The sequence below is a fragment of the Sphingobium sp. GW456-12-10-14-TSB1 genome, assembly GCF_059424385.1.
On the sequence record NZ_JBWKZI010000003.1, the window covers coordinates 1 to 56159 of the forward strand.

Here is a 56159-nt window from a genome sequence, read left to right on the forward strand (position 1 = left end):
TTGGCTGCATCACTCGATATTGAGGGCACGCAGGATCTGCTGTCCGTCTCAACGCTTGCACAACGGACCAGCTCTGTTCTCGAGCGGCTCCGCGACTCTGCGCGTAGCGCCCGGGCGGACGAACGGCGCGAGCCCACCTTCCCGATCGGTAAAGCGGCCGAACTGGTCGGCCGGACCGCGGCGGCCATTCGCGAGGCCGAGAAGGACGGCCGCTTGCCGCCGCCTCCGCGAACCGAAAATAATCGGCGCGTCGGTTATACCCTGGCGCAGCTCAACGACATGCGGGGATTGTTCGGCACCCGGCCCTGGCGGGCTGCCACCGACCCCTGTTGCGTCATCGCGGTGCAGAACTTCAAGGGCGGGGTCGGGAAATCGACCCTATCGGTGCACTTGGCTCAATATCTCGCGATCAAGGGCTATCGGGTGGCTCTCATAGATTGCGACAGCCAGGCGTCGGCAACGACGCTCTTCGGCTATGTTCCCGACCTCGACCTGACCGAGGAGGACACGCTCTATCCGTTCCTGCGGCACGACGACATGGAGTCGCTCGACTATGCCTTGCGCAAGACCCACTTCGACGGTCTGGAGCTTGTCCCGGCCAATCTGCGGCTCTTCCAGTCGGAATATGAAATCGCGGCGCGCATGGCGCGGGGGCAGGGGAACCTGATCGACCGCATGGCGCAAGGCATTGCGAGCATTGCCGATCGGTTCGATGTCGTCGTTCTCGATCCGCCGCCTGCGCTCGGTGCGATCTCGCTTTCGGTGCTGCGTGCGGCCAATGCACTGGTCGTGCCAGTGCCGCCGACGGTGATGGACTTCTCGTCGACTGCAGCCTTCCTCGCCATGCTCGACGAGACCATCGAGACCCTGGCTGATCGCGGCTTGGCCCCGTCGCTGCAGTTTCTGCGCTTCGTGGCCTCCAAGGTCGACGAGAACAAGTCGATGCAGAAGGAATTGCTGAACCTGATGCGGACCCTTTTCGGCCACGCGATCGTGCGCACACCGCTCAAGGATTCGGCGGAAATCGACAATGCGACGGCGCGGCTGATGACGGTCTATGAGCTTGACGGACCTGTCACCAGTTCGGCGGTGCGCAACCGCTGCCTCGCCTATCTCGACGGCGTGAACAGTGAAATCGAGGTCGACATCCGGTCGATGTGGCCCAGCCATCTGGCGCGCTTGCGCAAGGAGGGCCTCGCCTGATGCGAGCAAAATTGCACCGGTGCAATTCCGGGTAGAAGGGGTGGATGATGAGCAAGAAAAACGCCAACTTCGCGGCTGATCTGGTCGCCGGAATCGACCCAGGGGCGCAAGCCCCAGCGGCGCGGCGCCCTGGCATCGGTGCGAGCGTCCTGGCGGGTCGAGAAAGCCGGCTCGCCGAATTGGCGACGGGCAGTGTCGTCTCACGCACCCATGAACTCGTTGATCCGGCACGTTGCCGGATGTGGGTCGGCCACAACCGCGAATATGCGCTGCTTAACGAGGAGCGGTGCGCCGATCTCATCGAAAGCATCAAGGCGCAGGGAAAACAGGAAATGCCTGCCATCGTCCGGCGGGTGAAGGACGATCCTGCTGTCGATTTCGAGGTGATCTGCGGCGCGCGCAGGCATTGGACGATCAGCTGGCTTCGTGCCCATAACTATCCGGATTTCCGCTTCCTCGTCGATATCCGTAGCCTTACCGACGAGGAGGCGTTCCGGCTTGCGGACCTGGAAAACCGGGCGCGCGATGATCTTACTGACCTGGAACGGGCGCGCGACTATTTGCGCGCCCTCGACGCCTATTACGAGGGGCGCCAGAAGGTCATGGCCGAGCGAATCAATGTGACGGAAAGCTGGCTTAGCCGTTATCTCGACCTTGCTCGGCTGCCGGCGGAACTGATGGCGGCCTTCGCCCTCCCGCAGGATCTGAGGATCAAGCATGTCACGGCGATCAAACCGCTTCTGAAACCGGAGGACCGGCGTCAGCGTGTATTTACTGAGGCGACGCGGCTCGCGGAGGCGCAGGCCAATCGCGGGATGCCGATGCCGGTTCCTGAGGTCATCCGCGCGCTCGCTCTGGCCGCCGATCCCCCCAAGAGGTCAGGTTCCCCCAAGAAGTCAGGAAAGCCGGAAACGATCGTGTCCGAAGGGGGAAAACCGCTGCTGAAAGTGGAGGCGGTGGATCGCAAGGGTCTCAAGCTAATCCTGCTTCCGCATGCCGGTGGTACGCGGGCTGAAGCGGAGGCCGCGTTGAAAGCCCTGCTCGATCAGCATTGGAGCTAGGACAATCTTCAGCGGTTCTGAGATGTGAGAGTTTTGTCTTCACATGTTAAATATGGACTGCCCAATGACTGCGGCCTTCCAGGATGACATTCGCGAGAATGAGATCATCGCGCCCCGTCGTCTGGCGGAGCGCCTGCGCTTCTCCATGGCGCATTTGGCTCGCGTTGCTCGCCTGGATCGTAAGGCCATGACTCTGTATCCCTCCGCCCCGACCGTGCAGATTAAACTGGAGGAAATAGCCCGAGTTATAACGCGAGCGGCAGAACTTGCAGGCGAAGAAGGCAAGGCGGTTATCTGGTTCAAGCATCAACCCCTTTCTGGAGTTGGGAAAACGGCTGCGGAATTGGTTGCGAATGGCGATATCGATATCGTCATGGAAGATCTCGATCGTATGGCTGCCGGGGTCTATTCCTGACAGGCGTCACTCGATGCCGAAAGGCTAGCTTGTCCGCAGGACCTTTAGGTGAATGTCTTCTTCTCGTAGACGGTGACAATCGCCCGGCCATCCCAAACGTAGCACAGGTGCCGCTCCTGTCGGCAGTTTGCGAGTAGGCGAGGGCGGAACACCGCGGCGCACTCGCCGTCGGTGTCGCGCACGCTTTGGTATACGATGCCATCCGAACCTTGCTCACGCAGGTGTCGGCCAAGCGCCTGACCGGCGGCATAGCTGTCCGGGGCATAGAGGGCAGGGCGTTCATCCCGCAGGCCGCGAATATCGTGGAGCATGGCGTCCAAGTCGACCGCGTAGACGCGCATGTCGAGTTCCTGCGCCGGTTCGTGGGTGTACGCCATGAAGCGGGTTCGGTGATGGCTCGTCTCGGCAACCGCAGTCTCGATGGTGTTGGCAGCATAGAACAACCCGAAACTGCCGTCACAGAATCGGCTGCCATCTGGATTGAGGTGGGTGAAGGCTGCCATGATTGCCGATGTCCCGGGTCCCGATACGCGGTCCTCCGATGGGACGAGCGCGAGGTCCCCGACCTCGTCGCGAAGCCGGTCGTTGGTCATCGCCTCGATCGCATAGACCGCTTCTAAATCGGCCGGATCCGCTACGTCTTCAAACAGCGATATGGGCGGGAACCGGCTTGCGACGATCCGATAGCACGGTTGCCACCGCACTTGCGTCGTCGCAATAGCATCCATCAGCCGCGCTGCGCGTCGATATATTGGCGCACCACGTAGAGATCGGCGACATTGCCCGAGGCCATCCGCTCGATCGCCGGGCGTCCGGCGAACAGCGGCGCCTCATTGGGTTTGCGTACCCATTCGTTGGCGGTACGGGGCAGGAGCATCTTCAGCCCCTTGTAGATCCCCATGACATAGGAGATGCGCTCCAGCGCATCCTTGGGAATCGCCGCGACGGCGCCGCGCTTCCAGGTCTGGAAGGTCGAGCGGCTTTCGAGCCCGAGAAGCTTCATCTGCTCGGCTTCCTTAAGGCCCCAGGCGTCGGCAATGCGGAAAAAGGTGCGCAGCGCCGGACCGCTCAGATCCTTGCGGCTAGGCGCTTTGGCGGGGACGCCGGAATGGGCAGCTGTGGCCATTGGCCATCTCCTTCTTTCTCTGTCTATGTATGATATCTGTACATAACGTCAAGAGGAGATCAGTTTTCATACACGCCTAATGCGCGCGAGGCCGCGTCAGGGATGGCCAGAACTGCCGGCGAGCAACCGGTCGATCTCGCCCATCGCCGCGTCGAACTCGGCGAGGGCCGGATGGGGGAGCGCGAGAGCGTGGTCCAGGGGTGCCGACAACCGATCCCTTCGCGGAGCTTCGGCGACCAGCAGAACCTTGCCCTTGATGCTCGCGCGCCGCGCGAGGCCCGCTGTGACTAGCGCGTCGCCGATCGCATAGGTGCCGCGCCGGCTGATCCCGAACGCCGAGGTCATCTGATCGAGCCCGAGCGGCGCAAAACCAGCGAGCAGGATCCACACCTGCGGTGCCCGCGCGCTCGAGCGCAGGTGCCCCAGCTGCTCGCGCATCAGCGCCGCGCGCCGTCGCGCTTTCGCGACCAGCTCTGCAAGCCGGGTAGCGCTGGCGTGGAGAGTTCGCGCTGAGACAATGGCGCGTTCGCCAGGCCAGAGCTGCGGCTGAAGCGTTTCGGCGGTCACCGCGCCGGGGCAGGGGAGGGCAAGCTGCCACGCGCCGCACGCGGTCAGCAGCCGCCCCAGCGAGGCATCGACCGCCCAGAGCGGTGTGCGCGGGGCGGCCTGCTCGATCGCCACCGCGCGGTTCCCAAGCGAACGGATGTGCACGGTGCGCTCCAGCAGCGCGAACAGCGGATCGGCGCGCAGCAGCGCGTACAGGTGGCCCAGACCCGCGAAGGGCAGGGGAATCTCGTCATCCGCGCCGGCCTGTTTCACCAGCGTGAGCGCTCTGCCGATCGCCTCCTCCGCCAGCGCATCTTCGGCTTGCATCGGGCGGTCGGCCCCGAAGCGAGCGGCCAGAGCGATGGTCTGCGCGGCGTCGGCAAGCGGTTCCCACGGATGATGGCTGAGTTCGCCCAGCAGGGCGCGGACCACGGCATAGGCGGAGCAGGCGGTGAGGGGCGTCTCTTGGGGGGCGCGATCGAGCCCGGCGAACCAGGCGTTGAACCGGTGTTCGGCGTCAGCAAATCCCGCCTGCGCCAAGGCCGAGAGGAGCACCTCGCGCAGCAGCCCTACGCAGAACAGCCGCTTTTCGGTATCGGTGAGGCCGGTGAGGAGCCCGTCGAGGCGGCCGAGCGCGAGCGCGCATTCCGCCTGCGCCTGGCCAAGCGCCTCGGGCGGAGCGTCGGTGTCGGCGGCGAGGGGATGGAAGCGCTCCATGCCGAATGTGTAGTGAATGCCAAAACACTGCACAACTGCTCGGAGGGTCCGTAAATGAACATGTGATAATTGCAGTTATCACATAAGCAGATTTGACCGTTCTTTATAAGGTGGGCTACAAGCGCGGCTGAGGAGCGAGGCGCGTCGTGAGCACCGAAACCGCCCGGGAAGGGCCAGAAATCCCCGTAGCGCCGCCTGAGGCTGTCCTGCCGGCCGTCAGGGCGCCGGCCGACCTTGCGTGGACGATCGTGCAGATGCGCGCCGGCGAGCGCATCACCGTCAACGAGGGCCTGATCGCCGCCTATCAGGCCGCTTCATCGCCCCACAGCATCCGTGCGCTCAAGTCCGACGTCGAGGCGTTCGATGCGTGGTGTCGGCGCAACAACCGGATTGCACTGCCGGCCACGCCCGAGATCGTCGCCGACTATCTCGACGCGCGGGCAGGGCAGGGGGCCAAGCCCGCCTCGCTTGGCCGCTACAAGGCGTCGATCGCCAAGATCCATCAGCTGCTTGATCTCAAGGATCCCACCCAGGCTGATCTCGTGAAGCTGCGGCTACGCGCGATCCGGCGCGAGAAGGGCACCGCGCAGGCTCAGGCGCGTCCCTTGCGCTTCAAGGGGCCAGTGCGAGACGTGGAGCGCGACAGTCCTCGCGGACTGAATGTGCGAGCTTTGCTGGAGGCGTGCGCGGGCGATCTGCCAGGCTTGCGGGACCGAGCCCTGTTGTCGGTGGCCTATGACACGGGGCTCCGTGCATCGGAGCTCGTCGCAATCAGCATCAATGACATTCTCGAGGCGCTTGATCCCGAAGCGCGCCTCCTCGCCATCGCGCGAAGCAAAGGCGATCAGGAGGGCGAGGGAGCCACAGCCTATTTGTCGCCCCGCTCTGTGCGGGCTGTCGCGGCGTGGAGAGAGGCCGCTGGGATCGACGCGGGGCCGTTGTTCCGGCGGGTGCAGGTACGGCGCTACAAAGCGCGGGCGGCTGTGAAGGGTCGTTCGATCGACAGCATCTCGGGCCGGGAGACCTGGGATCTGCGCAAGACGGTGTCCAAGCCCGCTGTGAAGGCGCGGGTCGAGTATGACATCGGCGCCGTGGCGCTGCACCCGGGCTCGATCGGACCAATCTTTCGGTCGATCATCGGCCGCGCGTTCGACCGTGGCGCGCTGCCCGATTTGACGGCGGACGATCTGGCGCGGTTGCTGAAGGGGATCAGTGCGCACTCGACGCGGATCGGGCTCAATCAGGACCTGTTCGCCAGCGGGGAGGATTTGGCCGGCATCATGGACGCGCTGCGGTGGAAGTCGCCGCGGATGCCGCTCGCTTATAATCGCAATCTCGCGGCAGAGCAGGGGGCGGCGGGGCGCCTTATGGCGAAGATTGGCTAGTCATGACGGCCTAAATAGGTCTTTGGATGATGCCGTGCGACCACACGACGGCGGCAGGTAGATCGAGGGATTTGCGCAGCGGCAAGAACCGGAGAAGGGAGGCTGAGCCCCCGGGGTCTTGAGCTACAACGTTAAGCCTAAGAAACGGGCAGGGGCCTGGTAGCGCGTAGTGTATGAGCGAAGCCACCATCGCTCAAACTCATCAGCACAGTCCAATTTCGAAGAGGAAACAAGAAAGTGGTTCCGGAAACGGTATGGATCTTATCCTGTGTAAACGCTCGCGCTAAATGGCGGCGTTCTGATCGCGCTATTTGTCAGTTGCCGGGTCCGATGACGAGGCAATCGCGCGCGGCCTGAACGATGTCAGCGGTGACCTCCTCGACGCGGTTGAGGGTCATGATCCGCCGCATCTGCGCGAACAGGCGCTCCATGAGCCGGAAGTTGCCGCACGTGATGCGGATCACGGCTGCCTGCGCTTCGATCGCGTCGAGTTGGGCCGGGTCGAAGCTGATCCCGAAATCGCCGGCGTGGGTCGCGAGCAGCAGCCGCATTTCGGTCTCGGTAAGCGGTTTGAACTCGTGGACGAAGCCGATCCGCGAGTAGAGCTGGGCATAGCGGGCGAGGCGCTTCTCCAAGCCCGGCATACCCATCAGGATCAGCCCGAAGCCGTGGCGATCGGCCATGTCGCGGAGATGTTCGAGCGACTTTATGGTCAGGCGGTCGGCCTCGTCGACGATGACGAGGGGGCAGGCGATGCGGGCGGCGTCATGGGTGATTTCGTCCTGCGAGCCGCCCGCGACCGTCAGCCGGGCATAGCCCAGCTTAATGAGGTTGAGGCCCAACACCGCGTCGATCGTCTTGGGCGTGTTGCTGACCGACACGGTGTAGAAGACGGCGCGGCAGCGAGCGACCTTTTCGCCAAGGAGCGCGGCAATGGGACGGAGCGCGGCATATTCCCCCAGGTCGGGGAAGCTGGAAAACTCGCGCGCCGATCGCGTCTTTCCGACGCCCGGCCGGCCATGACACACGCCGATATAGCGGTAGTGCGCGCAGGCTTCGGCAAACTCGACGAACCGGGCATGTTCGCGGGTCGCCAGGAACGGCTGCTCGACCAGGAACTCAATCGTCAGCGGCGTAGAGCCGGAGCCCTCGGTAGGTGGTGGGCCGGGAAGCCGTATCCTCTTGGTCGCCATCGAAGGTCTCCGTGGGGGCAGGCACCTGCTTGTCGCGCTCCTTCGCGCCGCGCCGGGCGCGCTGGATCGCGCGCAACGACGGGTGCCCAGCGTGCTCGGAGCTGAGCGCACGGCAGACGAACCGGCCCTGGTGGTAGACGTGGATCTCGGTCAGGTCGCGGGGGTCATAGACCGCCTCGACCTGCTCGCCGACGAAGGCCGCGAGCGTGGGTTCGACATAGCGCCTGCCCATCAGACGGATGCCGTCGCGCAGCACTTTACGGGGCTTGGGCACGTGCACGAGCAGCATGTCGAGCTGTTCAAGGCTGTCGGGCATTGCGGGCAGGAACCCGCCCTTCTGCCAGCGCGTGATCGGCGGTTCGCCGGTGCTGCCATGCGGGCGACGATGATAGACGCCGCACACGAACGCCTCGAAGCGGGCGCGCAGCTCGTCGAGCGTTAGCACTGGCGCCGACAGCGGCTTGCCCGCGATCAGGTGGCCGGGCAGGTCGGGCAGGAACATGTCGTTGATGGTGCGGAACAGCCGCTCGATCTTGCCGCGCCCGCGAGGACGCCCCGGCAGCGAATGGATGAGGCGGATTTTGAGGGCGATGCACGCCTGCTCGATATGCTCGGAGATGAAATCCGAGCCGTTGTCGACGTAAAGCTGTTCGGGAATGCCGCTGACGATCCATTCGGGATTGGGCTTGCGCCAGATCGCCTGCCGCAAGGCGAGCGCCGTGTTGAGGGCACTGGGGGCATCGAGGCTGAGGAAGTAACCGGCGATGGCTCGGCTGTGATCGTCAACGATGACGGTCAGCCAAGGACGCACCGGGTTCCGGCATCATCGAGCACGAGAATGTCGAGAACGGTATGATCGGCCTGCCACATCTCGTTCGAGGTCGCGGCTTCGCGCCGATGCACTAGCTCGTGCTGGTCGCGGTAGACGGCCGGATCGGAGGCTGCGGCGATCTGGCTTGCCGGTATCGCCCTGACGACACGCGCGACGGCCGCATAGCTGGGGGTTCGGTGTCCATGCGCGATGGCGAGTTCCTGCACCTTTCGGTGAATGGCGGCGACCGGGGGTCGCGGGCGCTTGGTGGCGAGAGTGCGGGTCAGTTCGACCAGATGTTCCGGCAGGTGCAGCCTGCCCCGATCGTTGCGCGGCAGACGCGCGAGACCGGCAAGTCCTTCGGCACGGTAGCGCCCGAGCCAGCGCTGCAACGTCCGCTCGCTCAGCGTGCCGGTGCGGGCGAGGTCCGCGAGCGGGATGCCATCGGCGAGGTGCGGTTCAAGGACGCGGTAGCGCTCGATCGCCAGCGGCGGGACAAGCGCCGGATGCGTCACCGCCGACGGTCCGTGTCGCAGGTAAGGAAAACGGAGATTTGCCTGCCCATCGCCATGCGAGTCCGCTCGCGTTGCCAAACCGGCCTGTTCGACGTAAATCTACCCGGTAAAGAAAACTAGGGCAACATAGACCTGCCGATGACGACTTTCTTCCCAAACCGCGCCCGATCGGGGCGCCACCGGCCCTACGCATGAAAATCGGTTACGCCCGCGTATCGACCGCCGAGCAGAACCTGGACCTCCAGCGTGATGCGCTGAAGGCTGCCGGCTGCGAGAAGGTCATCACCGACAAGGCCTCCGGGGCGACTGCCGCTCGCCCTGGATTGGAAAAGGTGAAGGAGCTGCTTCGCGCCGGCGACACACTGGTGGTCTGGCGCCTCGACAGGCTCGGCCGCTCGCTCCGTGATCTGATCGGATGGATGACCTACCTCGACGAGGAAAAGGTCGGGCTGCTGAGCCTGCACGAGGCGATCGACACGACCACCACGTCGGGCAAGCTTACCTTCCACCTGTTCGGGGCATTGGCGGAGTTCGAGCGCAACCTGATCCGCGAGCGGACCCAGGCCGGTCTCACCGCAGCCCGCGCTCGCGGCAAGAAGGGTGGCCGGCCGGCCGCACTCGGCAAGGAAAAGCGCGACCTGCCCGTCAGGCTCTACCACGAGAACACGATGCCGATCGCCAAGATTTGCTCGATGCTCGGCATCTCCAAGCCAAAACTCTACGCCTATGTGCGATCGGCCGAGACCAAGCCGGTAGCCGCGTAGCGACGCTCGCCGACAAATAGCGCGATCAGAATGCCGCCACTTAGCGCGAGCGTTTACACCGTTCGCGGTCCCGATCGGCCCAGCGTCCCCCGGAACCGTTCGTTATCGGGAAGGCATCTAAGCGGTCTGCACCATCCTTCATCTAAAGTTCTCCAAGCGCTTCTGAGGATTTTCGGGCGCACCAAAAGCACTTGCTCCTCCAGTGGCTGGAGCATGTAACCGCAATTTGCTCTCCTGCGGACGGGGGGCTGGAGGTGGCTTTTTGACGGCCCGTGTTGAAGCAATCGGTATGTCTCGACGCTCATTAGTGGCGCGGCTGGTGGCCTGTGGAACCGGCTTGGTGCTCGGTTCTCCAACGCTCGCGCGACAGACTTCCCGGTCTGCGGGCTCGTGGAACTTCGGTGCGGCTCACCTCGAATGGGAGCCGCTGGAAGTCGGCACGGGTGATACCCTCCTTGTTTCGGCACAAGTGCGCGGAGTGCCGGTGCGGGCGGTGCTCGACAGTGGCAGCGGCGCGTCGATCATGAGCACGGCGCTCGCGGCGAAGCTCGGCTTGAACGATGGTGAGCGGCGCATGATTAGCGGGCTGAGCGCCAAGGCCCCGGTGCTGCTGGTCCGCGACATCGACGTACAGCTCGCCCGCGAAACCCGTCGCTTACCCTTTGCCGTCGTTGGTGATCTGAGTTCAGTGTCGGCGGCCTTCGGACGACCGATCGATATCCTCCTCGGTGCCGATATGTTCACGGGTAGCTGCATCGCGCTCGATTTCGCGAAAAGGCGTATGGCGGTCGTCAAGTCAGGCACGTTTCTCGCCGGTCCCGACTGGCGCGCTGTCGCGCTCGGGCGCGGTGCCAAGCAGGAGCTGTTCATTCGAGCTTCCGTCTCGGGTTTGCCTCCCGTGCCCTTGATGATCGATCTTGGCAGCTCGGCCGCGCTGATGCTCTCGTCGGCCTATGCCCGCGATCAAGGGCTGTTGAACGGGAAGCTCGTCTCGACCGCGGCGATCGGCGGCGTCGATGGTGTGCGTATCAACGATGCTTTCACGATCCAGAACATCAACATCGAAGGGCTTGGCGTCTCGAACGTCCCCACACTCGGGATGAGAGCTTGGCTCTCCACCAGCACGGTTGGCAATGTCGGCCTACCGCTGATCGCTCAATTCGACGTGGTGTTCGACGTGACCGCCGGATTCGTGTGGCTCCGGCCACTCGGTCCTCGTCGTCGCCTGCCGATGCTGAAGGACCGTAGCGGCCTTGGCCTCGCAGCCTCACCAACGGCGCTCACCGTTGTTCATGTGGCGGCGAACAGTCCCGCGGAAAAGGCTGGCTGGGCGGTCGGCGACCGGATCGTGGCGGTGAACGGCCATTCGATCGATGCGAACTATACGCGTGGGGAGCTCTGGCAAGTGCGCTCCCGGCCTGCTGGCACCCTCGTAAAGCTGACGATGGCCTCGGGTGATGTGCGCGAGCTCAGGCTGGCCGATTATTATTGATCGGCTTGAGGGTGGCCTTTGCCGATCGCCTTCATGATCCGACAATCGGCCATGCGCGCCTTGGTGCAGCTCTGGCTGAGCATTGCCAACTCATCCCGCAACACCGCGAGTTGCGCCAGTCTCTCCTCCACATCCTTGAGGTGCTGAGCAGCGATAGCTGAGGCGGCACCACAATCCTGGTCCGGGTTCTGCGCCAGCCCCATCAACGAACGGATCTCGTCGACGGAGAAGCCAAGCCGGCGACCGTTGCGGATGAAGTGCAAACGCTCAATGTCACTGGCATCGTAGGTTCTGCGACCCGACGCCGTGCGAGGGGCGGATCGGAGCAACCCGATCGACTCATAAAAGCGGATCGTCGTCACCTTCGTCGAGGTCTCGCTGGCGAGCTGCCCAATCATCACCGGCTTCATCATGCCATCCTTGCTTATGCGAACGTGTCGCACATTTCGCTTGCTTCTACAGCGACTGGAGGTGGTAAGGAAGGCCGCATGAATGCTTCTACCGAAAGCTGCGGGTGCCACGGGGAGCCCGCGCGCGCGCAAACCGATCCGGCCTATCGCCGTGCGCTGCTGACCGTCGTGGTGCTCAACCTCGGCTTCGGAGTCGCCGAGCTGTTCGGCGGGTTCATCGCCGATAGCCAAGCGCTGAAAGCGGATTCCCTCGATTTTCTCGGGGACGGGTCGATCAGCCTTATCGGTCTTCTCGCGCTTGCCTGGTCCGCACGGGCGAGGGCAAAGGTCGCGCTGACGCAGGGGTTGTTTCTCGGTGCGCTTGGCGTGGGCGTAATCGGTTTCGCGATTTGGCGCGCCCTGAACGCAACCGCGCCCGATGCCGAACTGATGGGCACAATCGGCGTTGTCGCGCTCGCGATCAATGTCGTGTCCGCCTTGGTGCTTGCGCGTTTCCGGGAAGGGGACGCCAATGTTCGCGCGATCTGGCTGTTCAGCCGCAACGACGCGCTCGCCAACGTGGCGGTGATCGCCGCGGCCGGTCTGGTGGCGTGGACAGGAAGCGCCTGGCCGGACCTCGCCGTCGCCGGCCTCATCGCCCTCCTGTTCCTCCACTCCGCTTATGAAATCGTCACTGGCGCTCGGCGCGAATTGGGAGAGCGGTAGTGCGTCTGCTCGCGTTGATCCGGGCAATGCTCTCGTTGCGGCTGCTCTCCGCGCTCGCGGCGCTGCTGATCCCTGCTGCGGCAATCGCCGAACCCGGCGACGTGCAAACCGCATGGCGGCTGCTCGACTATATGGCCGTCGATTATGGCGGCGCGGTCGCCAACGGTCGGATCAAGAGCACGTCGGAATATGCCGAGATGACGGAGTTCGCCGCGTCGGTCTCGACACGGTTTCAGGGCCTGCCGGCGAAGCCGGAGCGTCAAGCCCTCATCCAGCGGGCTGCCAACCTCCAGGCGGTGATCGCGGAAAAGGGACCGACTGAACAGGTGGCAACATTGGCGCACGGGCTCGCGGCCGATCTGTTGCGCGCCTACCCGGTGCCGCTCGCGCCCGATAAGGCTCCGAACCTCGTCTCCAGCGATGCCCTGTTCCGACAATCCTGCGCGTCCTGCCACGGGATGACGGGCAACGGCCGTGGCCCTGACGCCGCCAAGCTCGCTACGCCCCCGATTGCTTTCACCGATGCCGAGCGCGCGCGCCAGCGCAGCGTGTTCGCGCTCTATCAGGTGGTGACGCAAGGCATCGACGGGACCGCGATGCAGAGCTTCGCCGATCTGCCCAACGATCAGCGCTGGGCGTTAGCATTCCGAGCCGGGAGCTTCGCCTTCACGGATGCGCAGGCGCGCGAAGGCGAGCGGCTTTGGAAATCCGACCCGACCCTTCGCCGGCGCATTCCGGACCTGAAAACCCTGGTCGCGCTCACCCCGGCCGCGCTCGGCGCGGCGATCGGCGACGCCAAGGCTGACCCAGTGCTCGCGTTCCTGCGTCGTCATCCCGAACAGGTGATACAACAGGCTCCCGGCTCGCTCGCGGTCGCCCGCGCCAAACTCGCCGAAAGCGTGGCGGCTGCGCGGCGCGGCGATGCGCGCATGGCGAAAGAGCTGGCGCTGTCGGCCTATCTCGATGGGTTCGAGCCGATCGAGCCAACACTCACCGCGCGCGACGCGACGCTGATGGGTCGAATCGAGGGCGCGATGGGGGAGTTCCGCGCCTCGATCGACCGGGGCGCGTCGCCCGATGATCTCGCGGAGAAGGTCGCAGTACTGGGCGGCCTTTTCGACGATGCGGAAGCGGCGCTCGCGCCTGATGCCGCCACCGAAGCGTCCACGTTCCTGGGCGCGTTCACGATCCTGCTGCGTGAAGGGCTCGAAGCCCTGCTCATCGTTGTCGCCATGATCGCGTTCCTGCGTAAAGCCGAGCGCGGCGAGGCGCTGCGGTACGTGCATGGCGGCTGGGTCAGCGCGATCATCGCGGGCGGGATCACCTGGGCGGTCGCCACCTATGCGATCGGGATCAGCGGTGCGAGCCGGGAGCTGACGGAAGGGTTTGGCTCGCTGTTCGCCGCGGTCGTGCTGCTCTCGGTCGGGATTTGGATGCACGGCAAGGCGCAGGCCGATCAGTGGCAGCGCTATATTCGCGAGAAGATGTCGCGGGCGCTCTCGGGCGGGTCGGGCTGGTTCCTGTTCGGGCTGGCGTTCGTCGTAGTTTATCGCGAGGTCTTCGAGACGATCCTGTTCTATGCCGCGCTTTCGGCGCAAGGTGACAACGGGATGCTTCTCGCGGGGGCCGGGTCGGCGATTGGACTGCTCAGCCTGATCGCTTGGGCCATGCTTCGCTACAGTCGCAAGCTGCCGATCGCGCAGTTCTTCCGCTATAGCTCCTGGCTCATGGCGGTCCTGACCGTCGTGCTGGCGGGTAAAGGCGTCGCCGCGCTCCAGGAAGCCGGCCTTATCAACATCGCACCGCTCGCGGACGTGCCACGGCTGTCGATGCTCGGCGTGTTTCCCACTTGGCAATCGGTGCTGGCGCAACTCCTGATGGCGGTCGCCATTGCGGTCGGGTTCGCCTGGAACGGGCGCGACCGATCCCGCTCGGGTTCCGGCTCAGTGACCCTTGGTTCGAATTAGTGCAATGACATGAAAACCCTTCCGTGATAGAGGCAAGCTAGTGCGAGCCTTTTTGCCTTTCCTGACATGCCTGATGCTGGTCCTGACCAGCTTCTCCGGCATGGCCCATGCCGCCGATCTGGCGGGGGGAAGCATCGCGGGCGTTGAGTTCACGGTCCATACCGCCGGTGACATCGATCAGGTGCCATCGGACTCGGACAAGAATGTCCCGCATCATCACAATTATTGTCACGGACACGACGTCGGCGCGCCTGCGCGCACGACGATGGAATATACCCCCGTCCTCACAGTGCCCAAGCCGACAATCTCCGCCTCTGCGTCGCTCGACGGCCGCACCGGCATGGTCCATTTGAGGCCCCCCCAAGCCTGACGTCCGATTTGGGCGTGCGTTGGCGCGCCCCTGTCGATCATCGTCAGGAGTCCTATTTTCATGAATCGTATCCTCGCGGCCATGCTGGCCGCAGCGTCTTGCGCCACGATGGCGCAGGCGCAGGTCGGACCGTCCGCGCCTGTTGCGCAGGATGCGCCGGTCTACACGCTTGACCAAGCGGTCAGTGCAGCGGGCGGTTCGGCCCCTGCTGCGGAAGCGGCGTCAGCTGGAATCGACGCGGCCCGTGCAGGTCGCACAGTCGCCGGCTTGCGGCCCAATCCGGTGGTTCAAGGCCAAGTCGAGAATGTCATCGGCTCCGGGCCGTATCGGGGGGTCCGCAGCGCGGAAACCACGGTCGGCTTTGCGATCCCGATCGAGCTAGGCGGCAAGCGCGGCGCCCGCGTCGCGGTCGCCAATGCGCAATTGTCCCGGGCCGAGATCCAGGCCGCGATCATCGCGGCGGATGTCCGGCTTCAGGTAACGCAGCTCTATGTCGAAGCGGTCGCGGCCGATCGCCGGGTAATGACAGCCCGCGATCAGGCCCGGATCGCCAGCGATGCGCTGCGGGCCGCGAGCGTTCGCGTGCAGGCAGGGCGGGCATCGCCACTCGAGCAACAGCGCGCGGATGTCGCGCGTATCAATGCCGACGCCAATGTGGAGCGGCAGCTTCGCTTGGCCGAGGCGGCCCGCGCCAATCTGGCGCGTCGGATCGGACGGCCGATCGACGGCCTGCTCGATGACACGCTGCTCGATCGCCTTCCCGGTGTGAACGTCTATGGGCCGTTGGCACCGGTCAACACGACCGGCACACTCGCGCTGGCGGCAGCCAACGCGGATTTCTCCATTGCCGAAGCCGGCGTGCGGCTCGCGCGCGCCAATCGCGTGCCTGACCTGAACGTCGGGCCGTCGATCCGCCGCCTGGAAGCGACCAACGACATGGCGGCGGTGTTCAGCGTGTCGATCCCGATCCCGGTGTTCAACAATGGTCGCGCCGCGATTGCGCAGGCGACCGCGCAGCGGACCCAGGCGGATGCGCAGCGCCGCGTGACCGCGCTCGACATCGAACAGGCGATCACGGACGCGCAGGCGCAGGCGGCCAATGCCGCAACGACGGCTCGTGCGGCGTCGGGGCCGGCGCTGGCGGCTGCACAGGAGGCCGCCCGCATCGCGCGGATCGGCTATCGCGAGGGCAAGTTCGGCCAGCTCGAATTGCTCGATGCTGAACGCACGCTCGCCGAAACGCGGGTCGCCGCGATCGACGCGCTTGCCAATTACCAGAATGCCCGCGCGCAAGTGGAGCGACTGACCGCTCGTGCGCCCAATGGGGGGAATCAGTGATGAAGAGCTTTTATCTCGCGGGCGCGGCGTCGCTCGCCCTGCTCTTGGCTGCCTGCGGCGGCAAGGATGGCGGAAACGAGGCAACTGCCGAAGGCGCAGCTGCCAATGAGACGGCAGCGGGCACGGAAAAGGGCGGTGCTGAAGGCGGTCATGCCGGTGAAGGCGTCGTCACATTGGGTGCCGACCAGATCGCCACAGCGGGCGTCCAGGTCGGACGGCCGATCATCGGCGGGGCCGGGACGATCGAGCTGCCCGCGATCATCGAGGGCGACCCACAGGGAACGCAGGTCGTCTCGGCCGCAATTGCGGGACGCGTGGTCGCGCTCACCCGTAACCTCGGCCAATCGGTCGGACGCGGCCAGACCATTGCGGTCATCGAAAGCCGCGAGGCGGCGCAGATCAAGGGCGAGGTCGAGGCGGCGCGGGCGCGGCTTCAGCTCGCTAATTCGAACCTCGCGCGCGAACAGCGGCTGTTCGCGCAGAGAGTCTCCCCTGAACAGGATCTGATCGCCGCCCGCACAGCGGCGACGGAGGCGCGGATCGCCCTGACGCAGGCGCAGAGCATGGTTTCGGCGGCGGGTGTCGGCGGCGGCGGGCTCAACCGGCTCGGCATTGCCGCGCCGATCTCGGGCCAGATCATTGCGCGCCCCGTGACGCTGGGACAAACGGTCGCGGCGGATGCCGAACTCTATCGCATCGCCAACCTGAGCCAGGTGTCGATCGCGCTTAATCTCAAGCCCGAGGATGCGGGCCGGGTGCGTCCCGGCAATACGGTGCTGGTGAAGGCGGCAGGCCGTCAGGCGACCGCCCGCGTGACCTTCGTGTCGCCGGCGCTTGATCCGCAGACGCGGCTCGTGCCTGCGCTCGCCACCCTCGACAATCGCGGTGGCGAATGGCGGGTCGGCGAGCCTGTGACGGCAGCCGTGCAGCTCACGGGCAGCGGCGGGAGCGGGGCGGTCCGCGTGCCGACGACGGCGGTCCAGAGTTTCGAGGGCAAGTCGGTCGTGTTCGTGCGCACGCCCACCGGCTTCAAGGCGACCCCGGTCCAGCTCGGCGATGCGTCGGGCGACACGGTGATCGTCCGGTCGGGCCTGACCGGCAACGAACAGATCGCCACCACCGGAAGTTTCACGCTCAAGGCCGAGATCGGCAAGGGCGAAGCGAGCCACGAGGATTAAGCCATGATCGCCCGTATCGTAACCTGGGCGGTCGAGAAGCGCTGGCTAGTCCTGCTCCTCACCGTCATCGTCGCCGCCATCGGCGCCTTTTCCCTCTACCGGCTACCGATCGACGCGGTGCCGGACATCACCAACAATCAGGTCCAGATCAACGTCCGCGCGCCTGCCCTCTCGCCCGAGCTGGTCGAGAAGCAGGTGTCGTTTCCAATCGAAACCGCGCTCGCCGGCACCCCCGGCCTGGAATATACGCGCTCGTTGAGCCGCAACGGCTTCGCGCAGATCACGGCGGTCTTTTCGGACGCGACGGACATCTATTTCGCCCGCCAGCAGGTGGGCGAGCGTCTGCGGGGCGTGCAAGAGAATCTGCCCGACGGCGTGAACCCTGAAATGGGTCCGATCGCGACAGGCCTGGGCGAGGTGTACATGTACACCGTTCGTCTCGATCATCGCGAGGACGACAAGCACAAGCCCGGTGAACCGGGCCAACAGCCCGATGGCAGCTACATCACGCCAGAGGGCGAGCGACTGACGACCGAAGAGGACAAGGCGACCTACCTGCGCACCGCGCAGGACTGGATCGTGACGCCGCTTCTGAAGACCACACCGGGCCTCGCCGGTGTCGACTCGATTGGCGGTTACGCCAAGCAGTTCCTCGTCGTGCCCGACGTGCAGAAGCTGGCCTCGCTCGGCATCACGCTGACGGACCTGGGAAATGCGCTGGAGCGCAATAACACCAGCGTCGGCGGTGGCTTCGTCAATCGCAATGGCGAAGGTCTGGCTGTTCGCTCGGATGCGCTCGTTCGCAATGCCAGCGAGTTGGCCAGGACCGTGATCGCGACACGTAACGGCGTGCCGATCACGGTCGAACAAGTTGCGACTGTGAAGACGGGTCAGGCGATCCGCATGGGTTCGGCATCGGAGAACGGTACCGAAGTCGTCGTCGGCACGGCGATCATGCGGATCGGCGAGAACAGCCGCATCGTGTCGACCGCGGTCGCTGAGAAACTGAAGACGATCAACGCTTCGCTGCCTCCTGACGTCGTAATTCAGCCGGTGCTGAACCGCACCGAGCTGGTCAATTCGACGATCAAGACGGTCGCGAAAAACCTGTCCGAAGGCGCGGTGCTGGTCATCGTCGTGCTCTTCCTGCTGCTCGGCAACTTCCGTGCGGCCCTGATCGCGGCGTTGGTCATCCCGATCACCATGATGCTGACAGGCTTTGGTATGCTGCGCGCTGGGGTCTCGGCCAATCTGATGAGCCTTGGGGCTTTGGACTTCGGTCTGATCGTCGACGGCGCCGTCATCATTGTCGAAAACGCGCTGCGCCGGCTTGCCGAGCAACAGCATCATGAAGGCCGATTGCTCAGCGTCAAGGAACGGCTCGCGACCGTGGCAGCCGCTGCGCGTGAGATGATCCGTCCCTCTGTGTACGGGCAGGCAATCATCATCCTCGTCTACGTACCGCTGCTCACGCTGACCGGCGTGGAGGGTAAAACGTTCGGACCGATGGCGCTGACCGTCATCATCGCGCTCGCCTTCGCCTTCATCCTCTCTCTCACCTTCGTGCCGGCGATGATTGCGATCTGGCTGTCGAAGAAGGTCGAGGAGAAGGACGGCCGCATCATCACGTGGCTGAAGAAGCGCTACGAACCCGGTCTCGACCGGGCCATGAAGCGCCCGACGCTGACGATCGGTGCGGGTGTGGGAAGCCTTGTGGTGGCGGCGCTTGCTTTCACTACGCTCGGCTCGGTGTTCCTGCCGCAGCTCGACGAAGGCGATTTGCTGATCCAGTCGCTCCGCATTCCGGCAACGTCGGTCCAGCAGAGCCAGGCGATGCAGGTGCCGATCGAGCGGATGATGTCGAAGCAGCCGGAGGTGCAATTCGTCTATTCCAAGACGGGCACCGCCGAGCTGGCGGCCGACCCGATGCCGCCGAACGCGACCGACATGTTCGTCATCCTGAAGCCGCGCAAGGATTGGCCGGATCCTGAGCTTCCCAAGGAGGAGCTGGTCAGCCGGATCGAGGGTAATCTCGCGAAGATTCCGGGAAATGCCTACGAGATCACCCAGCCCATCCAGATGCGCTTCAACGAGCTGATCGCCGGCGTGCGCGGCGACATCGCGGTGAAGGTGTTCGGGGACGACTTCAACCAGATGAACCGGACGGCCGAGCAAATCGCGGCGGTGCTGCGCAGAACGCAAGGCGCAGCGGACGTGAAGGTGGAGCAGACGACCGGTCTTCCCATGCTCGACATTCGCGTCAACCGCGACGCGATGGCGCGGTTGGGCGTTACGGCTCAGGATGTGCAGGACACCGTGACTGCGACGATCGGCGGGCGAACATCGGGCCAGATCTTCGAGGGCGACCGTCGCTTCCCCGTGGTGATCCGCCTGTCGGAGGCGCAGCGTGCCGACATCGGCCTGCTCCAACAGGTGCAGGTGCCGGTGGCAGGCGGCGGCTATGTACCGCTGTCCAGCGTCGCCGAGATCAAGGTGGTCGATGGTCCGAACCAGATCAGCCGCGAGAACGGCAAGCGGCGCGTGGTGGTGCAAGCCAACGTGCGTGGCCGCGACGTCGGATCCGTCGTGGCGGATGCGCAGGCGGCGATCGGCAGCCAACTCCGGCTGCCTGCCGGCACCTATCTCGAATGGGGCGGCCAGTTCGAGAACCTCCAATCGGCAAGCGAACGGCTGAAGCTGGTCATTCCGGCTTGCTTCATCTTGATCCTGCTGCTCCTCTACGGGGCGTTGGGATCGGTCCGCGACGCCGCGATCGTGTTCACCGGCGTGCCTTTCGCGCTGGTGGGCGGCGTCCTGTTGCTGTTCCTGCGGGGCATGGACTTCTCGATCTCGGCGGCAGTGGGCTTCATCGCCCTCTCGGGCATCGCGGTCCTCAACGGCCTCGTCATGGTCAGCTCGATCCAAGATCTGATCCGATCAGGGATGAGCCGCGAGGAAGCCGCGCATGTTGGCGCGATGCAGCGTCTGCGACCCGTCATCATGACCGCGCTAGTCGCCAGCCTCGGCTTCGTGCCGATGGCGCTGGGCGAAGGCGCCGGCGCAGAGGTTCAAAAGCCTTTGGCGACGGTCGTCATCGGCGGTCTGATCTCGGCGACGCTTCTTACGCTGTTCGTGCTGCCGACACTCTATGCCCGGTTCGGGCAGAAAGTGATCGAGAAACCCGAGCACTACAATGAGGAGCATGAAGGGGACGACCACGGTCAGACCTTCGTGAACAACTTGGCCTGATGGATGGGCGGGGCGATCCGCGATCGCCCCGCCCATCTCTGGGAGATGGGGATATGCCTCGCACCATAACCAGCTCGATGCTTCACGGCGGGCCACTGCGCATCTGGTCGGCACTCACCGATCCGGATCATCGCCGGGCGTGGAGTCCGCTCGTATTTCTCGATGATCCGTCCCGGCTCGGCGACACAGAATGCACCTTTGCGATCCAGGGCATCACCCGGCCAATTCGGACGCCAGCACGGATTGATCGATTCGATAAACCGCACGCCTTCGCTTGGTCCTGCGGCATCCCCTATCTGTTCACGCTCGAAGAGCGGTACGAGCTGGCGGGGGACGATGGCGGCACCAGGCTAACGCATAGCTGCACGCTGCGCGGGGCGCTCTCCCTGCCGTTCGCGGCGATGATGTTGCGCCGCCTGCGATCCCTGATGGTCGAATCTGACGATCGCCTCGCAACCTATCTCCGCTGGCGGGTAGGTCAGCCTGCCCGGGCTATCAATCGTCAGCGCGTCCCCTTCCGCTACAGGAGGAAGGCGCGATGATGATGCACTGTAAGCGGGTGCTGCCCGCCGTCATCCTCGTTGTCGGGCTCGCGGCGTGCTCGGAAAGAAAGCCGCCAGCCCCGCCAACGGAGCAGCAGATCCATTCGTCCGACAGCGCCGTGACGACCGGGGAAATGGGGCGGCATAGATATCGCTGTTCCGACGGGGAACCGCTGTTCGTCGATTACAAGGACAACGGCCTGCAGATCGATTTGCGGCGCTCCAACGGGGGACCGCCGATGATGCTGACCGCGCCAGCGCAGGGCCTGCAATATGTCGGCGAAACAGCCACCGCGACCTTCAAGGGGTCGCAGCTCACCATCGTGGAAGGCGATGGCCGTACCCGGATCTGCGAGCAGGAAGGCACGCGATGAACTGCCCTGCCTTCGAACGCCACAGGGCGCTTCGTCGGAAGAGACCGATGTCTGACACGTCGATTTCAAATGTGACAACCTTGTGCGGCCTGAATCGGGCCGGTCTGGCGATCGCGCGCCTCGGCGTCGTTCTCGTCTCCGGGGCGGTTATAGGGGCGTGTAATCCAGCGCCGACCCAGCCTACCGAGCCGGCGCATGAAAAGCATCTGACGTCGAAACTAATCGCGCAGCGCATCATGTACTGCGACGACGGCACACGCGCCGATGTCGACTTCATCGATGAAGGCTTGAAAATGGCCGTCACCTGGCTGCCGAAGGGCAGGACCGAGATCCTGCGCGCGCAGCGAACCGGTGACGAGTTTCGCGGCGACCATTCGCGGGCTGTCGTGGCGGGCGGATCGATCGCGTTCACGCGACGCGGGAAGATCCGCGTCTGCCACCGAACCCCGGAGGAGTCCTAGGAAATGCAGGCACTGCTCTATACGCTTGCGCCTGTGCTGGCGGTCGTGCTCGGCGCGATTGTCGCGAGCCGCACCAAGTTGAAACCTGGCCTCGTGGCGGGCCTACAGCATCTCGCTGCCGGCGTCGTGTTCGCGGCGGCAGCGACCGAAATCCTGCCGCAGGTCAAGCATGAGGCATCGCCCAGCGCGACGTTGATCGGCGGGGCGGCGGGCGTCGCGACCATGCTGGGGCTCAAGGCTCTTGAGGCCCGCTTCAAGGGGCCGATGGCGCTACTCGCCGCGATCGGCATCGACATTCTGGTGGACGGCCTGGTGCTCGGCCTCGCTTTCGTGGCGGGCGAGAAGGCAGGTCTCCTGCTGACGATCGCGCTCACTCTGGAAGTGTTATTTCTGGGACTGACGCTGACCGACGAGCTGGCGGAAACCTATCGCTCGCGCTTGCGCATCATCGTGATCGTCTCGGCATTGGCCCTGCTGCTGCCGATCGGCGCGCTCGCTGCCGTGCCGGTCGCCGCGCTGTCGCCGGTGATGATCGCCGGCTTCCTCAGCTTCGGGCTGATGGCGCTGCTCTACCTCGTCACGGAGGAGTTGCTGGTCGAGGCGCACGAGAAACCCGACACCCCGCTCATCAGCTCGATGTTTTTCGTCGGCTTCCTGGCCCTGCTGACACTTGAGGAGATGATGGGATGATCCCGGGCAACGACAACAATGGCGGGCAGGAGCGCCGCACACTGTGGATCGTCCTGCTGCTGAACGCGGCGATCGCTGCGGGCTTCTTCGTTTCCGGCTTCTTCGCGGACTCGAGCGCGCTGATCGCCAACGGCGTCGACAACCTGTCCGATACGGCTGTGTATGCGCTGAGCCTTGTGGCGCTCACCCGGGGCCAGACATGGAAGACACGCGCCGCGGTCGCTTCGGGCGTCATGCTGCTGATCTTCGCGGGCGGCATCTTGATCGATGTCGGACGGCGCTACGTGCAGGGCAGCGAGCCCATCGGACCTACCATGATGGTCATGTCCGCGATCGCCGGCGTCGTGAATTACCTCTGCCTGCGGCTGCTCCAGCGCCTCAAGGATCCGGACGTCAATCTCCGGGCCGCAACCACCTTCAGCTTCAACGACTTCATTTCCAACGGCGGCATCCTGATCGCCGGCGTGCTGGTGCTGTGGTTGGGTACCAATTGGCCGGACCTGCTGGTCGGCTTCGCCACCGCCATCATCGCCATCAAGGGCGGTGTCGAAATCCTGCGCGACGCGCGCGCCGAAACCAAGAAAAGCGAAAGGAGGTCGTCATGAACGACAAGCTCGAACTCGACATTCCAGTGTTGTTGCCGGACCTTCCTGACGCGGCCGATGCCTGCCTGGACCGTCTCGTATCAACCCTGTCAAAGCGCGAAGGTGTCGAGCGGGCGCATGTGATCTGTCTCGACGGCAACACGCCAGCGGCGCTGTGCATCCATTTCGATGCCGCCAAGCTGCCGCTGCCACGGTTGCGCGAAATGGTGCGCGCCGCAGGTGCCGAAATCACCGAGCGCTACGGCCATGCGATCTGGCAGGTGACGGGGATCAACCACGAACGTCGGGCGCGCACGGTCAGCGATGCGCTGTGCGCCTTGCCCGGCGTGGTCCAGGCAAGCGCCAGCACCAGCGGGTCTGTCCGGGTCGAATATGATCGCCGCGAAACCACCGAAGAGGAGGTGCGCGCTGCGCTTCGCAAGCTGAAGGTGAGGGTGGGCAAGCGGGTCGCTGCCGATGAACATGCCGGCCACGACCACGGCCCCGGGGGCCACGGCGCGGGCGAAGAGAAGCACGGCCCCGGCGATGGCCACGACCATAGCCACGCCGAATTTCTCGGCCCCAATACCGAGCTGATCTTCGCGCTCGCCTGTGGCGCGCTGCTGGGGATCGGCTACGCGATCGAGAGGCTGGTCGCTGGCGCGCCCGAATGGCTGCCGACCGCCTGCTATATCGCAGCCTATTTCTTCGGCGGATTCTTCACGCTGCGCGAGGCGATCGACAACCTCCGGATGAAGAAGTTCGAGATCGACACGCTGATGTTGGTCGCTGCGGCCGGCGCCGCTGCGCTGGGCGCATGGGCCGAAGGTGCGCTGCTGCTGTTCCTGTTCAGCCTCGGCCATGCGCTTGAGCATTATGCAATGGGCCGCGCCAAGAAGGCGATCGAGGCGCTGGCGAAGCTCGCGCCCGAAACCGCGACCGTGCGACGCGGCGGGCAGACCAGCGAAATCCCGGTCGAGCAGATGGTCGTCGGGGACATTGCCATCGTCCGCCCGAACGAGCGCCTGCCTGCCGACGGCTTCGTCATCAAGGGCACCAGCGCGATCAACCAGGCCCCGGTCACGGGTGAAAGCATCCCGGTCGACAAGGTGCCGGTCGCAGATGCCGCAGCGGCACGCGCCAAGCCCGATGCAGTCGACGCGGAAAGCCGGGTTTTTGCTGGTACGATCAACGGCGGCGGCGCGATCGAGATCGAGGTGACACGCCGTTCCAATGAAAGCGCGCTTGCCAAGGTCGTGAAGATGGTGAGCGAAGCGGAGACGCAGAAGTCGCCGACGCAGCGCTTCACCGACCGGTTCGAACGGATCTTCGTGCCCGCCGTCCTGGTCCTGTCAGTGCTCCTGCTGTTCGCATGGGTGGTCGTCGACGAGCCGTTCCGCGACAGCTTCTATCGCGCGATGGCGGTGCTGGTGGCGGCAAGCCCGTGCGCGCTCGCGATCGCAACGCCGAGCGCGGTCCTGTCGGGCGTTGCCCGTGCAGCGCGGGGCGGCGTGCTCGTGAAGGGCGGTGCACCGCTCGAAAACCTCGGGTCGCTCAAAGCGATCGCTTTCGACAAGACGGGCACGCTGACCGAAGGTCGTCCGCGCATCACTGATGTCGTGCCCGTCGATGGCGCCGATGAAGGCGAGTTGCTGGCGCTGGCTGTCGCCGTCGAAGCGTTGAGCGACCATCCCCTGGCCCAAGCGATCGTCAAGGACGGCCGCGAACGTCTGAACGATCGTGCCGTGCCGACTGCCGGCGACCTCAAGAGCCTGACCGGTCGGGGCGTCACCGCGAGCGTGGATGGCGAGACGGTGTGGATCGGCAAGGCCGAGATGTTCGGAAGTGAGGGCATTCCGGCGCTGGGGCAGGGCGCGCAGGACGCAATCGCGAAGCTGCGCGAGAACGGCCGCACGACAATGGTGGTCCGCAAGGGGGACCGCGACCTGGGCGCGATCGGCCTGATGGACACGCCTCGCGAAGCTGCCAAGACCGCGTTGCGTCGGCTGCACGAGATGGGCGTGTCGCGGATGATAATGATCTCCGGCGATCACCAGAAAGTCGCCGAAGCGATCGCCGACGAAGTCGGGATCGACGAAGCGTGGGGCGACCTCATGCCCGAAGACAAGGTTGCCGCGATCAAGAAGCTCGCCGGCGAAGACAAGGTCGCGATGGTGGGCGACGGCGTGAACGATGCGCCGGCGATGGCAAGCGCCACGGTCGGCATCGCGATGGGCGCGGCGGGGTCGGACGTTGCGCTGGAGACAGCCGACGTGGCGCTGATGGCCGACGATCTGGCGCACCTGCCATTCGCAGTCGGTCTTAGCCGCCATACCCGTGGAATCATCCGGCAGAACGTCTTCGTCAGCCTGGGTGTCGTCGCCTTCCTGGTGCCTGCTACCATCCTCGGCCTCGGCATTGGGCCAGCGGTGGCGGTTCATGAGGGATCGACGCTGCTCGTCGTCATCAATGCGCTCAGGCTGCTCGCCTACCGCGATCCGGCAGGGAAGGCGGCATGAAGTGGCTGATCGCCTTCGACCTCGACGGCACGCTTGCCGAGAGCAAGCGGCCGTTATCGGAGGATATGGCCGCAATCCTCGCCCGATTGCTCGCCATCACGGATGTGGCGGTGATCTCGGGCGGGGACTGGCCGCAGTTCGAAAAGCAGATCGCCTCGCGCCTTCCTGCCGGCGTCGCGCTCGACCGTCTCTGGTTGATGCCGACCACAGGCACGAAACTCTATCGGTTCATCAATGGCGCTTGGCGCGCGGTCTATGCCGAACTGTTCGACGACGCGGAGAAGGCGAAGATCCGCACGGCCTTCGATCAGGCGCTGACCGATGCCGGTCTCGCCGACGAACGTATCTGGGGCGAACGGATCGAGGACCGGGGCAGCCAGATCACCTTTTCGGGCCTGGGGCAGGCAGCGCCGCTGAAGGAAAAGGAAGCGTGGGATCCTGACCGAAAGAAGAGGACCGCGTTGCAGGCCACGTTGCGCGCGAAGCTGCCGGAGCTCTCGATCAATCTCGGTGGCACGACATCGATCGACGTGACCAGAGCAGGGATCGACAAGGGCTATGGCCTGAAGCGCCTGAGTGCCGAGAGCGGTGTCCCGCTCGACGGGATGCTGTTCATTGGGGATGCGATATTCCCCGGTGGGAATGACTATCCCGCTGCTGAAATCGGCCTCGACACAGTGAGGGTGCGCGACGTCGCGGAAACCACCGCCGTCGTGACCGCCATCATCGCGTGTCTGCACCGATAGGATCAAGATACATGGTCGGCTCCATCGCGGAATGCCGCATTGTCAAAGCTCTGGCTTCTGTCGCTTAGGGCAGCGCTTCCTAAAACGAAAAGAAGGCAATGTGCGCGTCTCCGCGAACAAAGCCTCCAGCGATCAATCTAAGAGATTCCGCCGCGCTTCTCAATCGTAGGGGGCGTTTGCGGGAGGGGGCGGAATCCTACGCTAAGGATTTGGGCCAGCGATATTCCCCGGTTAGATTGATGTGTTCCTATCCCAACGGCGAGACGTGGGCGAGTAGATCAGGCGCGATATGGGTACCGCTGGCGGCCCGGGTATTGACGACCTCGCCGAGCTTCATGGTGTTCCAGAATATGATGATGGCGGCGAGCAGGTTCATTCCGGCGATGCGATAGTGCTGGCCTTCGCCGGATCGATCCCGGATTTCACCTCGGCGGTGGAAGCTGATGGCGCGCTTTAGGGCGTGGTGGGCCTCACCCTTGTTGAGGCCGATCTGAGCCTGGCGCTGGAGGCCGGCATCAAGAATCCAGTCGATCATGAACAGGGTTCGCTCGATGCGGCCCACCTCTCGCAATGCGAGGGCCAGCTCATTCTGGCGCGGGTAAGAGGCGAGCTTGCGAAGAATCTGGCTGGGGGCGACGATCCCCGCTGCGATCGTCGCCATGATGCGCAGGATGTCGGGCCAGTTGCGCTCGATGAGCGGTTCATTGATCTTACCTCCGACCAGCGCTCGCACATTGGCCGGCGTCGCGTTGGGCGTGAAGGCATAGAGTCTTTTCTGAGGGAGATCGCGGATACGGGGGGCGAACCTGTAGCCGAGCAAGGCGTCACCTCAAGGTTTGTTCGCCAGACAACGATTTCTCGGACATAAGCGGAACATGGGCTACGCTACACGCTTCAACCGCGCCATTGGCTCGTTGAGTGGGTGGAATTCACCTGCTGGAAGTCGCCTGGCCTGCTCCCAGAGGTAATCGCCGGTCAGACTGATGTGCGCCCAGCCCATCGGAGAAAGGTGCGCAAGCAGTGCCGCATCGAACGTCGTGCCGACAGCGTTGAGGTGCTGGGCGGCCCGGTCGAGATAGACCGTGTTCCAGTAGGAAATCGCCGCAATCAGCAGGTTCAGCCCAGATGCGCGAAATTCCTGATTTTCCAGCGAGCGATCGGTGAACCGACCCTGCCGGTTGGTATAGATGGCGGCGGCAAGCGTGTGCCTCGCCTCGCCTTTGTTGAGACCGGCCTGACAGGCACGTCGCAGTTCCGGTTGTTCAAGCCAATCGAGCGTGAACAAAGTGCGCTCGATACGGCCCAGTTCAGCCAATGCAAAATCCAGCCTGTTCTGGCGTTTGTAGGCGGCAAGTTTTCGCAAGATTACTGACGGCGCCACCGTGCCATCCTTGATTGAGGCGACAATCCTGACGATGTCATCCCAATCGGCCTCGATCGCTGCCGTTTTGATGGTGCGGCCCATCAGATTTTCGATGCCCTTGTATGTCGATGGCGCAGCGATCGAACCCAGCTTGCGGTCGCCAATATCGCGCAGCCGTGGCGCGAAGCGGAACCCGAGTAGGTGGCAGAGTGCGAAAACATGATCGGTGGCGCCGCCGGTATCGGTATAGTGCTCATGCAACGGAAGGTTGCCGGCGCCCAGGACAAGCCCGTCGAGCACGTAAGGCGCTTCACCTGCCGTCGCGGACATGATCCGTGATCCGAATGATGCGAAGTGATCGGAAAGGTGAGAATAGATTTTCACGCCAGGTTCGGCGCCATATTTGGCATTGACGTCCGCCGCCCCTGAACGGCTCCGCCCCGACCGGAAGAACTGGCCATCGGACGACGAACTGGTGCCAGCGCCCCAATGCCGCGCGAAGGGTAATTCGTGATGGGCTGAGATGATCATGGCCAGCGCGGCCTGATAGTTCTCGGGTGAAAGATACCAGTTGTGGGTCCATGCGAGTTGGGCATAGCTGACGCCTTCGCTGGCATTGGCCATCCGCTCCAGCCCGAGGTTGGTGCCATCAGCCAGAATTGCGGCGAGTACCGTGCTGGGGTTGTCGTGCTCCTTGCCTGAGCGCAGGTCACGGAATGCGTTCAAAAAACCAGTGCGTTCGGCGACTTCAAGCAGCAGCTCGGTGATGCGCACGCGGGGAAGCAGGGTATCGAGCTTGCGATCGAGGGCTTCAGCTTCCGGTGGGGTGACAGGCGGCATTTGCTGAAGCTTGAGCCGGTCTCGTTCGAGCGACACTCCCTCAAGCTTGTTTGTTTTCAACTGCTTGGCAAATCGGCGCAGCCGCCAGTCAAGATTTCGTGCCCGGTCAGCGAGGTAGGATGCAGCATTTGAATCGAACGGAAGCACATCCGCCACTTTGGCGGCGTCGCGCCGACCCAGCAAATAGGCATCGAAGCGCTGATAGTTGCGGGTTCCCTCGATCCATACATCACCGGCGCGCAAACGATCACGCAAGGTTGCCATGATCGCAATTTCATAACGTCGGCGGTCGATACGGCCGCTTTCGGTGATGAGACGCTTCCACTGCCGATTGGGGAATGGCAGTGGAACGCCATCGGGAAGGTCGCGCGACTTTCGTGTGTTCGCATCGCGAATGACATCGATGGCTTTGATCAGTGCCGTCCCTGTTCCAGACGCCTTGAAGGTGAAGGCGTCCAGAAATGCCGGGCTGAAACGCCGTAGCGTGGCGTAACGCTCGGTTGCCGTTACCAGTGCGTCCTCGCCGGCAAGATCAGCAAGGGCATCTACTTGGGCCTTTGCCGCAACAAGCCGGTGCCAGCCCACCGCTTCGTCAATCAATTCGAGCGGATCGCCGCCATTCTGGACAGCCTCATCAAGTGCTGTAATCGTGGCGCCAAACAGCCGCATGAGTTGCCCCACCGACTGAATACTATCTTGGTAGCGACGCTCGCGCCCACGCCGCGCGCGCGTGAACATGCCGCCGATAAGTCGGTCAAACATTTGGATCGCGGCATCGGCAAGTCTGGCCTCAAGGTCGATCACTGCGGCCGTCAACGTCGCCCGCCTGCGATTGACGCTGTAATCCGAAAGCAGGAATGCCGGTGCCACGCCGCCCTCGCGGACAAATTGGGCAAAGCGGAATTCCGGAATGGCGCCCCCAACTACCGGGTGGATACCTATGCCGCGAACATAGCGCAGGCGCTCAAGCAAGCCATTGATATTGGCCGCAGTCGGGGCTTCTTCGAAATTACGCAACCACGCCAGCGGTGTCATGCCGAAATCCGGGTTGTTGATTACGAGTTCGTCTAGCCGTGTCAGTTCAGCAGAGCTGAGGCCTTCGACGATTGCGGCTGCGGCAGCTTTGCGTGCGCGTGCCCGGCCAGCAAGACCGGCGCGTTCCAGTGTGTCGCCTGACGGAAGAATGAACCGCTCACCCTTCAGGCCAACCATGAGGGCGCGAACAATCGGTTCACCTCTGTCTGTATACTCGGCGGCTTGCGCGGCAAGATTCAGGGCAAGTGCCAGGTCGCCGCGTCGAAACGGGCGTATGCCAAGATAACGCGCCACGAGATCGGCATGATCGGTACGGGTTTGCGCGCGCTGACCATATGCAGAGAAGGAGGAAGGATCGACGAATAACTGTGCCGCGAGGTACTGAAGAATGACGTCGGGAAGCCCGATCTCGGGTTGCAGACCAAAGCCGGGATGTCGCATCAAAGCGATTTGTGCAGCCAGACCGAGGCGATTTGCTGGACCATAGCGGCGCCCAACCAATTCAACATCTTCCGCAGAAAGGGTATAATGCCCAATGATCGCGGTTTCTTGGACAGGAGGATCGAACAGGCGCCGGCGCTCGTCTCCGGTCAGAAGTCGGCGTCGTGCCATTTTGCTCTCCCGCTGAGGCGAATAACAAAATTGACACCAAAGCGGCTTGCACTGGAGGGAGGCCATTCGTTGCCGGTTGATCCCCGAGCAATCACCCGGCGCAGCAAGACAGTTTGGCGACATCCTTATCAAACGTTTGGGCCGCCAGTTTGAGGCCTTCCACAGTGGTCAGGTAAGGAAATATCGTTGCACCCAATTCCAGGGTGGTCATGCCGTGTTTGATCGCCAGCACCAGTGTCTGGATCGAATCCGCGCCTTCGGGTGCCATGATCTGGCCGCCCAGCAAACGGTCGTTCGCCTTGTCGGCAATCAGTTTGATGAGACCCCGCGTATCGCGTGCTGCCAGTGCCCTTGGCACAGCATCGAGCGGGAGCAGCGAAACCTTGATGTCCAGGCCTTGCGCCCGTGCTGTCGTTTCAGTGAGGCCGGCGCTGGCGACTTGCGGGTCGGTGAAGACGACGGATGGCATGGAGGAATTGTCGTAGCGGTATTGGTTGCCCGTCACCGCGTTGCGCGCGGCCAGTTTTGCGCCATAGGCGGCCATGTAGACGAACTGGTCCCGTCCCGTTACATCGCCCGCCGCGTAAATGCCTGGAACCGACGTTTCGAGGTGGTCATCGACGACGATTCCACCATTACGGGCAAGCACTATGCCGCGCTCCTCCAGCCCAAGCCCGTCGCTATTGGGTCGGCGTCCGGTGGCGATGAGCACCTGTTCCGCCGCGACGGTGTCACAATGCCCCTCGCAGGTCAATTCGACCCCGCTCTGTGTTTGGGCGATACGCTGATAGCCGACACCTGCGCAAACCCGCACGCCCTCGGCTTCCAAATAGTTTTTCAGCGCGGCACTCACTTCCGGGTCCATTTCGGGGAGCAGGCGGCTTCGGCAGCAGATGGTGACATCAACGCCCAGACGCGAAAACATCTGTCCCAGTTCTACCCCGATCACCCCGCCACCGATCACCAGCAGCGATTTGGGCAAGCGATCCAGCGCCAGCGCCGATGTGCTGGTTAGGTAGGGCACGCTGTCCATCCCCGGAATCGGCGGCACGGCGGCGTGCGCACCCATCACCAATATGACCTTGCCGACCTTCATGGGCGCATCGCCGACAATCAGCGCACCATCGGCAAAGCGTGCCTTGCCCTCGATATAGCTCACACCGTCATAGGCGGGCAGCAGATCGACATATTTTTTTTGGCGCAGCGTCGTGACAAGATCGTCCTTCGACGCCGCCAATACGGACCAGTCATCCATCTGGACAGCGCCCCCAAGGCCGGGAAAGCGCGCGGCGGCAAGCCCACCATGCACCGCTTCGGCGGCGCGGATCAGCGTCTTGGAAGGAACGCAGCCAACATTGACACAGGTGCCGCCAATCGTGCCGTGACCGACGAGCGCCACTTTCGCGCCCAGATCGGCAGCGGCGATCGCGGCGGAGAACCCGGCAGAACCCGCGCCGATGACGGCCACGTCAAATCCTTCCTGCCCGGGGCGGTTGCAACAGTCGTTCATTGCTTATCGCTTTCTTGAGGCGCTGGCGGCGCCCCGCTCAGTTTTGAATAGCGCGCGCCGGATAACCCGCGTTGGTTGATGCAGCGGCAATCGCAGCAGCATTGGTGCGGCGCGGGTTATAGGTTGCGCGCGCGGTCTTGGCTGCGAAATCGACCGTGACCGCCGTTACCCCGGCGACGCCTTCCATCGCCTTCTTCACGGTGATCGGGCAGGTGGCGCAGGTCATGTTCTCTATGGCAAAGGTGGTTTGCTTCTGAGCGGTTGCGGTAGCCGCGGGGCGATCTTGCGCCGTGCCACTAACTGCATAGGCGACCCCGCCGCCAGCCATAGCCAGCACGGCCATAGCGATACATACTGTCTTTTTCATGGGTATTTCCTTTCAATAGAACCAGGGTGCCCACCAGTCGATGGTGAGCGCCAGGATGGCGACGGCAAGGCCCAGCCACAGCACCGCCTTGGTGGTCCAAGCCGATTGTGGACGAGCGCAGTAGGAACCGTCTTCACAGGGCGGTTTCGGCTTGAAATAGACATGCCAGAAGCCGTAGCCGAGCAGCGCGAGCGTTACGCCTGCGACATAGGGCTTGTAAGGTTCGAGCGCCGTCAGGTTGGCGATCCACGCGCCGGAAATTCCGAGCATAACCAACAGTAGCGGGACGACGCAGCAAGCCGAGGCGAGCCCCGCGCCGATCAATGCGCCCGCCGCAACCCAGTTTGCCTGCTTCGGCTCGTGGTTTTCGGTGAGGGCTGGCTGTCCCGCTTCCGGCGTTGAGACCATGGCTTGAATCCCTTGTTCCAACTGAGTGATTCGCAGTGTAGGCTCTGTAGCCACTACAGACTCAAGAGGTATTTTCATGGAGCAACAGGTCGGCATCTTGCGTGCCCAGCTTGCCCGGAAAACAGGCTGCAATCTCGAAACCATCCGCTATTACGAGAAGGTGGGATTGCTGCCGGGGCCGCCTCGCAGTTCCAACGGCTACCGCGTCTATTCGCCGGAACTGGTGCAAAGGTTGCAGTTCATCCTGCGCGCGCGCGACCTTGGCTATGCAATGGATGAGATACGGTCATTGTTGTCGCTCACCGATACCGGTGCACAAACCTGCGCGGAGGTTATGGCGAGAACCGAACTCCACCTTGAAGATGTCCGCCGCCGCATTGCAGATTTGCAGAAGATAGAGGTGACGCTGGCGACCACGTTAGCCAGATGCACTGGAGATGACGTTGCCGAATGTCCCATCCTGGAAGCACTCCAGTTTTTACCCCATCAAGGCAATTGACGCCATCTTTGAGGGATTTGATTTTGTGATGTCAGCTTGGAGTATAGCCTAACCGGACGTCAGGGCGCTACCGCGGTTTCTGTCAGATTAGGGTACTAAACGGAATTTGTTGACGAATGTCGTTGCGTATCATAGATTTCAACCTGACATTTTGATGGAGAGAGTGCGCAGTGAAGGGGCAACGGATCGGCTATGTCCGGGTCAGCACGTTCGATCAGAATGTGGATCGCCAATTGGAAGGTCAGTCGCTCGATCGGACCTTCACCGACAAGGCATCGGGCAAGGACGTCAACCGCCCCCAGCTTGAGGCTCTGCTCACTTTCGCCCGCGAAGGCGATACCGTCGTCGTCCACAGCATGGATCGGTTGGCCCGCAATCTGGATGACCTGCGCAAGCTGGTCCAGGGCCTCACCAAGCGAGGTATCCGGATCGAGTTTGAGAAGGAAAGCCTGTCCTTCTCGGGGGAGGACTCCCCGATGGCCAATCTGATGCTCTCGGTCATGGGTGCGTTTGCTGAGTTCGAGCGCGCCCTGATCCGCGAACGGCAACGCGAAGGCATTGCGATCGCTCGGCAGCGCGGCGCCTATCGGGGGCGGAAACGGTCGCTCTCGGATGAGATGATTGCCGATCTGCACCGCCGCGTTGCCGCCGGTGAACGCAAGGCGACCATCGCGCGCGACATGGGCATCAGCCGCGAAACCCTCTACCAGTACCTTCGCGCCGCTGCCTGACACCAATGTTCACATTATGTCCGGAAAATCGTTGTTCAGCGTACAAAGCTTGAGGTGACGCCAGCAAGGCGCAGGCGGCGAACACATGATCGGTGAAGCCGCCCGTGTCGGCAAAATGCTGGCGAACGCGGCGGCCCGCGTCATTCATGAGCAGCCCGTCCAGGATATAGGGAGCCTCGCTGACCGTTGCCGGGATCACCTGGGTTGCGAACGGCGCATATTGATCGGACACATGGCTGTATCCCTTGAGGCCCGGGACGTTGCCATATTTCGCGTTGATCAGATTCATCGCCTCGCCCTGCTCGTTAGCAAGGAAGAACTGCCCGTCGCTGGATGCCGATTGCCCTTGTCCCCAGAAGGCGGCCATGGGCAGGGCGGCGTGGGCCTCCACGATCATGGCGAGCGCCCGATCATAGGCGCTGCCTTCGACATGCCAGCGCGCGATCCGCAGCAATTCCCAGAAGCTGTGCGTGTTGGTCGCCGCCGCCATCTTGCGCAAACCGAGATTGACGCCTTCCGCCAGCAACACGTTCATCAGGCCGATCCGGTCGCTGCAGGGCGCGCCGGTGCGCAGATGCGTGAACGCCTCGGAAAATCCGGTTCGCTCATCGACTTCCAGCAACAGATCGGTGATCCTCGCGGGCGGGAGCTGTTGATAGAGATCGAGCACGAGATCCTCGGCCCTTCGGGCGTGTCGGCCCTCAGCTTGTCGATGTGCAGCTTGCCGTTCTCGATGATGCCGCCTGGGATCGTGCCGGTTCGCGCCGCGCGGCCAAACTCCTTCAGCCGTGTATCCAGTCGAGCCCTGCGCTCGGCCAGCCATTCGCCGGGTCGCAGCGGCTCGGCGAGCCGCGCGGTCTGCTCTATCGCCTGTGGCGGGACCAGAAGCTGCTTGAGGTCGCCATAGCGGCGCGATCCCGCCAACCATATGTCACCGGACCGGAAGGCGTCGCGGATGTGGAACAGCACCGCGATTTCCCAAAGCCGGTGGTCGCCGCTGGGCTCAGCGCGAAGATGACGATGCCATTTCGAGTTGGGACGTAGAAAATCCACCGGCGGATCGACCTTGATCCCGTTACGCAGCATCGCAACGGCCGCCAGAAGAGGCGTGGCGATCGGCGCCGCCTGCATGTCGAGCAGGCGCAGCATCCTGGGCGCGTAGAGGCGGAAACGGTGATAGCCGTCCAGCACACGGCTGAGCGGGTCGGCCGCGAGCACGTTGGTCAGCGCGGAGGCCGTGGCGACAAGGGTTCTGAACCGTTCCCAGCCAGGCCCGGTGGCGATTATCCCGTCCAGGGCCGTGCCATCGTCCTGCGCTCCAAGCAAAGCACCACCGATTTCGGCAAAGGACTTCAGCGTGTCCCGAACGGCCGCCTTTTCGTCGGCGATCCTGGTGTTGCAAAGGCGTTCGGAGGCCCGATAGAGACGGCCTACGATGCGATCGTGGGTCTCCACGATGACATCGGCCAGCGATGACCGCCATTCCAGGGTGCAGACAGCGAGGATCGCAAGCCGCCTGTCTTCGGGCAGATCACGCATGCCGTCGGCGTAATAGCGCTCGCCCTGCCGGCGAAGCCGGGTCACACGATGCGCCGGCACGCCGTCCAGCAAATCCGCCGGAAGATCGAACCTTTGAAGATATTCCAGTCGATCCATCAGCCGGTTAGCGGCTGCTGAATTTGCGCCAACCTCGAACTGTCGCAGCCATACGAAGCGCGTGACGCGACCATCCACCGTATCCTCCAACAGGTGAGCCAAATTCTCGCTCAGGGTTGGCGTGATGCGATGGGCGATAAGATCCTCGATCCGGCGCTCGGCCTCAACCAGCGCATCGGCGCAAAGGCGCTCGATCGTCGAGGAGCCGGGAAGGATCGTGCGGGTGCGGCGACACTCCGCAACGAAGCGACGGGCAAGATCCTCATTCGATGTCGCCGCCTCGGCTTCCCGAGCGATCCATTCGCGCAAATCCCGTGCGCCCCGCCCCGAAAAGGAGCGATAGCCGTAGATTCGGCGAAGGTCCGCCAGATGCTCGTGCCGGGTCTCCTCGCGCGCGGCATAGAGGAGTAGATCGTCGCTGGTCAGGCCGAGCTGGGCCGCGATGAAATCCGATACCTGCGCCGGGATCAACTCGCCAGGAGCGAGCACCCGGCCCGGGTAGCGCAGGACGCACAGTTGCAGCGCGAAGCCAAAACGATTGTGGGCGCGCCGGCGCTGGCGGATATGCCCGAGATCCTCATCGCTGAGGGTATAGTGCCGCAGCAGCTCACCTTGATCGACCGGCAAGTGAAGCAGCGCCTCGCGCTGTCGATCGGTCAGGGTCACGCGACGCGGCATACATGCTCCTTATTCTTTCCGAGCTACGGTTTGAGATAGCTTGATTGAGATGCTGGTTAAGATACACAATAGCCCAATCTTATGTGCTCATGTTCGTCACCGCCTCAAACCTTCGTTTGTGATCCATGCTGATCGGCTACGCCCGCGTGTCCAAAGCCGACGGCTCGCAGTCGCTCGACCTGCAGCACGATGCCCTTCGCGCTGCCGGTGTCGAGCCAGGCAATATCTATGATGATCGTGCATCCGGTAGCCGTGATGATCGCCCCGGTCTTGCCGCCTGCCTGAAATCGTTGCGCGACGGCGATGTCCTCATCGTTTGGAAGCTCGACCGGCTCGGCCGAACGCTCACCCACCTGGTCAGCACGGTGCAGAATCTGTCGGATCGCGGTATCGGTCTGCGGGTGCTCACCGGCAAGGGCGCGCAGATCGACACCACGACGCCATCGGGCCGGATGGTGTTCGGCATTTTTGCCACACTGGCGGAGTTTGAGCGGGATATGATCCGCGAGCGCACCATGGCTGGCCTGGCCGCTGCCCGCGCGCGGGGACGCAAGGGTGGCCGCAAGTTCGCCCTCTCCAAGGCCCAGGTGCGGCTCGCTCAGGCTGCTATGGCCCAACGCGACACGTCCGTTTCCGACCTCTGCAAGGAACTCGGGATCGAGCGCGTCACTCTCTACCGCTATGTCGGTCCCAACGGGGAACTCCGGGATTACGGTCAGCGCGTGCTTGCTGCCAAAACGCGATGATGATGACGGGAGCCCCGATCAAACTTACCCAAGCGGACGCCGCAGACGTTGCAGACCTGTACAACCGTTGCAGCGACTATTTCCTGTTGCAGGACGGGGCCGCGCCCACGCTGGACGATGCTCGCGAGCTTTTCTCCGATGTGCCGCCCGAAAAGAGCGCCCACAATCAAGCTGTCCTGGGATGGAAGGGGCCTGGCGGCCTATATGCAATCGCGGCCATCCTCCGCGATTATCCGCGTGATGGCACATGGTATCTCGGCTTCATGATCGTAGATGCCGCACAGCGTGGTCGTGGCGTCGGACGCTCAATTTACTCGACGGTCGAAAGCTGGGCCGCTGCGAGAGGTGCCACAGAGATTCGGTTGGCCGTGCTGGAAGCGAATGAAGCGGCAGAGCGATTTTGGCGTTCTCTCGGCTTCATTGAGTATCGGCGCGTTGGGCCAGACACCTTCAAAATGCGTAGCCATCGCCGGATAGAACTGAGCCGTCGCCTTTCTGGCGCGACCGTAGAAGGCAGCAACAAGTAAGATCTCGCGCCGGCTATCTGGGCGAGCTTGGCGTAGGATTCCGCCCCCTCCCGCAAACGCCCCCTTTCAGGGAAGGGGGCTTGAGATCGCCTTGATGGCCTTCAATCCCGTTCCAAAACGAGCGATCGCGTCCCTGTTTCTCTCCAGCTCGCCATAGGGCAGATAGGCGAAGTCGAGATCGGCAATACGGCTGAAAGCCGGGCGACGGAGTTGCGCGCGAACGTCCTGCTCGCGCGCATTCGGTGCGACCAGGAATAGCCCGGCGGCAGCGTGCAGATCGCTCCCCGACAGCGCCAGATCGAGCATGCGCACGATCCCCGAGTAGATCGAGGTCGAATGTTCAACCTCGAACGCGGCGGCGACGCCGTCGCCACCCTTCGCCAGCCACAACACGTCGATGAGGCGGATCGAGTCCGCTCCGGGAGAGGTCGCAATGGCGTCTGGAAGGCGCTCGAGGCATCCCTGTCCAAGCGGGCAGCCAGCGTGAAGTCGACCGCGGTCATTGGCGGCGATCCACACATCGTAACCGAGGGCATGGCCGAGGTCGCGCAGCCAGGCCTGGATTTCGGCGTGCGTGCGATCGGTTTCGCCCTGCGCGGCGGCTGTCTTGTCGAGCCGGCTTGCCTCCGCTCTGGCATGTTCCAATCTGCCGAGCCAGTCGTCGGCCGCCGTTGCGTCATCCTCCAGCGGTGGCGCGGGATAGCGGCCCGAGCCAATGTCGAACAACAGTCCGCCGATCGCGCCGAGATCGTTGGAGAGCAACTCGCGGTAACGGTCGTTGAGGTCGAGGATGCCGGCGCGCATGGCGAGAAAATGATCCCATGACCCGAGCTTCACCTTGGCGCCGGTGACGGCATTGTAGCCCTTGACGATCGCGGTATTGAAGGGCGGCACCAGCGTCGGGTGAAGGAAATAGAGCAGGTTGGCCGCCGCCGGCCCCAGCCCCTTGATCTTGAGCGCGTCTATGCTGCGGATGTGGCTGATGATCTCCTCGGCGGTATCGCAGCACGAGCAATTGTCGAGCAGGCGACCGAACGCCCGCTGATTGTCCGGGCTTTCGTAAATGTCGGGAATGCGCAGCTTGGGCTTCCACAGCCAGGCATGGTCGGCGCCCTTGAAGATCTGCCGCTGTTCGGCGATCGAGTGGACAACCGTTTCCAGTGACGAGCCGCGATAGGCGACGCCGAACCGCCCACTTTCGATTTCCACGACCACCTGCTGCAGCCCCCGACGGATGGAGCGGAAGTTTTTCAGGCGTTCGTCCCAAAGAAACCAGGAGCGATAGGTGGCGCCCGGATCGTCTCGCCAACGACGGACAAGCTCGCTCAAGAGATCATGATGTGTCGTGGGTAACAAGGTCATACTGGCTCGGTCATCCTGAACTGGCTCCTTGCCGCTCAGGCTATCGCGGGCAAGGGCGGCTTGCACGTTCAATGTGCGATCCGCGAAGCTTGCTCAAACTGCCTGTGATCGCGCAGGGAAACGCGGCTGGCGTTGGGCGTTGCCGATCGCATCCGTAGACCGGGCGCACGGCCAGGCAGACGGCCGGCAGGGGCGTCGCCGCCCCGGAGCGGCGACGCAACCAGCTTCTTTTGGTCGAACTTAGCGGATCATTGCTTTGTGATCGCGGTGACCTCGCCATCGCTGCCCTTGAGCGAGAGGTCGAAATCGACCTTGTCGCCGACCTTGACCGCATCGGTGATCGCGGGCGCCGCCTTGAACGCCATCGTCATCGCCGGCCACTTGGCTTCGGGGATCGGGCCGTGGTTGAGCGTGATCGTGCCCGCCGTCTTGTCGATCGCGGTGACGGTGCCATGGCCCTTGGCCTTGATTGCGGCGTTCGCGTCAGGCGCCATCGACATGTTGCCCATGTCGCCGCTCATGGTCGCGGCAGGCGCCGCCTGGTTGGTTTCGGTTGTAACCGGGGTCTCGCCCTTCTTGCCGCACGCGGCGGTCAGGACGGCAAGGCCGAGGGCGAGGGTCAGTCGTGCATGTCTCATAATCGTCTCCTTCATGATGAAGCGGGTTGATGGATGGGGTCGGTCTTCGGCCGGCGCAGCAGCAGATAGGCGGCGGGCAGGACGAACATCGACAGCAGCGGCGCGCTCAGCATGCCGCCGATCATCGGCGCCGCGATCCGGCTCATCACCTCCGAGCCCGCGCCCGATCCCAGCAGGATCGGCAGCAGGCCGGCGAGGATCACCGCGACCGTCATCGCCTTGGGCCGGACGCGCAGCAGCGCGCCTTCGCGCACCGCGGCCTTCACCTCGGCGGCGTCCGGATTAGCCGTGCGCTCGGCCAGCGCATTCTTGAGATAGATCAGCATCACCACCCCGAACTCGGCGGAGACGCCGGCGAGCGCGATGAACCCGACCCCGGTGGCAACCGACTGGTTGAACCCCAGCAGATAGAGCGTCCAGATGCCGCCGGTCAGCGCGAACGGCAGCGTGCCCATGATCAGCGCAGCCTCGTCGAAGCGGCCGAAGATGAGGTAGAGCAGCACGAAGATGATCAGCAGCGTCGCGGGCACGACCAGCTTCAAGCGGTCGACCGCGCGCTCGAGATATTCGAACTGGCCCGAATAGGCGATGCTGACCCCCGGCGAGAGCCGAACCTGTCTCGCCACCGCGCGTTGCAGATCGCCAACCACCGAGGCGAGATCGCGCCCGCGCACATCGACATAGACCCAGGTCGAGGGCCGGGCATTCTCGGTCTTGAGCATCGGCGGCCCTTCGGCGATCGTGACATTGGCGACCGTGCCGAGGGTGATCTGCTGGCCCGCGGGCGTCAGGATCGGTAGCCCCCGCAGCCCGTCGAGGCTGTCGCGCAATTCGCGCGGATAGCGCACGCTGATCGGATAGCGGGCGAGGCCCTCGACCGTCTCGCCGATCGTCTCGCCGCCGATCGCGCCCGAGACGATGGCCTGCACGTCGGCGATGTTGAGTCCGAACCGCGCAGCGGCGGCGCGGTCGATGTCGACATCGACATAGCGTCCGCCGGTCAGCCGCTCGGCGAGCGCCGAGCTGACGCCCGGCACGGTCCTGGCCACGGTCTCGACATCATGGGCGATGCGGTCGAGCTCGGCGAGATCACTGCCCGACACCTTGACCCCGATCGGGCTCTTGATGCCCGTCGCGAGCATGTCGATGCGGTTGCGGATCGGCGGCACCCAGATATTGGCGAGCCCCGGAAGCCTCACCCGGCGATCGAGCTCGTCGATCAGCTTCTCGGGCGTCATGCCTGGTCGCCACTGGTCGCGGGGCTTGAACTGGATCGTCGTCTCGAACATCTCGAGCGGGGCGGGGTCGGTCGCGGTCTCGGCACGCCCCGCCTTGCCGAACACGCTTTCGACCTCGGGCACCGTCCTGATCAGCCGGTCGGTCTGCTGGAGCAGTTCGCTCGCCTTGGCGGCCGAGAGACCGGGCAGGGCCGAGGGCATGTAGAGCAGGTCGCCCTCGTCGAGGTTGGGCATGAATTCGCCGCCGAGCCGGCTGAGCGGCCAGGCCGTGGTCGCGAACACCAAAGCCGCGATCAGCAGCACGGTCTTGGGCCGCTTCATCGTCCAGTCGATCGCAGGCCGGTAGAGATCGGTCAGCCAGCGATTGACCGGATTGGCCTGCTCAGGCGGGATCCGCCCCCGGATCAGCCAGCCCATCAGGATCGGCACCAATGTCACCGACAGGATCGCGGCGGCGGCCATCGCATAGGTCTTGGTGAAGGCGAGCGGCGCGAACAGCCGGCCCTCCTGCGCCTCCAGTGTAAACACCGGGATGAACGACAGCGTGATGATCAGCAGGCTGAAGAACAGCGCCGGCCCGACCTCGGCCGCCGCCTCGGTGACGAGGATCCAGCGCGTCTCGCCGTCGAGATGCGTGCCCGGATGGTCCTGCTCCCAGCGCTCGATCTTCTTGTGGGCGTTCTCGATCATGACCACGGCCGCATCGACCATGGCACCGATCGCGATGGCGATGCCGCCGAGCGACATGATGTTGGCGTTGACGCCCTGGTAGCGCATCACGACGAAGGCGGCGAGCACGCCCAAGGGAAGGGTGAGGATCGCGACGAGCGCCGAGCGGACATGCCAGAGGAAGAGCGCACAGACCAGGGCCACGACGACGAACTCCTCGACCAGCTTGTGGGTGAGGTTCTCGACAGCACGGTCGATCAGCTGCGAGCGGTCATAGACCGTCACCACCTCGACGCCCGGCGGCAGGCTCCTCTTGAGGTCCGCGAGCTTGTCCTTGACCGCCGCGATCGTCTCCCGCGCATTCTTGCCCGAGCGCAGGATCACGACCCCGCCTGCGACCTCGCCTTCACCGTTCAGCTCGGCGATGCCGCGCCGCATCTCGGGGCCGATCTGGATCGTGGCGACGTCGCCGAGGCGGATCGGCACGCCGCCGGCCGCCGTCTTCAGCGGGATCGCGCGGAAATCGTCGAGCGTCTTCAGATAGCCTGAGGCGCGCACCATATATTCGGCTTCGGCCAGCTCGAGCACCGACCCGCCCGCTTCTTGATTGGCCTGCCGGATCGCCTCGACCGCCTGGGCGTGGGTCACCCCGTAGGCCGCGAGCTTCACCGGATCGAGCAGTATCTGATACTGCTTGACCATGCCGCCGATGCTGGCGACCTCGGCGACGCCGGTCACGGTCTTGAGCTCATAGCGCAGGAACCAGTCCTGCAGACCGCGCAGCTGCGACAGGTCATGCCGGCCGGTGCGGTCGACCAGCGCATATTCATAGACCCAGCCAACCCCGGTCGCGTCGGGCCCGAGCGCGCTGCGCGCGCTCGCCGGCAGGCGCCCCTGCACCTGGTTCAGATATTCGAGCACGCGGCTGCGCGCCCAATAGAGATCGGTGCCGTCCTCGAAGATCACATAGACGAAGCTGTCGCCGAAGAAGGAATAGCCGCGCACCGTCTTGGCGCCTGGCACCGACAGCATGGTGGTGGTGAGCGGATAGGTGACCTGGTTTTCGACGATCTGCGGCGCCTGACCCGGGTAGCTGGTACGAATGACGACCTGCACGTCGGACAGATCGGGGAGGGCGTCGATCGGGGTGGATCGTACCGCCCAGAGGCCCGCGCCGACCAGCGCCAGCATGCCGATCAGAACGAAGAAGCGGTTCTTGACCGACCAGCGGATGAGATGGGCGATCATCGGCCCGCCACCTTCGCCATACGCCGCAGCGTCGGTCCCGCCGGGGGCCGGTCGAACCCGAACCGAACCCGGTCGCCCGCCTTGAAGCCGCGCGCGATGCCCGGATCGGCGAGCGCGAAGGTCATCGTCATCGCGGGCCAGTCGAGCGCGGGGACCGGTTCGTGGCTGAGCGTCACCGCATTGGCCGTGAGCCGCTCGATCTTGCCCGTCGTCTCGTACAGCGTGGCTTTCGACCTCGGCGCGGCGATGGTCGCCGATGCCGCACCGCCGCCGATCGGCCGCGCCTCGATTCCCGACAGGCTCGCCTCGGAGTCGATCAGGAACTGCCCCGAGGCGACGACTTTCTCGCCGGGCGACAGGCCGGCAAGGATCTCGGTTTCACCGCCCGCCTCGCGGCCGATGCGGACCTCGGCGGGATGATAGCGCCCGTCGCCTGCGGCGAGCATGACGAGCGTGCGCTTGCCCGTGCGGATCACCGCCTCGCTCGGCACCAGCAGCGCCGGCTTGGCATCGCCGCCAAGCACGACGCTGGCGAACATGCCCGGCCGTAACCGCCCGTCCCGGTTGGGCAGCTCGATCCGCACGGTGAGCGTGCGGCTGTCGGCCTGCGTCGTCGGCAGGATCGCGATCACCCGGCCGGCGAAGCGCTCGCCGGGGAAGCTCGCCAGCGTGGCGCTGGCATTCTGGCCGACCCGGACATCGCCCGCGCGCGCTTCGGGCACCGCGGCATTGAGCCAGACGGTGCCGAGCCCGCTTACCTGGGCGAGCGTCTGGCCCATGGCGAGCGTCACGCCGGCACGGGCGTCGAGCGTCTGGATCGTGCCCGAGATCGGCGTCGTGATGGTCACCACGCCGTTCGGCCGACCGCTCCGCTCGACGCTGGCGATGAGGCCGTCGGACATGCCCATCAGCCGCAGCCGCTGGCGCGCGGCCGCGGTGAGATCGGGCTTGCCGAGCCGCCTGACGCTCAGATATTCGGTCTGCGCGCCGCCCCATTCGGGCAGGAGCAGGTCCGCGATCGGCGCGCCGGCGCGGACCACGTCCCCGGGCGCTCGCGCATAGACGCGGCTCACGAACCCGCCCGAACGCGCCTGGATGACGGCGACGTCGCGCTGGTTGAAGTCGATCGTGCCGGTGACCTCGAGGGCCGAGGCAAGGCTGCCCATCTTCGCCGCGACGACCCGCAATCCCAGGCTCTGCCGCGCGGCGGGATCGACGGCGACCGTGGGGGCCGCGCCGGCGCTTCCTCCGTCCGCGTATCGCGGCACGAGCTGCATATCCATGAAGGGCGACTTGCCGGGCTTGTCGAACTTCTGGTTGGGGAACATCGGATCGTACCAGTAAAGGACTTTGCCTGCCCCGGCGGGCGTGGTCGCCTCCGATTGCGGTGCCTGGCGATGGCCAGCCCAATAGCCTGTGCCGCCGGCCAGCAGCGCGACAGCCAGGATCGATGCGCCCCAGCGCAGCGCGGATTTATCGAGCGTCATGGCCGCTCCTCCCCATAGGTGATAGTGATGCGGACCGCGTCGCGCGCGACGTCGGCTTCGCGGTTGAGCGCCTCGACCTCGGCCTCCGCGAGCCCGAGCGTCGTGAGCAGCGCGGCGCCAAGGTCGAGCTTGCCGGCGCCATAGCTGTCGCGGTCGAGCTCGGCGCGGTGCCTGGCGAGTGGCACCAGCGTCTCGCGGGCATTGCGCAACCGGGAGAGATGCATGGCATGGTCTGCGAGATCGGCGTCGAGCTGCGCCACCAGCTCGCGGCGGATCGCCTCGCGGTCGAACCGACCCCCTTGCGCAAGGCTCTCGCTTGCAGCGATCCTGGGGTTCTGGCGCTTGCCGGCGAACAGCGGCAGGTCGATCGACACGCCGACCGAGGCCATGTCGCCGTACATGGGATCGCGCCGGCCATAGGTGACGCCGACCTTCCAGTCGGGGCGCTTGTCGGCGCGCGCGAGACGCACGTCCGCTTCGGCGACTGCGATCCGCGCGTCCTGCGCGCGCAGGGCGGGAAGCGCATCGATCCCGGCCCGCAGCCGGATCGGATCGACATCGAGCATCGGCGGGTCGCCCGTCGCCTGCGGGTCGGGGTCGCCGGTATAGCGCGCGAGCCGGGCCCGCGCCTGCGCCACCACCGCAGCCATCTCGGCGCGGCGATCGGCGATGGCGGCGCGGAGCTGGTCGGGCTCGAGCGCCTGGCTCGGGCGCGCGCTGCCCGACGCCAGGCGTGCGGTCACGGTCTTCTGCAGGTCGTCGAGGCTGGCATCGAGCAGGTCGAGCTGCCGGAGCCGGCGTTCTCCATAATAGAGATCGACCCAGGCGAGGGCGGTCTCGAGCCGCACGTTGCGGCCTTCGACCAGCTCGCCCGCCTCGGCGATACCGATATCGGCCGCGGCGCGCGCGGCGCGTGCATGGCGCTTGGCGAGATTGGGGAAGGTCTGGCTGAACCCGATCGTCGCCATGGTGAAATCGTCGCGCGTGAAGCTGCCGGCATTGGGGCCGCTCACCGGGAAGTTCTGCAGGCCCAGGTCGAGCGTCGGATCGGGCAGGCGATCGGCCGCGACCGCCGAAGAGCGGGCGCCGGCTGTCGCCGCCGCGCGCGCCTTGAGGCTTGGCGCGTTGGCGGCAGCGAGCCTCACTGCCTGCTCGTAGGTGAGCGGGCCGGCCGACACCGGCACGGCCCAGGCGCTCGCAAGCGTCGCACCGATAGAGAGCAACAGGCGTCGCACAGCGCGCCTCGGCATCATGATCATGGATATCATCCCCTCATGACAGAGGCGGCGCGCCAAGATGTGACGCGCCGCTCCGGAGCGGGTTTAGCCCTTGTCCGACCTGACTGCGCCGCGCATGCAGTCGGCGGCGCTTGCCTGCATCATCGCGCAATCGCAGCTGGCCATGTCCCGGCTGTCGGGCACCCATATGCGGACACGCGCAGGGCCAGTCGCCCGCGGACCATATTGCGGCGCCGACCGCCATTCCCAATGGCCTTGCGGCGTGCGGCTCGCGTCGGTTGCAAGCGCAGGCGCGGCGAGACTGAGGGCCGCCACAAGGGCGGCCGGAAGCAGTTTGATCATCACGAAAACCTTTGACTGAAAAGAAGGAAACCGGGCGCGCACGCATCGATCGATGCGCGCAGCCCGTGCTCGTTCAATCAGGCAAGGCTGGTGGGAGGATCCGGCTCGGGCGCAACCGCCTTGCCGGTCAATATCGTGTCGGTCGTCCAGAAGCTGGGCGCGTCGTAGAGACGCGCAGGCGCAACGCCGCCTGCCAGGTCCGCTGCGACCAGCGGGATCACGCACCCCATCGCGGCGATGCAATCGAGCGTCAGGCCCTTGCAGGGCTTTTCGCTGGGCGCAGGCTGCTGCTTGGCCATCATCGCCATGCAGTCCGCATCCATGCCCTTGGCCAGCGGCGCGCCTGCCGCCTGCGGCACGCTGTGCGCGGCCGCCATCTGGGCTCCGAAGAGACCGGACAGCGCTCCGATGACGAGCAGGAGGGCGAGCAGGCGTTTCACGGGCCTCGATATCTAGCGGGTTTCGCGGGCGCAGCCAACCAAAGTCTCGCGCCGCGCGGATTTTGAAGTGCTGACGGCTGATTCCGTCAACTCCGCGTCAATAAAGATCCGGCCCGGGGAAGAAGATCGGCTGCGGCCTCTACGTATATCGAGGCTGGACCCGGGACCGTAGTCCCAAGCCTGAAGAGACGCTCTTCCCCTCGGCAAAGTCCGGGCGGTGGCTTACCATCCAAGGAGGTGAATATGGTCAGAAAAACTCTCATGGTCGCGCTTGCCGGCATTTCGATGCTTGCTGCCGTCCCCGCTATGGCCCAGGGCATCGGGCACAGCCTGTTCATGCGCGGCTCGATCGTCGACACGGGCAGCAACGGCACGGTCGTCTGCATCGGCAAGGCCGATGGCGCCGAGGTCGGCCAGAAGCTCGAGGTCTATCGCGTCGTGACCCATCCGGGTCCGTCCAAGGGCGTGGCGCCGACCTATCACCGCCAGCTCGTCGGCCATGTGACGATCGACCATATCTTTGACGATCACTTCGCGCACGTGTCCGTCGCCGACGGCACGCCTGCCAGGCACGACATCGTCGAGCTTCGCAAGAACTGACAAGCCGGTGGCCCGGCGGCACGGGCTGCCCTGCGACGCGTCGGGGCAGCGGGCCGCCGGCGACGAGGAGACCGTTCGGGGTCAAAGCGAAACCGCTTGACCCTGGACCATGGTCCAACCGGCATGATCGAGCGGATGACATGGGCAATTTCAAGATCGGCGAACTGGCCGCGGCCGCAGGCGTGGGGCGGGATACGATCCGCTATTATGAGCGGATGGGCCTGCTGCGCGAGCCCGCGCGCACGGCAGCGGGCTACAGGCTCTACGACGCGACCGACCTCGAGCGCGTCAATTTCATCCGCTCGGCGCAGGAGCTTGGTTTCACACTCGAACAGGCCCGGCAGCTGCTGGCGCTCAGGGCGTCGGACACCGCGCATGCCCAGGCCGTGCTCGATATCACGCTTGCCAAGATCGCGGACGCCGAAGCCCGGCTCGAGCGCCTGTCGGATATCCGCGACATGCTGCGGATGCTCGCCGACGAATGCCCGGGCGAAGTGCCGGTCTCCGATTGCCCGATCCTCGCCTTCCTGACGGCGCGGCGGAAAGACCAGCAGCATAACAAGAAACATCAGGCAGCGCAGGACGAACGATCACCACGAGCGAAAGGGGTTTTGTCATGAAGAAAATGCGTTTGATCGCCGTCCTCACGCCGGCGCTGCTTCTAGGCGCCTGTGTGACCACGCGGCCGACCTCGGCGCAGGTCGAGAGTTGCCGGGCGATGGAGGGCAATATGGGTCTCCAGACGCCGCATGATCATGGCGAGATGAAGGGGCAGGGGCGCAACCCGATGAACCTCTCGCACGACCGGTGTCTCCGGATTCTGCGCAGCGCGCAATGAGCCGGTCCGGACGCCAGGGATGGCGCCCGGACACAGTTTTCAAGCCAAGGAGCAAAGCCATGATCGACCATGCGAAGAAAGCCCTTCCACTTGTCGGCGGAAGCCTGTTGCTGGCGCTCGCGCTTTCGGGCTGCGACCGCCAGGCCGACCAGACGGTGCCGCCCGCGGCGAACAGCGTCGCCGCCACCCCGGTCCTGACCGACAGCGGCAACGCTGCAGACGCGGCGCCGATGGACGCGATGAGCAACCAGGCCGAGATGGAGCGGCATCACCGTCAGGCGATGGACCATGACGCGATGCGCGCCGGGGCCGGCAACCAGACCGCGCCGGCACCCGATCCCGCGCCGGGCAATGCGGCGATGCCGATGAAGGATATGTAGGCTCGCACACTAAGGGGATGAGGATGTCCAGGCGGATCAGCCTTCGACGCTTGAGCCTCGGCTGCGCAATCGCTCTCAGCCTGTCCGCGAGCGCGGGCGCGCAGGAGGGCGAGGATCATGCCGCGCATCATGGCGCAGGCATGCCGGCCGGCGGGGGCATGTCCGCACCGGCAGAGCCGGGGTCGTCGGACATGGCGAAGATGATGAACCCCATGATGGATCGCATGATCAATGGGGAAGGGGAGAATGAGCACGGCCACGAATCGCGCCGGACCGGCTTCATCTCGCAGCTGCTCGCCTTTCCCGCGCTTGACGAAGCGGCAAGGCAGCGGGTCGCTGCGCAGGCCGGCGAACGGGTAAGCACGGGTCTGGCGATGATCAACGCCGCCTCGGCCGACGGCGCGCGTGCGACCACGGTCTCGGCCCGGCTCGATGCGGCGCGGCGCCTGCGCGAGGGAACCGACCTGTTCCGCTCCGGCACCGCCGCGCAGGGCGCGATCGGGGGCTTGCAGCCGCCCCGGGAGGTCGGGCTTGCCTGGCTGCGCGATCAGCTCGACATCGACCAGGCCGCGCCCGGCCATGCCGATCACTGGTTCGGCATCTCGCCCTCGCACCTCCTTCTCATGCTGTTCCTGGGGCTGGTGAGCGCCACGCTTATCGCGCTGCAGATCTTCCGCCTGCGGCGGATCGGGGCGATCGCCGGCGGTGTCGCCACCGCCAAGGTTCCAGCAAAGCCGGAGCCGAAGGCTGCCCCTCCCGCTACCAGGGTTGCGCCCGCGCCTGCACCCGTTGCCGACAGCGCCGGGCTCGCGCCGAGCAATGCGGCCGCACCCGCTGGGGCGTCGCTGCGCAAGCCCAAAAGCTGGGCGGGGCAGCTGCGCGTGGTCCAGATCGTGCGAGAGACGCCGAGCGTGCTGACCTTCCGGCTCGCGGACCCGACCGCCGACCGGCTGCCGTTCGACTTCCTGCCGGGCCAGTTCCTGCAGGTCGAGGTAGAGCCCGAAGCGGGCAAGACCGCGCGCCGTTCCTACACGATCGCCTCTTCGCCGACCCAGCGGGCCTATGTCGAACTGACGGTCAAGCGCGAGGAGCAGGGCGTGGTCTCGCGATACCTGCACGACAAGGTCGTCGCCGACGATCTGCTGAAGGTCAGCGGACCGTTCGGCGCCTTCACCTTCACGGGAACGGATGCCCAGAGCATCGTGCTGATCGCGGGCGGGGTCGGCATCACCCCGATGATGTCGGTGCTGCGCTATCTCACCGACACCGCGTGGAAGGGTGATATCTTCTTCTTCTACGGCGCACGGTCGACCGAGGAATTCGTGTTCCGCGACGAGCTCGAGCGGCTCGAACGCCGTTTTCCCAACCTCCATGTCGTCGCCGCGATGCAGCGCGCGCCCGGCACCGTCTGGATGGGCCCCGAAGGGCCGATCACGCGCGAGATGATCCTGGCCGCGGTGCCGGAGATCGCGAGCCGGCGCATCCATATGTGCGGCCCGCCGGCGATGATGGGCGCGATGCGCGGCGTGCTGGCGGAACTCGGCGTCCCCGAAGCGCAGCTGCACACCGAGGCGTTCGGTCCGGCCTCGCTGCCGGCCGACCACGAGGATCTCGAGGTCAAGCCCGCGCCCCCGCCAGCGGATAAGCCGGCCCCGAGCGCCGAGGTGGCGCCGAGCACGGTGACCTTCTCCGTGTCGGGGGTGTCGGCGGCCTTGCCCGCGGACGAGACCGTGCTGGAGGCGGCCGAGGGCGCGGGCGTCGAGATCCCCTATGCATGCCGTGCGGGCACATGCGGCGCCTGCGTGGTCAAGCTGCTGCAGGGCGAAGTGACGATGGAGGTCGAATCCGGCCTTGCGCCCGCCGACAAGGCGCAAGGCTATGTGCTCGCGTGCCAGGCGAAGGGGACGGGCACGCCGCTCGTGGTCGAAGCCTGATGCGCGAACGCAGCGACATTGCCGTGGGCCTGCTGGTCGCGTTCCTGCTGCTGTTCCCGTTCGGCTATCTCGTGCATGTGTCGCCCCGCTTTCCGGGTAGCCTGGCCGGCGGGATCATCGGGATCGCAGCGCTCGTGCTGATGCTGCTGACGCTTCCTTATGTCGCGGCCAAGCACATCGCCTGGGTCGACAAGGCGCTCTCCCGGGTCGTCAGCAAGCCAACCCTGCTCGCCATCCACATCTATGCCGGCGTGCTGGCGCCGATCCTGGGTCTGGTCCACGCCGCGCACAAGCTCGAAAGCCCGGTCGGCCTGCTTCTGACCGTCCTCCTGCTGATGACGGTCATCACCGGCTTCATCGGCCGCTACCTGCTTGCCCAGCTTGGTCGGGCGCTGCGCGGACGCAGGTCAGAACTGGCCTCGCTTCGCGCCGCCTTCCTCGAGGAGCCGGCGGCGCCGACGCAGGCCGATACCGCAGCCCCGCCGCTGTCGGGCTGGAAGCGCTATCTGTTCGTCGCCGGGGATGCGTCCGCGGGCCAGCGCCCCCAGGACAAGGCGGGGATCGCCGCAGCGCTGGCCGATACCGAATTCGCGATCCGTGCCGAAGAGGCAACCAACACCCTGTTCGCGCGGTGGCGGTTCCTGCACATCCTGCTGGGCTGTCTCATCTTCGCGCTGCTCGCGCTCCACGTCGGCGCGGCGATCTATTACGGGCTGCGCTGGCTATGAGCTGGCAGCGTCTTTCCTACGCCGTCTTCATCGCAGCCCTGCTGGTGATGGTCGCCGCGGTCGCGATCCGGATGCGATCGGACGCGCCGAGGGATGCCGGCCTGGTGGCGCAGCTCGTCTCGCCCGGCCCGCTCTCGAGCGCGCACCAGTCCTTTGCCGGCCAATGCACGGCCTGCCACACGCCGGGCAAGGGCGTCGAAACCCGGACCTGTCTCACCTGCCATGCGGGCACCGATTTCGGGACGAAGCAGTCGACGCAGTTCCACGCGAAAGCGACGCAGTGCACCTCCTGCCACGTCGAACATGAGGGAGAGCGCGGCATCATCCGCATGGATCACGCCGCGTTGCTCGACATGGCGAAGTGGCGGCAGCCTTTGGCGGGCATGTCGACAAACACTCGAAGCCTGACCCCCGAGACCGCGCTCAATTGCGCGAGCTGCCATGCGTTCCGCGATCCGCACCAGGGCCTGTTCGGCACCGACTGCGCGAGCTGCCACAAGACCGACAGCTGGAAGATCGCCAATTACCGCCATCCATCGGTCAATTCGACGCAGTGCGCCGAGTGCCACAAGGCGCCGCCGAGTCACTTCATGGAGCATTTCAGCATGGTCTCGCAGCGCGCAGCCGGATCGAAGGCGCGCGTCGACCAATGCTATGCCTGTCACGCCACCGACAGCTTCAACAATATCCGCAAGCGAGGCTGGTATGATCACCATTGAGGCCGACTGGCTGAGCGCCTTCTTCCGGCTCGCGGTGATCGGCCTGGAACTGGCGGGCACGCTGACCATCCTGGTCGGCGCGGGGCTCGCAACCTTTCTGTTTGCGCGGCGGGCGAGGGCGGGCGACCGAACCGAGGCCTATAGCGCGTTCCGCTCGGCGCTCGGCCGCAGCATCCTGCTCGGCCTGGAATTTCTGGTCGCCGGCGACATCGTCAAGTCGCTGGTGATCAACCCAACGCTCGACGATCTCATCGTTCTGGCCGGGCTGGTGCTGGTGCGGACCTTCCTGAGCATCTCGCTCGGGGTCGAGATCAACGGCCACTGGCCCTGGGAGGAAACCCGGATGGCGCGGGAGAAGGCGCGTGCGGCGTCGGATGGGTCGCCTGCGACGGCTGAGGCCGCCGGATGCGGCACAGCGCTCAAGGGATAGCAGATGGGAGGTGCATGATGATCGAGAGACGCGAATTGCTGATGGCCGGCGCCGGCCTTGCCGCCGCCGGAACGCTGGCTGTGCCGGCGGCGGCGCAGCAGCATCGAATGGAAGGGATGGCGATGTCGATGACGGACTGCATCGACGATTGCGTGGCTTCGCACCGCATGTGCCTGGAAACCGCCGCTTGGCTGACGAAGCAAGGCGGCGCGTCAGCTACGGCGTCGCTGATCGCCATGCTGAACGACTGTGCGGAACTGTGCCAGGCGACCGCCAACTCGATGCTGCGGGAATCTGCCCTGCACCGCATCGTCTGCCGCGCCTGCGCCGACGCTTGCGAGCGCTGCGCCGAGGAATGCGGACGCCATAGCGCGGACCAGCGGATCGCGCGTTGCTCGGCCACCTGCAAGAAATGCGCGGCGAGCTGCCGAACGATGGCGGACATGTCGAGCTGAGCGGCGCGCTTCGCACGTGCCCCACATAGTCACGTTCAGGCCAGAGCCCCCGGTCACAGCTTGTGTGTCCGACAACTACGCCAGGACAGCGATCATGGCACGTGGCACAAAGTCCGAGTATCCGGCAACGGCGGAAATCATCGCACCCGCCATCGCCGGAGCCTTCCGTGCCGCCACCCGATAGTCGGGTAATGCCGAGCACCATCTTTACGATTGCGTGAACGCTCCACGGTCGATCTGTATTGGAGAAGTCAGTGTCAACCGCCGAATTTGTCAACCGGCTACCCGAATTGCTCCGCCCCAATCCAGCAAGGGTAGTGATCAGACCCTATATGCCGTCGACGGAAACCTATAAATATGCGGTACCGGATCAGCCACGTGCGCAGCGCATCGCCGACCGCGTCCTGGCGCTCGACCCAGCATCGCTCCACGATGAGTTGCAACGCATTCTTGATGATTTCTCGGGAAGGCATCGTGAGGTTCCGTCCCTGTTTTTGCGGCGGTTCCACGAGGTTGATGGCATCATCGTCTGTGATTGCGAGGTCACCCATGAACAGGCGCTCTTGATCGGTGCCCATTTTTGCAACGAATATTCCTATGAGGCAGCAGCGCTTTTCAATCCGAGCATCGTCCTGCATCCTGATCAGTCTGCTGTACCTGAAAACTCTCTCCGATTCATTCTTTCCCTGCGAGGCGTGGGCGAGGGGCATATCTCCTCCGTCACCTTTCGCACCGGGTTTTGCGCCGCGGACGGAACCATAGCAATCAATCCTCCGAGCCCCATGCCGCTCGTGCTGGAGACTGAAAACATCTCCGGCGAGGACGGGCCGGACGCGGGCATTCGGATCAAGTGCGATGGCAGCCACGATCTCTCGGAGATCGTGATCTTTCCGACAACCCCCAGCCAGCGTGGTGGCATCGAAGACCTTCGCTTGGTCCGCTTCCTGGACGACGATGGCCGAGCCACCTATTTCGGTACATATACGGCATTTAGCGGCCAGTCCGTCCGGCAGGAGTTGTTGTCCACGCCGGACTTCCGGACATTCGAACTCAGACCGCTGCGTGGGGATGCCACCGGTAGCAAGGGCATGGCGCTTTTCCCCCGACGCATTGCCGGGCACTTTGCCATGCTTGGGCGCGAGGATAACGAAAATATCTGGTTCCTGACGTCCGCGGACATTCACGACTGGAGTGGCGGAGCGAAAGCCATCGAACCTCGCTGGCCTTGGGAGTTTGTCCAGATCGGTAATTGCGGATCGCCGATCGAGATCGACGAAGGCTGGCTGGTCGTAACTCATGGAGTCGGCGCCGTTCGGAACTATTGCATCGGGGCGTGCCTGCTGGACCGTGACGATCCCTCGAAGCTGCTGGCGCGGACGAAGCTACCGCTTTTGCGGTCGGACATGGATGAGCGCGAAGGTTATGTGCCAAACGTAGCCTACAGCTGCGGCGCGATGGTACATAATCGGGTGCTGGTACTGCCTTATGCCATTGCTGACAGCTTCACCACTTTTGCCACTATTCCTCTCGAGCGTCTGCTGGCCGCCATGGATTATTCACTGTTGCCGACCTGTCCTGCTCTCGAGTCCGAACCATAGTTACACATCGGCACAACAACGATGCCAGTGCGATAATTTATGGCCATCTCAGAGACGGACTTCGCACATTACGTATACAGCAAGGCGGAAGGTGACACCATTTCACGGGCAAGCTCCGGAAGGGGCGACAATCGACCGGGCATATGCTCGATCGAACGGGAAACCCAGACTTGAAGGAATGGATACTTGCGCAAGAAGACGGCAATGATCGCTTCGCTCGCAGCTCTCGGCTTCCTCGCCGTCAGTGCCGGACCGGTGCTGGCGGACGGGATGCCGCCGGGCATGCCCGATCTTGAGGAGACCCTCAAGGCCAGGCCGGCGCCTGCCCAGCCCGATCCTGCCCACATGCAGGGCATGGCTCACGGTAAGGAGCAGATGCACGGCCAGATGATGCAGGGCCATCGAATGGCGATGCGGGATTCGCAGGACCAGGACGGCGCCTCCGGCATGTCACACAGGTCGGACGGTGGTTGCTGACCCTGCCATCATTCCATCAGACGACAAGGTTGACGGACAAGATCATGGCCGCTTTCAACCGAAGCCTTGGTCCGCCGTTCCCACGGCGGGCCAATCGCTTTTCTGGCCGGTCTCAGGACGAGAAAACCAGGCCGGGTCACATTTTTGATCGATCCCGGATCATCATTTTACGCGCCTGCTCCAGCAGGCACACGGCCGATCGGATTTCGATTCGTAACTTACGTATACAGACAGCGTCTCGCTAGCAGCATTGAAGCTTCGGAATTGCCGGGATCGGAACGTCGATCGGGCAACAGGAAGAACACTCGGAGACCCTCAATGCGACAGACGACATTTCTCGCGGCGCCCGTCAGCCTCTTCGCGACGCTAACCTTCGCCGCCGGCACCGCTCTCGCCCAGTCGACGCCCGCGCCCGCGCAGGCTGCGCCGGCCCATGCCCACCAGCAGGGCATGGATCATGGCGGGCAGCAGATGCACGATCAGATGATGAAGGATCATCAGGCCGGCGCGCAGAAGCAGCAGGGGCAACCGGCCCAGCAGGATCAACAGGGCATGTCGGGGATGGCCGGCATGTCCGGCGGGTCGCCAGCATCGAACGGCTCGGGCATGGCCGGTAAGGCGAAGAGTGGCTGCTGCAAGATGCCGATGAAGAAGGCCAAGCCGGCGGCGAAGAAGAAGACCGCCAAGCCCATGGCCGACAAGCCGATGAGCGACATGTGAGGTTTCCAGCCCCGAGAACAGACCCCAGGGGCTGAGGGCCCGCCGTTCCCCCGCGGCGGGCCAGTTCTTTGACGATGCCCAGCGTCGCCCCGTGCTCCCAGCTTTCAAAACCGGGTCCGAGCGTCTGACTTGACAGAGGAAACAGCGATGCGAAAACATCTTGGCGTCGGTGCTGCTGTTGGCTTTCTGCTCTTTGGCAGCACGCCGCTCCTCGCACAGGGTATCGGCCATAGCTTGTTCATGCGCGGCAAGATCGTCCGTATGGATGCGGGCGGCACAGTGGCCTGCCTGGGTAAGGCCGATGGCGCGCACATCGGGCAGATACTCGAAGTCTATCACGCAACGCCGCGCCACCGCCGTCTTGTCGGTCATGTCGAAGTCGACCAGATTTTCGACGACCATTATGCTCATTTCCGCGTGAGGGACGGGACGCTTCAGAAAGGCGATTGGGTGAGCCTAAAGCGCGTCCGGGCGTAACGCCAGAATTGGAATGCCAAGCGCCGCCCTCGCCAAAAGAAGACTCGGCCGAGTAACGCCTGTCTCGGCATAATTCCGATCAGGCGTGCGCGAATACGTTCAGGAGTCGATGAATAGTCATCGGCTCTGTTGGCGTGTCTGACCCTCAAGCCCGCGACCCCGATACCAGACTACCTTCTGCGGAACTTACTTATAGGCCACCCGGGCAAAGAGATTACTCCGTCAGGCCATCGATAGAGATGGAGTCAGGTTATGTTCGAGAAGGCGATCGGGACCATTAACGCGGCGGCCTCCTTCCGACACCGCTATGATAATTTCATCGGAGGCCGCTGGAGCGCTCCTGCGGGCGGCGAGTATTTCGCCGACACGAGCCCGATCAATGGCGCCCAGATCGCAGAGTTCGCGCTGTCGACGCCGGAAGATGTCGAGCGCGCGCTCGATGCGGCGCACGCCGCCAAGGATCAATGGGCAAGGATCGCGCCCGCCGAACGCGCCAGGATTCTCAATCGCGTCGCCGACCGGCTCGAAGACAATCTGGAGTTGCTGGCACTTGCCGAGACGATCGACAATGGCAAGCCGATCCGCGAGACGCGCGCTGCCGACGTGCCGCTCGCGATCGACCATTTCCGCTACTTCGCCGGCTGCATCCGGGCGGAGGAAGGCGGCATCTCGACGATCGATGCGGACACCATCGCCTATCATTTCCGCGAGCCGCTCGGCGTCGTCGGCCAGATCATCCCGTGGAACTTCCCGCTGCTGATGGCGGCGTGGAAGATCGCCCCGGCGCTGGCGGCGGGCAACTGCACCG

General features: G+C 64.5%; 55 protein-coding genes and 2 pseudogenes (1 of these 57 running past the window's edge). 37 read left to right on the forward strand and 20 right to left on the reverse strand.

Going from position 1 to position 56159, the window contains the following annotated elements; all coding sequences use genetic code 11:
* The 3 genes from AC07X9_RS22430 to AC07X9_RS22440 form a co-directional block, all read left to right on the forward strand.
* Nucleotides 1-1203, forward strand: a 1203-nt coding sequence (locus AC07X9_RS22430; RefSeq protein ID WP_454888442.1) for an AAA family ATPase, incomplete at its 5' end; no start/stop codon positions are given.
* Nucleotides 1204-1250: 47 nt separating this feature from the next.
* Nucleotides 1251-2264, forward strand: coding sequence for a ParB/RepB/Spo0J family partition protein (locus AC07X9_RS22435; protein WP_017183652.1), 1014 nt, complete (start codon nucleotides 1251-1253; stop codon nucleotides 2262-2264).
* 64 nt (nucleotides 2265-2328) lie between these two features.
* Entirely contained in the window at nucleotides 2329-2679 is a 351-nt protein-coding gene (locus AC07X9_RS22440) for a hypothetical protein (RefSeq protein ID WP_017183653.1), read from the forward strand.
* Nucleotides 2680-2723: 44 nt separating this feature from the next.
* Here AC07X9_RS22440 and AC07X9_RS22445 read toward each other — a convergent pair whose 3' ends face one another.
* The 3 genes from AC07X9_RS22445 to AC07X9_RS22455 form a co-directional block, all read right to left on the reverse strand.
* Complete coding sequence (locus AC07X9_RS22445; protein WP_017183654.1) at nucleotides 2724-3407, reverse strand: RES family NAD+ phosphorylase; 684 nt, start codon at nucleotides 3405-3407, stop codon at nucleotides 2724-2726.
* Nucleotides 3407-3805 carry an antitoxin Xre-like helix-turn-helix domain-containing protein gene (locus tag AC07X9_RS22450; RefSeq protein WP_017183655.1) on the reverse strand — a complete coding sequence of 133 codons (399 nt, stop codon included), beginning with the start codon at nucleotides 3803-3805 and terminating at the stop codon, nucleotides 3407-3409. Before AC07X9_RS22450 ends, AC07X9_RS22445 begins: the two co-directional genes overlap by 1 nt.
* 96 nt (nucleotides 3806-3901) lie before the next feature.
* Nucleotides 3902-5068, reverse strand: a complete 1167-nt coding sequence (locus AC07X9_RS22455; protein WP_017183656.1) for a hypothetical protein — start codon at nucleotides 5066-5068, stop codon at nucleotides 3902-3904.
* 146 nt (nucleotides 5069-5214) lie between these two features.
* Here AC07X9_RS22455 and AC07X9_RS22460 point away from each other — a divergent pair, with 146 nt between their 5' ends.
* Nucleotides 5215-6453, forward strand: coding sequence for a site-specific integrase (locus tag AC07X9_RS22460; protein ID WP_086485382.1), 1239 nt, complete (start codon nucleotides 5215-5217; stop codon nucleotides 6451-6453).
* A 314-nt stretch (nucleotides 6454-6767) separates the two neighbouring features.
* Here the strand turns inward: AC07X9_RS22460 and AC07X9_RS22465 are convergent, their stop codons facing one another.
* Genes AC07X9_RS22465 through AC07X9_RS22475 form a run of 3 tightly spaced genes read right to left on the reverse strand, consistent with a single transcriptional unit; the run spans nucleotide 6768 to nucleotide 8972 of the window.
* Nucleotides 6768-7646 carry an AAA family ATPase gene (locus tag AC07X9_RS22465; protein WP_086485381.1) on the reverse strand — a complete coding sequence of 293 codons (879 nt, stop codon included), beginning with the start codon at nucleotides 7644-7646 and terminating at the stop codon, nucleotides 6768-6770.
* A complete protein-coding gene (locus tag AC07X9_RS22470) occupies nucleotides 7573-8457 on the reverse strand; it encodes a TnsB C-terminal domain-containing protein (RefSeq protein ID WP_226018257.1) in 885 nt (294 codons plus the stop codon). The genes AC07X9_RS22465 and AC07X9_RS22470 overlap by 74 nt, the downstream gene beginning before the upstream one ends.
* On the reverse strand, nucleotides 8442-8972 hold the full coding sequence (locus tag AC07X9_RS22475; RefSeq protein WP_226018256.1) for a helix-turn-helix domain-containing protein: 531 nt from the start codon (nucleotides 8970-8972) through the stop codon (nucleotides 8442-8444). The genes AC07X9_RS22470 and AC07X9_RS22475 overlap by 16 nt, the downstream gene beginning before the upstream one ends.
* Nucleotides 8973-9163: 191 nt before the next feature.
* On the opposite strand from AC07X9_RS22475, the gene AC07X9_RS22480 reads away from it, so the two are divergent.
* A complete protein-coding gene (locus AC07X9_RS22480; protein WP_021224432.1) occupies nucleotides 9164-9736 on the forward strand; it encodes a recombinase family protein in 573 nt (190 codons plus the stop codon).
* Nucleotides 9737-10025: 289 nt separating this feature from the next.
* Nucleotides 10026-11228, forward strand: a complete 1203-nt coding sequence (locus AC07X9_RS22485) for an aspartyl protease family protein (RefSeq protein WP_013039112.1) — start codon at nucleotides 10026-10028, stop codon at nucleotides 11226-11228.
* On the opposite strand, the gene AC07X9_RS22490 is transcribed toward AC07X9_RS22485, so the two are convergent.
* Nucleotides 11222-11638 carry a MerR family transcriptional regulator gene (locus AC07X9_RS22490; protein ID WP_004212867.1) on the reverse strand — a complete coding sequence of 139 codons (417 nt, stop codon included), beginning with the start codon at nucleotides 11636-11638 and terminating at the stop codon, nucleotides 11222-11224. The genes AC07X9_RS22485 and AC07X9_RS22490 overlap by 7 nt on opposite strands.
* A gap of 78 nt (nucleotides 11639-11716) precedes the next feature.
* Between AC07X9_RS22490 and AC07X9_RS22495 the strand changes: the two genes are divergently transcribed.
* From AC07X9_RS22495 to AC07X9_RS22555, 13 genes are all read left to right on the forward strand, one after another.
* Entirely contained in the window at nucleotides 11717-12343 is a 627-nt protein-coding gene (locus tag AC07X9_RS22495; RefSeq protein WP_004212870.1) for a cation efflux transmembrane domain-containing protein, read from the forward strand.
* Nucleotides 12343-14310 (forward strand): cytochrome c/FTR1 family iron permease, encoded by a 1968-nt coding sequence (locus AC07X9_RS22500; protein WP_009824024.1) that lies wholly within the window; start codon nucleotides 12343-12345, stop codon nucleotides 14308-14310. The genes AC07X9_RS22495 and AC07X9_RS22500 overlap by 1 nt, the downstream gene beginning before the upstream one ends.
* A gap of 73 nt (nucleotides 14311-14383) precedes the next feature.
* Complete coding sequence (locus AC07X9_RS22505; RefSeq protein ID WP_007406840.1) at nucleotides 14384-14680, forward strand: hypothetical protein; 297 nt, start codon at nucleotides 14384-14386, stop codon at nucleotides 14678-14680.
* Nucleotides 14681-14740: 60 nt separating this feature from the next.
* Entirely contained in the window at nucleotides 14741-16018 is a 1278-nt protein-coding gene (locus AC07X9_RS22510; protein WP_086485380.1) for a TolC family protein, read from the forward strand.
* Nucleotides 16018-17196, forward strand: a complete 1179-nt coding sequence (locus AC07X9_RS22515; RefSeq protein WP_004212877.1) for an efflux RND transporter periplasmic adaptor subunit — start codon at nucleotides 16018-16020, stop codon at nucleotides 17194-17196. The genes AC07X9_RS22510 and AC07X9_RS22515 overlap by 1 nt, the downstream gene beginning before the upstream one ends.
* Before the next feature lie 3 nt (nucleotides 17197-17199).
* Nucleotides 17200-20445: an efflux RND transporter permease subunit gene (locus tag AC07X9_RS22520; RefSeq protein ID WP_004212878.1), complete on the forward strand. Its 3246-nt coding sequence runs from the start codon at nucleotides 17200-17202 to the stop codon at nucleotides 20443-20445.
* A gap of 53 nt (nucleotides 20446-20498) precedes the next feature.
* Entirely contained in the window at nucleotides 20499-20987 is a 489-nt protein-coding gene (locus AC07X9_RS22525) for an SRPBCC domain-containing protein (RefSeq protein ID WP_004212879.1), read from the forward strand.
* Entirely contained in the window at nucleotides 20984-21361 is a 378-nt protein-coding gene (locus tag AC07X9_RS22530; protein WP_021238674.1) for a hypothetical protein, read from the forward strand. The genes AC07X9_RS22525 and AC07X9_RS22530 overlap by 4 nt, the downstream gene beginning before the upstream one ends.
* A gap of 47 nt (nucleotides 21362-21408) precedes the next feature.
* Entirely contained in the window at nucleotides 21409-21822 is a 414-nt protein-coding gene (locus tag AC07X9_RS22535) for a hypothetical protein (protein ID WP_017183574.1), read from the forward strand.
* Between the two features lie 3 nt (nucleotides 21823-21825).
* Entirely contained in the window at nucleotides 21826-22512 is a 687-nt protein-coding gene (locus AC07X9_RS22540; protein ID WP_004212882.1) for a ZIP family metal transporter, read from the forward strand.
* A complete protein-coding gene (locus tag AC07X9_RS22545) occupies nucleotides 22509-23117 on the forward strand; it encodes a cation efflux transmembrane domain-containing protein (RefSeq protein WP_004212885.1) in 609 nt (202 codons plus the stop codon). Before AC07X9_RS22540 ends, AC07X9_RS22545 begins: the two co-directional genes overlap by 4 nt.
* Nucleotides 23114-25615: a heavy metal translocating P-type ATPase gene (locus tag AC07X9_RS22550; protein ID WP_004212886.1), complete on the forward strand. Its 2502-nt coding sequence runs from the start codon at nucleotides 23114-23116 to the stop codon at nucleotides 25613-25615. The genes AC07X9_RS22545 and AC07X9_RS22550 overlap by 4 nt, the downstream gene beginning before the upstream one ends.
* Entirely contained in the window at nucleotides 25612-26361 is a 750-nt protein-coding gene (locus AC07X9_RS22555) for an HAD-IIB family hydrolase (RefSeq protein WP_004212890.1), read from the forward strand. Before AC07X9_RS22550 ends, AC07X9_RS22555 begins: the two co-directional genes overlap by 4 nt.
* Before the next feature lie 247 nt (nucleotides 26362-26608).
* Here AC07X9_RS22555 and AC07X9_RS22560 read toward each other — a convergent pair.
* From AC07X9_RS22560 to AC07X9_RS22580, 5 genes and pseudogenes are all read right to left on the reverse strand, one after another.
* A pseudogene (locus AC07X9_RS22560) lies at nucleotides 26609-27184 on the reverse strand (Tn3 family transposase); the annotation flags it as partial.
* Nucleotides 27185-27241: 57 nt separating this feature from the next.
* Nucleotides 27242-30211, reverse strand: a complete 2970-nt coding sequence (locus tag AC07X9_RS22565) for a Tn3 family transposase (protein WP_014072601.1) — start codon at nucleotides 30209-30211, stop codon at nucleotides 27242-27244.
* Nucleotides 30212-30302: 91 nt separating this feature from the next.
* Nucleotides 30303-31721, reverse strand: a complete 1419-nt coding sequence (gene merA / locus AC07X9_RS22570; RefSeq protein ID WP_046765853.1) for a mercury(II) reductase — start codon at nucleotides 31719-31721, stop codon at nucleotides 30303-30305.
* Nucleotides 31722-31758: 37 nt separating this feature from the next.
* The gene (locus tag AC07X9_RS22575; RefSeq protein WP_004213249.1) at nucleotides 31759-32088 is read right to left on the reverse strand and encodes a heavy-metal-associated domain-containing protein; all 330 of its coding nucleotides are present in this window, start codon (nucleotides 32086-32088) and stop codon (nucleotides 31759-31761) included.
* A gap of 12 nt (nucleotides 32089-32100) precedes the next feature.
* Nucleotides 32101-32496, reverse strand: coding sequence for a mercuric transporter MerT family protein (locus AC07X9_RS22580; RefSeq protein ID WP_014072602.1), 396 nt, complete (start codon nucleotides 32494-32496; stop codon nucleotides 32101-32103).
* Nucleotides 32497-32572: 76 nt separating this feature from the next.
* Between AC07X9_RS22580 and AC07X9_RS22585 the strand changes: the two genes are divergently transcribed.
* The gene (locus AC07X9_RS22585) at nucleotides 32573-32995 is read left to right on the forward strand and encodes a MerR family transcriptional regulator (RefSeq protein WP_014072603.1); all 423 of its coding nucleotides are present in this window, start codon (nucleotides 32573-32575) and stop codon (nucleotides 32993-32995) included.
* A gap of 170 nt (nucleotides 32996-33165) precedes the next feature.
* Nucleotides 33166-33726: a recombinase family protein gene (locus AC07X9_RS22590; protein ID WP_004213255.1), complete on the forward strand. Its 561-nt coding sequence runs from the start codon at nucleotides 33166-33168 to the stop codon at nucleotides 33724-33726.
* A 61-nt stretch (nucleotides 33727-33787) separates the two neighbouring features.
* On the opposite strand, the pseudogene AC07X9_RS22595 reads toward AC07X9_RS22590, so the two are convergent.
* A pseudogene (locus tag AC07X9_RS22595) lies at nucleotides 33788-36060 on the reverse strand (Tn3 family transposase); the annotation flags it as partial.
* Between the two features lie 125 nt (nucleotides 36061-36185).
* On the opposite strand from AC07X9_RS22595, the gene AC07X9_RS22600 reads away from it, so the two are divergent.
* Together AC07X9_RS22600 and AC07X9_RS22605 are read left to right on the forward strand one after the other, a co-directional pair.
* Nucleotides 36186-36806, forward strand: coding sequence for a recombinase family protein (locus tag AC07X9_RS22600; protein WP_008832583.1), 621 nt, complete (start codon nucleotides 36186-36188; stop codon nucleotides 36804-36806).
* Entirely contained in the window at nucleotides 36803-37333 is a 531-nt protein-coding gene (locus tag AC07X9_RS22605; RefSeq protein WP_007686150.1) for a GNAT family N-acetyltransferase, read from the forward strand. The genes AC07X9_RS22600 and AC07X9_RS22605 overlap by 4 nt, the downstream gene beginning before the upstream one ends.
* Nucleotides 37334-37399: 66 nt before the next feature.
* On the opposite strand, the gene AC07X9_RS22610 is transcribed toward AC07X9_RS22605, so the two are convergent.
* The 7 genes from AC07X9_RS22610 to AC07X9_RS22640 form a co-directional block, all read right to left on the reverse strand.
* Nucleotides 37400-38695, reverse strand: coding sequence for a type II restriction enzyme NmeDI-related protein (locus tag AC07X9_RS22610; protein ID WP_021247421.1), 1296 nt, complete (start codon nucleotides 38693-38695; stop codon nucleotides 37400-37402).
* A gap of 248 nt (nucleotides 38696-38943) precedes the next feature.
* Nucleotides 38944-39348: a copper-binding protein gene (locus AC07X9_RS22615; protein WP_037462736.1), complete on the reverse strand. Its 405-nt coding sequence runs from the start codon at nucleotides 39346-39348 to the stop codon at nucleotides 38944-38946.
* A complete protein-coding gene (locus AC07X9_RS22620; protein ID WP_025549154.1) occupies nucleotides 39345-42488 on the reverse strand; it encodes an efflux RND transporter permease subunit in 3144 nt (1047 codons plus the stop codon). The genes AC07X9_RS22615 and AC07X9_RS22620 overlap by 4 nt, the downstream gene beginning before the upstream one ends.
* Entirely contained in the window at nucleotides 42485-43975 is a 1491-nt protein-coding gene (locus AC07X9_RS22625) for an efflux RND transporter periplasmic adaptor subunit (protein ID WP_021243085.1), read from the reverse strand. Before AC07X9_RS22625 ends, AC07X9_RS22620 begins: the two co-directional genes overlap by 4 nt.
* Nucleotides 43972-45234, reverse strand: a complete 1263-nt coding sequence (locus AC07X9_RS22630) for a TolC family protein (RefSeq protein WP_013039107.1) — start codon at nucleotides 45232-45234, stop codon at nucleotides 43972-43974. The genes AC07X9_RS22625 and AC07X9_RS22630 overlap by 4 nt, the downstream gene beginning before the upstream one ends.
* Before the next feature lie 63 nt (nucleotides 45235-45297).
* On the reverse strand, nucleotides 45298-45555 hold the full coding sequence (locus AC07X9_RS22635) for a hypothetical protein (RefSeq protein WP_007683334.1): 258 nt from the start codon (nucleotides 45553-45555) through the stop codon (nucleotides 45298-45300).
* A gap of 77 nt (nucleotides 45556-45632) precedes the next feature.
* Nucleotides 45633-45995 (reverse strand): hypothetical protein, encoded by a 363-nt coding sequence (locus tag AC07X9_RS22640; protein WP_007406428.1) that lies wholly within the window; start codon nucleotides 45993-45995, stop codon nucleotides 45633-45635.
* A 261-nt stretch (nucleotides 45996-46256) separates the two neighbouring features.
* Between AC07X9_RS22640 and AC07X9_RS22645 the strand changes: the two genes are divergently transcribed.
* From AC07X9_RS22645 to AC07X9_RS22710, 14 genes are all read left to right on the forward strand, one after another.
* On the forward strand, nucleotides 46257-46595 hold the full coding sequence (locus AC07X9_RS22645; protein ID WP_007406371.1) for a hypothetical protein: 339 nt from the start codon (nucleotides 46257-46259) through the stop codon (nucleotides 46593-46595).
* Nucleotides 46596-46735: 140 nt separating this feature from the next.
* Nucleotides 46736-47215, forward strand: coding sequence for a heavy metal-responsive transcriptional regulator (locus tag AC07X9_RS22650; protein WP_007406417.1), 480 nt, complete (start codon nucleotides 46736-46738; stop codon nucleotides 47213-47215).
* Entirely contained in the window at nucleotides 47212-47433 is a 222-nt protein-coding gene (locus AC07X9_RS22655; protein ID WP_007406426.1) for a hypothetical protein, read from the forward strand. Before AC07X9_RS22650 ends, AC07X9_RS22655 begins: the two co-directional genes overlap by 4 nt.
* 59 nt (nucleotides 47434-47492) lie before the next feature.
* Nucleotides 47493-47813, forward strand: coding sequence for a hypothetical protein (locus AC07X9_RS22660; RefSeq protein WP_007406382.1), 321 nt, complete (start codon nucleotides 47493-47495; stop codon nucleotides 47811-47813).
* A 23-nt stretch (nucleotides 47814-47836) separates the two neighbouring features.
* The gene (locus tag AC07X9_RS22665; RefSeq protein ID WP_030089529.1) at nucleotides 47837-49747 is read left to right on the forward strand and encodes a 2Fe-2S iron-sulfur cluster-binding protein; all 1911 of its coding nucleotides are present in this window, start codon (nucleotides 47837-47839) and stop codon (nucleotides 49745-49747) included.
* The gene (locus tag AC07X9_RS22670; RefSeq protein WP_007406424.1) at nucleotides 49747-50475 is read left to right on the forward strand and encodes a hypothetical protein; all 729 of its coding nucleotides are present in this window, start codon (nucleotides 49747-49749) and stop codon (nucleotides 50473-50475) included. Before AC07X9_RS22665 ends, AC07X9_RS22670 begins: the two co-directional genes overlap by 1 nt.
* Nucleotides 50472-51194: a hypothetical protein gene (locus tag AC07X9_RS22675; protein ID WP_007406380.1), complete on the forward strand. Its 723-nt coding sequence runs from the start codon at nucleotides 50472-50474 to the stop codon at nucleotides 51192-51194. Before AC07X9_RS22670 ends, AC07X9_RS22675 begins: the two co-directional genes overlap by 4 nt.
* Nucleotides 51181-51624 carry a DUF1622 domain-containing protein gene (locus AC07X9_RS22680; protein WP_007406411.1) on the forward strand — a complete coding sequence of 148 codons (444 nt, stop codon included), beginning with the start codon at nucleotides 51181-51183 and terminating at the stop codon, nucleotides 51622-51624. The genes AC07X9_RS22675 and AC07X9_RS22680 overlap by 14 nt, the downstream gene beginning before the upstream one ends.
* A gap of 14 nt (nucleotides 51625-51638) precedes the next feature.
* Nucleotides 51639-52079: a four-helix bundle copper-binding protein gene (locus tag AC07X9_RS22685; RefSeq protein WP_015449267.1), complete on the forward strand. Its 441-nt coding sequence runs from the start codon at nucleotides 51639-51641 to the stop codon at nucleotides 52077-52079.
* A 254-nt stretch (nucleotides 52080-52333) separates the two neighbouring features.
* Entirely contained in the window at nucleotides 52334-53677 is a 1344-nt protein-coding gene (locus tag AC07X9_RS22690) for a glycoside hydrolase family 130 protein (protein ID WP_441347659.1), read from the forward strand.
* Between the two features lie 186 nt (nucleotides 53678-53863).
* Nucleotides 53864-54154 (forward strand): hypothetical protein, encoded by a 291-nt coding sequence (locus AC07X9_RS22695; RefSeq protein WP_007406388.1) that lies wholly within the window; start codon nucleotides 53864-53866, stop codon nucleotides 54152-54154.
* A 318-nt stretch (nucleotides 54155-54472) separates the two neighbouring features.
* Nucleotides 54473-54874, forward strand: a complete 402-nt coding sequence (locus AC07X9_RS22700) for a hypothetical protein (protein ID WP_015449265.1) — start codon at nucleotides 54473-54475, stop codon at nucleotides 54872-54874.
* A gap of 147 nt (nucleotides 54875-55021) precedes the next feature.
* Nucleotides 55022-55351, forward strand: coding sequence for a hypothetical protein (locus AC07X9_RS22705; protein WP_004212674.1), 330 nt, complete (start codon nucleotides 55022-55024; stop codon nucleotides 55349-55351).
* A gap of 252 nt (nucleotides 55352-55603) precedes the next feature.
* Nucleotides 55604-56159, forward strand: the 5' portion of a protein-coding gene (locus AC07X9_RS22710) for an aldehyde dehydrogenase family protein (RefSeq protein WP_015449264.1). Its footprint extends 965 nt past the window's final position; only the first 556 of its 1521 coding nucleotides appear in the window; the start codon lies at nucleotides 55604-55606; its stop codon lies beyond the right edge, outside the window.

Excerpts from the sequence above, each read along its gene's own strand:
- AC07X9_RS22435 (WP_017183652.1), top strand. The coding sequence starts at position 1,251 with ATGAGCAAGAAAAACGCCAACTTCGCGGCTGATCTGGTCGCCGGAATC.
- AC07X9_RS22440 (WP_017183653.1), top strand. The coding sequence starts at position 2,329 with ATGACTGCGGCCTTCCAGGATGACATTCGCGAGAATGAGATCATCGCG.
- AC07X9_RS22445 (WP_017183654.1), bottom strand. The coding sequence starts at position 3,407 with ATGGATGCTATTGCGACGACGCAAGTGCGGTGGCAACCGTGCTATCGG.
- AC07X9_RS22450 (WP_017183655.1), bottom strand. The coding sequence starts at position 3,805 with ATGGCCACAGCTGCCCATTCCGGCGTCCCCGCCAAAGCGCCTAGCCGC.
- AC07X9_RS22455 (WP_017183656.1), bottom strand. The coding sequence starts at position 5,068 with ATGGAGCGCTTCCATCCCCTCGCCGCCGACACCGACGCTCCGCCCGAG.
- AC07X9_RS22465 (WP_086485381.1), bottom strand. The coding sequence starts at position 7,646 with ATGGCGACCAAGAGGATACGGCTTCCCGGCCCACCACCTACCGAGGGC.
- AC07X9_RS22480 (WP_021224432.1), top strand. The coding sequence starts at position 9,164 with ATGAAAATCGGTTACGCCCGCGTATCGACCGCCGAGCAGAACCTGGAC.
- AC07X9_RS22485 (WP_013039112.1), top strand. The coding sequence starts at position 10,026 with ATGTCTCGACGCTCATTAGTGGCGCGGCTGGTGGCCTGTGGAACCGGC.
- AC07X9_RS22490 (WP_004212867.1), bottom strand. The coding sequence starts at position 11,638 with ATGAAGCCGGTGATGATTGGGCAGCTCGCCAGCGAGACCTCGACGAAG.
- AC07X9_RS22495 (WP_004212870.1), top strand. The coding sequence starts at position 11,717 with ATGAATGCTTCTACCGAAAGCTGCGGGTGCCACGGGGAGCCCGCGCGC.
- AC07X9_RS22505 (WP_007406840.1), top strand. The coding sequence starts at position 14,384 with ATGCTGGTCCTGACCAGCTTCTCCGGCATGGCCCATGCCGCCGATCTG.
- AC07X9_RS22510 (WP_086485380.1), top strand. The coding sequence starts at position 14,741 with ATGAATCGTATCCTCGCGGCCATGCTGGCCGCAGCGTCTTGCGCCACG.
- AC07X9_RS22515 (WP_004212877.1), top strand. The coding sequence starts at position 16,018 with ATGAAGAGCTTTTATCTCGCGGGCGCGGCGTCGCTCGCCCTGCTCTTG.
- AC07X9_RS22520 (WP_004212878.1), top strand. The coding sequence starts at position 17,200 with ATGATCGCCCGTATCGTAACCTGGGCGGTCGAGAAGCGCTGGCTAGTC.
- AC07X9_RS22525 (WP_004212879.1), top strand. The coding sequence starts at position 20,499 with ATGCCTCGCACCATAACCAGCTCGATGCTTCACGGCGGGCCACTGCGC.
- AC07X9_RS22530 (WP_021238674.1), top strand. The coding sequence starts at position 20,984 with ATGATGATGCACTGTAAGCGGGTGCTGCCCGCCGTCATCCTCGTTGTC.
- AC07X9_RS22535 (WP_017183574.1), top strand. The coding sequence starts at position 21,409 with ATGTCTGACACGTCGATTTCAAATGTGACAACCTTGTGCGGCCTGAAT.
- AC07X9_RS22540 (WP_004212882.1), top strand. The coding sequence starts at position 21,826 with ATGCAGGCACTGCTCTATACGCTTGCGCCTGTGCTGGCGGTCGTGCTC.
- AC07X9_RS22545 (WP_004212885.1), top strand. The coding sequence starts at position 22,509 with ATGATCCCGGGCAACGACAACAATGGCGGGCAGGAGCGCCGCACACTG.
- AC07X9_RS22550 (WP_004212886.1), top strand. The coding sequence starts at position 23,114 with ATGAACGACAAGCTCGAACTCGACATTCCAGTGTTGTTGCCGGACCTT.
- AC07X9_RS22555 (WP_004212890.1), top strand. The coding sequence starts at position 25,612 with ATGAAGTGGCTGATCGCCTTCGACCTCGACGGCACGCTTGCCGAGAGC.
- AC07X9_RS22565 (WP_014072601.1), bottom strand. The coding sequence starts at position 30,211 with ATGGCACGACGCCGACTTCTGACCGGAGACGAGCGCCGGCGCCTGTTC.
- merA (WP_046765853.1), bottom strand. The coding sequence starts at position 31,721 with ATGAACGACTGTTGCAACCGCCCCGGGCAGGAAGGATTTGACGTGGCC.
- AC07X9_RS22575 (WP_004213249.1), bottom strand. The coding sequence starts at position 32,088 with ATGAAAAAGACAGTATGTATCGCTATGGCCGTGCTGGCTATGGCTGGC.
- AC07X9_RS22580 (WP_014072602.1), bottom strand. The coding sequence starts at position 32,496 with ATGGTCTCAACGCCGGAAGCGGGACAGCCAGCCCTCACCGAAAACCAC.
- AC07X9_RS22585 (WP_014072603.1), top strand. The coding sequence starts at position 32,573 with ATGGAGCAACAGGTCGGCATCTTGCGTGCCCAGCTTGCCCGGAAAACA.
- AC07X9_RS22600 (WP_008832583.1), top strand. The coding sequence starts at position 36,186 with ATGCTGATCGGCTACGCCCGCGTGTCCAAAGCCGACGGCTCGCAGTCG.
- AC07X9_RS22605 (WP_007686150.1), top strand. The coding sequence starts at position 36,803 with ATGATGATGACGGGAGCCCCGATCAAACTTACCCAAGCGGACGCCGCA.
- AC07X9_RS22610 (WP_021247421.1), bottom strand. The coding sequence starts at position 38,695 with ATGACCTTGTTACCCACGACACATCATGATCTCTTGAGCGAGCTTGTC.
- AC07X9_RS22615 (WP_037462736.1), bottom strand. The coding sequence starts at position 39,348 with ATGAAGGAGACGATTATGAGACATGCACGACTGACCCTCGCCCTCGGC.
- AC07X9_RS22620 (WP_025549154.1), bottom strand. The coding sequence starts at position 42,488 with ATGATCGCCCATCTCATCCGCTGGTCGGTCAAGAACCGCTTCTTCGTT.
- AC07X9_RS22625 (WP_021243085.1), bottom strand. The coding sequence starts at position 43,975 with ATGACGCTCGATAAATCCGCGCTGCGCTGGGGCGCATCGATCCTGGCT.
- AC07X9_RS22630 (WP_013039107.1), bottom strand. The coding sequence starts at position 45,234 with ATGATCATGATGCCGAGGCGCGCTGTGCGACGCCTGTTGCTCTCTATC.
- AC07X9_RS22635 (WP_007683334.1), bottom strand. The coding sequence starts at position 45,555 with ATGATCAAACTGCTTCCGGCCGCCCTTGTGGCGGCCCTCAGTCTCGCC.
- AC07X9_RS22645 (WP_007406371.1), top strand. The coding sequence starts at position 46,257 with ATGGTCGCGCTTGCCGGCATTTCGATGCTTGCTGCCGTCCCCGCTATG.
- AC07X9_RS22650 (WP_007406417.1), top strand. The coding sequence starts at position 46,736 with ATGGGCAATTTCAAGATCGGCGAACTGGCCGCGGCCGCAGGCGTGGGG.
- AC07X9_RS22655 (WP_007406426.1), top strand. The coding sequence starts at position 47,212 with ATGAAGAAAATGCGTTTGATCGCCGTCCTCACGCCGGCGCTGCTTCTA.
- AC07X9_RS22660 (WP_007406382.1), top strand. The coding sequence starts at position 47,493 with ATGATCGACCATGCGAAGAAAGCCCTTCCACTTGTCGGCGGAAGCCTG.
- AC07X9_RS22665 (WP_030089529.1), top strand. The coding sequence starts at position 47,837 with ATGTCCAGGCGGATCAGCCTTCGACGCTTGAGCCTCGGCTGCGCAATC.
- AC07X9_RS22670 (WP_007406424.1), top strand. The coding sequence starts at position 49,747 with ATGCGCGAACGCAGCGACATTGCCGTGGGCCTGCTGGTCGCGTTCCTG.
- AC07X9_RS22675 (WP_007406380.1), top strand. The coding sequence starts at position 50,472 with ATGAGCTGGCAGCGTCTTTCCTACGCCGTCTTCATCGCAGCCCTGCTG.
- AC07X9_RS22680 (WP_007406411.1), top strand. The coding sequence starts at position 51,181 with ATGATCACCATTGAGGCCGACTGGCTGAGCGCCTTCTTCCGGCTCGCG.
- AC07X9_RS22685 (WP_015449267.1), top strand. The coding sequence starts at position 51,639 with ATGATGATCGAGAGACGCGAATTGCTGATGGCCGGCGCCGGCCTTGCC.
- AC07X9_RS22700 (WP_015449265.1), top strand. The coding sequence starts at position 54,473 with ATGCGACAGACGACATTTCTCGCGGCGCCCGTCAGCCTCTTCGCGACG.
- AC07X9_RS22705 (WP_004212674.1), top strand. The coding sequence starts at position 55,022 with ATGCGAAAACATCTTGGCGTCGGTGCTGCTGTTGGCTTTCTGCTCTTT.